The sequence below is a fragment of the Rhizobium sp. YTUHZ044 genome, assembly GCF_051123975.1.
GTDB lineage: Bacteria > Pseudomonadota > Alphaproteobacteria > Rhizobiales > Rhizobiaceae > Rhizobium.
The window spans coordinates 56278-110891 of the sequence record NZ_CP101426.1; the positions used below are offsets into that span (position 1 = coordinate 56278).

The window sequence follows — 54614 nt, forward strand, 5'->3', positions numbered from 1 at the left end:
GCGCACGGCCGAGGCTGCCAAGGAGATCAAGAACCTGATCTCGCAGAGCTCGACCCAGGTCAACGAGGGTGTCGGCATCGTCTCCAGCACTGGCGAAGCGCTGAACGACATGATCGGCCGCATCGACATCATCAACCGCTTCGTCGCCGATATCGCCGCCGCCGCTCGCGATCAGGCGACCGGCGTCAACGAGGTCAGCGTGGCAATCCGCAGCATGGGCGAGATCACCCAGCAGAATTCCGGCATGGTTGAGCGCACGTCGGCGGAAACCGGTCGCCTCAAGGACGAGGTGGACCAATTGATCGAATTGCTGCGCCGCTTCCGCGCCCGCTCGGAAGGCCCTGCCGTCGTCGCGGCTCGCCGGGTGGCGTGAGGCGAATATGGCGAAATTCCGGGCGGGGATGCAAAAAAGCGCCTTCCCCGCGCGCCGGATAATTCCATAGCGGGAAAAGATGGGTTATGGGAACGCCCATGACCATCAAGCCACTCATCATTCTTCCCGACCCCGTTCTTCGTCAGCTCTCCAAGCCGATCGAGCGTGTGGATGCCGACCTGCAGCGCCTTGCCGACGACATGCTGGAAACCATGTACGACGCGCCGGGCATCGGCCTTGCCGCAATCCAGATCGGCGTGCCGCGCCGCATGCTGGTCATCGACGTCTCCCGCGAGGGCGAGGAAAAGCAGCCGCAGGTCTTCATCAATCCGGAGATCGTCAAATCGTCCGACGAGCGCTCAGTCTATGAGGAAGGCTGCCTGTCGATTCCTGATTATTATGCCGAGGTCGAGCGGCCGGCTGCCGTCTCGGTCAAGTATCTCGACCGCAACGGCAAGGAACAGACAGTGGAAGCCGACGGGCTGCTCGCCACCTGCCTGCAGCACGAGATCGACCACTTGAACGGCGTGCTTTTCATCGACCATATCTCGCGGCTGAAGCGGGAGATGGTGATCAAGAAGTTCACCAAGGCTGCGAAATCCAAGGCGCTCTGATAACGCAATGAGAATTGGTCGGGAACGGCGCACTGCTCGCCACCCGCAGGACCAGAGATTTCGAGGGGCTTGATCTCAAGCTCGTAAACCCGTTTGAAGACGGCTGATCCTCAACTGGCGAGATAAAATGTCTCTTCGCATCATCTTCATGGGAACCCCGGAGTTCTCGGTTCCGACCCTGCGCCTGCTCGTCGATGCCGGCCATAGCATCGTCGCCGTCTATACGCAGCCGCCGCGGCCGGGGGGCCGGCGCGGGCTCGATCTGCAGAAATCGCCGGTGCATCAGGCGGCCGAACTGCTCGGTCTGCCGGTCTTCACGCCGGTCAATTTCAAGGATCCAGAGGAGCACGAGAAGTTTGCCGCGTTCAAGGCCGATGTCGCCGTTGTCGTCGCCTACGGGCTGCTGCTGCCGGAGGCGGTTTTGAACGGCACCCGCGAGGGCTGCTATAACGGCCATGCCTCGCTGCTGCCGCGCTGGCGGGGTGCCGCACCGATCCAGCGGGCGATCATGGCCGGCGATGCAAAGACCGGAATGATGGTGATGAAGATGGACAAGGGGCTCGACACCGGCGCTGTCGCGCTGACCCGCGAGGTCGAGATTGGCCCGAACATGACGGCAGGCGAACTGCACGACCGACTGATGCAGGTCGGCGCCAAGGCGATGGCGGAAGCCATGGTGAAGCTTGAAATGAACGACCTGCCACTGACGCCTCAGCCGGAAGACGGCGTGCTTTATGCCGCCAAGATCGACAAGGCCGAGACGCGCATCGACTTCGCCAGGCAGGCGCGGGATGTGCACAACCATATCCGCGGTTTGGCGCCGTTTCCGGGCGCCTGGTTCGAGCTTGAGATCGGCGGCAGGCCTGAACGGGTGAAGGTCCTGGGCTCAGAGCTGGCTGAGGGGCAGGGGACGGCCGGACAGTTGCTGACCGACGATCTGGTCGTCGCCTGCGCCTCTGGCGCAGTGCGGCTGACACGGCTGCAAAAAGCAGGCGGCAAGCCGCTCGCCGCGGCCGATTTCCTCAGGGGCACGCCGCTTGCGGCGGGCACGAGGCTTTCCTGATGCCGCGTTTCCGCATGACCGTCGAATATGACGGCGGCTCCTATGTCGGCTGGCAGCGGCAGGAGAATGGGCCCTCGGTGCAGGGGGCGATTGAGGCGGCAGTACTGTCGCTGACCGGCGAGACCGTGTCGATCCGCGGCGCCGGCCGCACCGATTCCGGCGTCCATGCCATGGGACAGGTGATCCATGCCGATCTTTCCAAGGCCTGGTCGCCTTACAAGCTGCAGAACGCGTTGAATGCGCATCTGAGGCTTGCCGGCGAGCGTGTCTCCATTCTCGACGTCGAGGCGGTTCCCGATTTTTTCGATGCCCGCTTTTCGGCGCTGCGGCGCCATTACCTCTATCGCATCGTCAGCCGCCGGGCGCCGCTGGCGCTCGAAGCCGGCAAGGCCTGGTGGGTGCCGAAGGCGCTCGATCACGAAGTCATGCACGCCGCCGCCCAGAAGCTGGTCGGCCGGCATGACTTCTCCACCTTCCGCTCCGCCCATTGTCAGGCGAACAGCCCGGTGCGCACGCTCGACCGGCTTGATGTGACGCGCAGCGGCGAACTGATTGAAATCCGCGCCACCGCGCAGAGCTTCCTCCACAACCAGATCCGTTCCTTCGCCGGCACGCTGAAGCTCGCCGGCGAAGGCAAATGGACGCCCGAAGATGTGCAGGCAGCGCTGGAGGCGCGCGACCGCAAGGCCTGCGGCCCGGTGGCGCCGCCCGAAGGGCTCTATTTCATGCAGGTGGATTATCCCGAGGTGATCACCGACCGGCGCAGGCCCGCCGATGAAAACGACGATGATCTGTCGTAAAGCCTCCGCCGAGGCTGGTCAGGCCGGATAAATGCCGAGGAAGTGCTGCAGATATTCCGAAAGGATCATCGACGGCACCAGCAGCACCAGCGTCAGCGCCCCGACCATCAGCGCGTGATCGTGGCAGATCATTCTGAGAATGCGCGCCAAAGCGAAGACTTGCGCCAGCATGAAGGCGAGCAGCAGCAGCGAGACGAGGCCGACGGTGCCGGGCAGGAAGAACACCAGAGCCAGCAGCAGACCGTTGATATAGGAGAGCGGTACGCCGAGCCAGTTGACGCTGACGACGACGGGGGCGAAGCGCTCGCCCATGCGGAAGGCAAGCAGCAGCAGTCCGGCAAAGACCAGCGGCACGAACCAGTTGGCGACCTCGACGAGGCCGAGCCTGATGTAGAAGGCAAAGTCGACATCGGCCTCCGGCGGCATCGACCGCAGGAAGGCCTGTCGCCACCAGAGCCAGGAAATGCCCATCGGCGGCAGGCACCAGGCCATTGCCCAAAACGATCGGTTGACGCCGCGCTCCGACAGATCGAGGAAGCGGAAGCCGCGCGGATCCATCCGGATCAGCAGCCAGAGGCCGGCCAGGTAATACTGGACTTCCCTAAGACCCGGCATGGGCGAACCAGCGGTCGATGAAAGTCTCGTAGATCGCCGTCAGCGTCTCCAGATCGGCAACTGTGACGCGTTCGTCGACCATGTGCATCGTCTGGCCGACCAGGCCGAACTCGACGACCGGGCAATAGTCCTTGATGAAGCGCGCATCCGACGTGCCGCCGGTGGTCGAAAGCGCCGGGGACCGGCCGGCCACACTTTCGACGGCAGACGACAGCGAAGCGATCAGGGCGTTGTTGCGGGTCAGGAAGACATGGCTTGGCCGGTCGGCCCAGACGATATCGTATCTGACCGGCTCGCGGCCCGGACGCAACTGGCCATGGCCGGCGGCGGCTTCGAGTCGGCGCAGGATTTCGGCGCGCAGCGTTTCGACGGTCCAGCTGTCGTTGAAGCGGATGTTGAAGCTTGCCGATGCCTTGGCCGGAATGACGTTCGTCGCAGGATTGCCGACATCGACCGTCGTCACTTCGAGGTTCGACGGCTGGAAATCGTCGGTGCCGCCGTCGAAAGGCGGATCCATCAGCGCCTGCGTCAGCTGCAGCATGCCGCGCACCGGATTGTCGGCAAGGTGCGGGTAGGCGGCATGGCCCTGAACGCCGTGTACGATGATCCTGCCCGACAGCGAGCCGCGCCGGCCGATCTTGATCATGTCGCCGAGCCGGTCCGGATTGGTCGGTTCTCCCACAAGGCAGGCGTCCCAGCGTTCGCCGCGCTCCGCCGCCCATTGCAGCAGTTTGATCGTGCCGTTGATCGCCGGGCCTTCTTCGTCGCCGGTGATCAGGAAAGAGACCGAGCCGGCCGGCGGCCCGTGTTTTTCGATATGGCGGGCGACGGCGGCGACGAAACAGGCGATGCCGCCCTTCATGTCGACGGCGCCGCGTCCGAAGAGCTCGCCCTTTGATATCTCCGCGGCAAAAGGCGGGTGCGTCCAGGCAGCTTCATCGCCAACCGGCACGACATCGGTATGGCCGGCAAACATCAGATGCGGTCCGTCGCCGCCGAGGCGGGCATAGAGGTTCTCGATGTCGGGTGTTCCCTCTTCGCTCGCCTTCACTTTGTCGACGTTGAAGCCGAGCGGTGCGAGCATCGCTTCCAACGCCGTCAGCGCGCCGCCTTCGGCTGGTGTGACGGAGGGGCAGCGAATCAGCGTCTGCAGATTGGCGACGGGATCGGTAGCGGTCATGGCGGTCGAACTATCCGGCGGGAATGGCAAAGACATGGCAAGGCGAGGCCGCCTCGCCCAAAAAGACGTCGCCTGTTTACCGGATCAATGCCCCGGTGTCATCAATCTCTGAGCAGCTCGTTGATACCGGTCTTTGAGCGGGTCTGTTCGTCGACGCGCTTGACGATGACGGCGCAGTAGAGGTGTGGCGCCGGCTGGCCGTTTGCCATCGTCGCATTGGCCGAGGCCATCGAGCCGGCGACGACGACCGAATAGGGCGGCACCTCGCCGTACATCACCTCGCCGGTGGCGCGATCGACGATCTTGGTCGACTTGCCGATATAGACGCCCATGCCGAGCACCGAGCCTTCGCGGATGATGCAGCCTTCGACCACTTCGGAACGGGCGCCGATGAAGCAATTGTCCTCGATGATGGTCGGGCCGGCCTGCATCGGCTCCAGCACGCCGCCGATGCCGACGCCGCCGGAGAGATGCACGTGTTTGCCGATCTGCGCGCAGGAGCCGACCGTCGCCCAGGTGTCGACCATCGTGCCTTCGCCGACATAGGCGCCGAGATTGACGAAGGAGGGCATCAGGATCGCATTCGGGGCGATATAGGCCGAGCGGCGCACGACGCAATTCGGCACGGCGCGGAAGCCCGCGGCGCGGAACTGGTTTTCGCCCCAATTCTCGAACTTCGAGGGAACCTTGTCCCACCAGGTGGAGTTGCCGGAGCCGCCCTTGACCACCTCCATGTCGTTGAGGCGGAAGGACAAGAGCACCGCCTTTTTCAGCCACTGATTGACCGTCCAGGCACCGTCGGCGCCGCGGGTCGCGACGCGAGCCTTGCCGGAATCGAGCAGATCGAGGGCCGCTTCGACCGCATCACGAACCTCGCCCTTCGTCGACACGTTCACATTGTCGCGATTGTCGAAGGCCGCTTCGATGGTCTTTTCCAGGGATGCGAGGTCGGTGGCGCTCATGAGAATTCCTTAAACTTCGATCTTTATCGTGGAGACGGCGGAGTCTCCGGAGATGCGATCGGCGTGGGTTTGTCCTGCTCTACAGCATGCACCCGTAGAACGGAATGATTTTTCGAACAAGATCATACCTGGATTCAAGGCGTTATAGCGACATATCCGGTTTCACGGCCGGCAATACTGAAAGGCATTTCGACATGGCAAAGGGACGAAACGGCGGTTCGCGGCGCAAGGACGGCGTATGGGACCCGTTGAAGAGCAGCTCGACCGACAGGCAGCGCGCCGAAGCCGTGCCGAAGACGCCGCAGACGTTGTCGCCGGCCTATCGCCTCGCCTATGTCGACGAGGATTTCCTCTGCCGCGAGGAGTTGCGGCCGATCCGGCTGCAGCTGGAACTCTTGAAGACCGAGATGATGCTGACCGAACGCGGCATCCGCTCGACCGTCGTCATGTTCGGCGGTGCCCGCATTCCCGCTCCCGGCCAGAGCGCCTGGGCGGCGCGCAACGAGATCCAGCGCGCCAATCTGGAGGCGGCCTCCGTCTATTATGACGAAGCGCGCAAATTCGCCCGGCTCTGCTCGAAATATTCGGCGGGCTTCGATTTCCAGGAATATGTCATCGTCACCGGCGGCGGCCCCGGCGTCATGGAGGCGGGCAATCGCGGTGCGGCCGACGAGGGCGCACCCTCCATCGGTCTCAACATCGTGCTGCCGCACGAACAGGCTCCGAACGTCTATGTCACGCCGGAACTCAGCTTCAACTTCCACTATTTCGCCATTCGCAAGATGCATTTCATGGTGCGCGCCAAGGCAATCGCGGTCTTTCCCGGCGGCTTCGGAACGCTCGACGAATTCTTCGAATGCCTGACGCTGATCCAGACCGGCCGCATGGAACGTCTGCCGCTGATCCTTTTCGGCGAGGCCTTCTGGCGCCGCATCATCAATTTCGAGGCCTTGGCCGAATTCGGCACGATCGCACCCGACGATGTCAAGCTGATCAGCTTCGTCGACACCGCCGACGCCGCATGGAAGATCGTCCAGGATTTCTACGAACACTCGTAAGACACGTCTCTTTCCCCGTCGCAACGGGGAAAGAGCAAGGGCAATGGTTCGTCCGCCCTTACAGCAGCGGCCGATCCGGCATGTCGTCGATCGAGATGACGCCGTCCTTGTCGCGGTCCATCCGCGTAAACAGCTTGTCGAAGGCGGCGACCGCCTCCCGTTTGGAAATCTGGCCGTTTTCGTCGGTGTCGATCCGATGCATCATCATCGAGGCGTGCATGATGTTGCCGCCGTGGCGCATCCAGCGATGACCATCATGGCCGTCGCGCGGCGGCCGCCCGGATTCGCTGTCCGGCATGTCGGGCGCGGCGTTCGCGTCCTTCTCGTCGCCGGCGTCCTGCTTGTGCTGATCTCTCATCGCCTGCAGCTGCGTCTGGCGGTACTGGCGGATTTCGCCGGGCGTCAGCGACCCGTCATTGTTGGTGTCGATCGCAGCGAAGATCTTGTCGAGGCCGCTGCTCGCCTCCTCCTTGGAGACCTTTCCGTCCTTGTTCGCGTCGAACTCCTTGAGCATGCGGACATAGGTGATTTCAAGGAAGGCGTCGCGGCCCGGTCGGTCCATGCCGGCATGATGCGGGCGCGGTCCGTCGCCCGGTGCGGCAAAGCTTGCCCCGGCTGCGACGCCGAAGATAAGGACGGAGGAGAGCGCTGCCAGTATCGGCTTGTTGCGGTACATCGTATTTCCCTTTCGTAAGGTGTCCCCTCACGAAAGACGCTACGGCAGCGGGCCTCAAAGACCCAGTTAAACATCGGTAAGTTGGGTGAAACTTTCGTAACCTGGCGGTCAGCCGCCGGATCTGGTCACCTTGCCGAGAAATGCAACGAGGTCGTCGGTGACGAAATCGATGTGATCCTCGTCGCCGCTGGTCTTTTCCCACCATTCGACGACGGTCTCTTCCAGATTGCGCGGCACCAGCAGCACGGTCTGCATGCCAAGCGCCTTCGGCACGGTCAGATTGCGCGGCAGATCCTCGAACATCGCCGCCTTGTTCGTTTCGACGCGCTTTAGCGCCGCAAACTTGTCGTAGGTCGCCTGCGCCGGCTTCGGCACGTAATCGGCGGCGACGATGTCGAAGATATCGTCGAAATGCTCGAGAATGCCGAGCGCTCCGGCGGTCATTTCGGCATGTTTGACGCTGCCATTGGTGAAGATGAATTTGCGCCCCGGCAGCGCCTTGATCGCTTCGCCGAGTTCGGGCTGTGGCATCAGCGCCGAATAGTCGATCTCATGGGCCTTTTCGAGGAAGTCGTTCGGGTCGATGCCGTGATGGATCATCAGGCCCTGCAACGTCGTGCCGTGGTCGAGATAATACTGCTTCTGCAGCTTGCGCGCTTCTTCCCGTTCCATCTGTAACAGCGCCGCGACATAGGCGGTCATGTTCTTGTCGATCTGCGCGAAAAGATTGATGTGATGGGGATAGAGGGTGTTGTCGAGGTCGAACACCCAGTCTGTCACGTGTTCGAAATCGGCTTTTTCAGGCGTACGGTCGATCTTGGTCATGGCCGCCCTTATCGCACGGCTGCTCGCCCAAGGAAATCGACAAGAAAAAATAGACGCCCGATTTTCGGCGGACGCGGCCGGCGTTGGATGTTAGAAAGCGCACATGCTTTTCCAACGCCCCGACGACGATACGCTCTATGATGCCCTGATTGCGCGCAGCGCCGATTATGAGGGCCAAGCCTATGTCTGCGTGAAGACGACGGGCATCTTCTGCCGCCTGACCTGCCCGGCGCGCAAGCCGAAGCGGGAAAACACGCTCTTCCTCGAGACGATTGCCGCCTGCATGCATTCCGGCTTCCGCCCCTGCCGGCGCTGCAGGCCGCTGGAGCAGCCCGACAGGGAACCGGTCGTCGATCTGCTGCTTGCCGCGCTCGACGACGAGCCGGAGGTTCGCTGGAGTGAGGATGAGCTCGTGCGCCGGGGCCATGATCCCTCGACCGTGCGGCGCGCCTTCAAGCGGGCGCTCGGCATGACCTTCCATGACATCGTCCGCTATATCAGGCTCGGAGAAGCGGCCCGGCAGCTGGCGGATGGGGCGCGTGTCATCGATGCCCAGATCGACGCCGGGTACGAATCTTCGAGCGGTTTCCGGTCGGCGTTCCAGCGGCTCGTCGGCAAGGCGCCGGCGCTCTCGCAGAATCGCGAACTGCTCTTTGCCGATTGGTTCGATACGCCGCTCGGACCGATAATCGCGGTCGCCGACAAAACACACTTGCATCTTCTCGAATTTCACGATCGCAAGGCGCTGCCGAGCGAACTGGTAGTGCTGCAGAAGCGCGTCCGCTCCTCCGTCGCGATCGGCCGCACCCCGGTGATCGATCAGATCGAGGCGGATATCCGCGATTATTTCGAAGGTCGGCTGACCGTCTTCAGGACGCCTCTGGCGCTTGGCGGCACGCCCTTCGAAAAGCATGTCTGGGCAAGGCTGATGGAGATCCCCCTCGGGCAGACGCGCGCCTATGGCGATCTCGCCAGGGAGATGGAGAGGCCGGAGGTCGTGCGTGCAGTCGGCCGCGCCAATGGCGCCAACCAGCTTGCCATCATCGTGCCCTGTCACCGTATCCTCGGCGCCGATGGTTTCTTGACCGGTTACGGCGGCGGGCTCTGGCGCAAGCAATGGCTGCTGCGGCATGAAGAGAAGATCAGTACGCAAGCAAGGATGGAGGAGACAGCATGAACCAGACTGAAAAGGCCAAGGCATTCGCCGCGCTTCACCGGAAGGGCGATCCGATCGTGCTCTACAATATCTGGGACGCCGGCACGGCAAAGGCCATTGCCGATGCCGGCGCCAAGGCGCTTGCGACGGGAAGCTGGTCGGTCGCCGCCGCCCACGGCTTTGCCGACGGCGAGAAACTGCCGATGTCGGTGCTTGTGGAGACGGCCAAATCCATCACCGATGCCGTCGACCTGCCGCTTTCGGTCGATTTCGAAGGCGCTTATTCCGCAGATCCTGACAGGGCGGCCGCCAATGTCGCCGAGCTGATGGAGGTCGGCGCCATCGGCATCAATTTCGAGGACCGTGTGGTCTCGGGCGACGGACTTTATCCTGTCGAGAGCCAGGCGGCCCGCATCCGCGCCATTCGCGCCATGGCCGACGGCAGAGACATCGCCTTCTTCATCAACGCCCGCACCGACCTTTTTCTGGCCGAGAGCGATCTCTCCAAACATGCCGGCCTGGTGGACGAGGCGATCGAGCGGGGCAGGGCCTATGCGGCAGCGGGCGGCAACGGCTTCTTCGTGCCCGGCCTGATCGAGCCCGCCTTGATCGAAAAGATCTGCGCGGCATCGTCGCTGCCGGTCAACATCATGATGCGGGCAGGCGCCCCCGAAGTGAAAACCCTGGCAAAGCTCGGCGTCGGCCGCATCAGCTATGGGCCGGGACCCTACCGGTCGATGATGGAAAAGCTGAAGCAGGCGGCGGCGGCGATTTATAGCCAGCTCTGAAGCCAATACGCTCGAGGGCCGCATCCGCACGAAAGGTTGCGGCCCGCAGCGACATCGCGTTTGCGCTCAGGAGCGGAAGCGCAGATTGCGCCGCGTCAGCTGGTCGACCGAGGTGCAGCCCATCAGCTTCATGTCGCGCTCGATCTCGGTGCGCATCGTCTCCAGCGCGCGTTCGACGCCGGGCTGTCCGGCAGCGGCGAGGGGGAATAGATAGTAGCGGCCGAGGCCGACGGCCTTCGCGCCGAGCGACAGGGCCTTCAGAACATGCGTTCCCCGCTGCACGCCGCCATCCATCATCACGTCGATGCGGTCGCCGACGGCATCGACGATCTCGGCGAGCTGGTCGAAGGCGCTGCGCGAGCCGTCGAGCTGGCGTCCGCCATGATTGGAAAGCACGATGCCGGTGCAGCCGATCTCGACCGCGCGCTTGGCGTCCTCAACCGACATGATGCCCTTCAGGCAGAATTGCCCGCCCCAGGCCTGCACCATGTCAGCCACGTCGTTCCATGACATGGAGGGGTCGAGCATTTCGGTGAAGTAGCGGCTGATCGACAGCGCGCCGCCGTCCATCTTGACGTGGTTTTCGAGCTGCGGCAGCCGGAACGCCTCATGCGTCATCCAGTCGATCGCCCAGGACGGCTTGATGGCAAACTGCATCATGCCGGCGAGATTGAGCTTGAAGGGAATGGCAAAACCGGTGCGCTTGTCGCGCTCGCGGTTCCCGCCGGTGATGCTGTCGACCGTCAGCATCATCGCCTGCACACCGGCATTTTTCGCCCGCGCCATCATTTCGTGGTTCAGCCCGCGGTCCTTGTGGAAATAGAACTGATAGACCTGTGGCCCGTCGCTGATCTGCCTGGCCTCCTCCAGGCTGATCGTGCCGAGTGAGGAGACGCCGAACATCGTGCCGTGTTTTGCCGCTGCCGCCGCGACCGCCCGTTCCCCCTGGTGATGGAAAAGCCGCTGCAGCGCCGTCGGCGAGCAATAGACCGGCATGGCGAGCTTCTGCCCCATGACCGTCACCGACATGTCGACCTCGGCCACGCCGCGCAAGACGTCGGGCACCAGATCGCAAGCCTCGAAGGCCGCGCTATTGCGCCGATAGGTCACCTCGTCATCGGCGGCACCATCGATATAGTCGAAGATCGGCCCGGGAAGACGCTGTTTGGCCATGCGCCGGAAATCGTGGAAATTATAGCAGTCTGTAAGGCGCATCTTTTGCTCGACCCGTTTATATTTCGGGCCGCAACCTAAAGCACGATTCGAAATCTTGCCAAGGCTTCATTATACGATTTGCGACCTCTCGAACGGGATATCGTCATTTAGGGGCGATGGATCCGCGCGAAGATCGACAACCACGGCATCTTCCAACACCTCTATTCCGGCGCCGCATACATCTCATAGCCGCGGCATCGGGCAATCTCTTCATGGACGCGGCACCCACCAACCTCCCTCTGCTGAGGTGCGCAGGCCGAAGGCCGGAGCCTCGAAGGACACGCGCCAACGCCGCTCCTTGCATTCATCAATCGTCCGAGCACCCGCCTCGCCCTTCGAGGCCCCTTCGGGGGCCGGGGTGAGGCTCTCTTGGGCTTTGGCGCTTCATCTCCGACGCAGCCGATGCAGAAGCTACGCTACCTTGCTCCGGCAAATCCTATGCCGTCGGGTCACCGGATAAACGAGCGCGGGGAGGAGGGACGAGCTGGGCAGCCGCTGCGCCCGTGCGCGACGTGAGGAAGATGCGCCCTTCGTTCCGGTGAAGGGCGCAGCCTTGATCAGGGAACGATCAGCGTTCCGATGCCGTGCTCGGTGAAAATCTCGAGCAGAACGGAATGGGCGGTCTTGCCGTTCAGGATGACGACGCCCTGGACGCCGGCCCTGATCGCATCGATGCAGGTCTCGACCTTCGGGATCATGCCGCCTGAGATCGTGCCGTCGGCGATCAGCGCATGCGCTTCGGCGACGGAAAGCTCCTTGATCAGCTGACCTTTCTTGTCGAGCACGCCGGGCACGTCGGTCAGGAACAGCAGACGGGTGGCGTTGAGCGCGCCGGCTATGGCGCCGGCGAAAGTGTCGGCGTTGATATTGTAGGTGGCTCCGTCGCGCCCCGGCGCCACGGGCGCGATGACCGGGATCATCTCGGAGCGGGCGAGCAGATCGAGCAGCGTGCGGTCAACCTCGACCACTTCGCCGACGAAGCCGAGATCAAGCACCCGCTCGATGTTGGAATCCGGATCTTTAATGGTCTTGCGCGCCTTTTCGGCGAAGACCATGTTGCCGTCCTTGCCGCAAAGGCCGATCGCCCATTCGCCGGTCTGGTTGATCAGCGCGACGATCTCCTTGTTGATCGAGCCAGCGAGCACCATCTCGACGATCTCGACCGTCTTCTGGTCGGTAACGCGAAGCCCGCCTTCGAATTTCGATTCGATGCCCATCTTGGTCAGCATGGCGCCGATCTGCGGGCCGCCGCCGTGAACGACGATCGGGTTGACGCCCGACTGCTTCAAAAGCGCGATATCGCTGGCAAAGGCCTTGCCGAGCTCGGGATTGCCCATCGCATGGCCGCCGTACTTCACCACGATCGTCTTGTTTTCATAACGCTGCATGAAAGGCAGCGCCTGGGCGAGAAGACGTGCCTGGATTTCGCTTTCGGACTCGTTCATGGGGACCCCGCAGGAGTTGATCGCGGGCCTTTTATCGCAAGTTTCTGACAGAGGGAATAATCCAGAGGGCAATAGTTTTTCGTATCTGGCGCGGAGCCGGTGGCCCTGACCGTCCGGCATACGTGAGCATGATATGAGGAACTGCATGCAAGGCGATGAGATTGCAGACCTGATCGGCCGCGTCGCGCTTGGCGACCGCACGGCCTTTACGGCTCTCTACAACCAGACCGGACCGAAACTTTTTGCGATCTGCCTGCGCATCTTGAAGGATCGCATGGAAGCCGAGGAGGCCCTGCAGGAAGTCTATATCAGCATCTGGCAGCGGGCCCGAGGCTTCCAGGCAGCCGCGGGTTCGTCCTCGGCATGGCTCTCGGCGATTGCCCGCAACCGGTCGATCGATGCGCTGCGGGCGCGCAAGCCCGTCGCCGACGAAATCGACAGCGCCTACGATCTTGCCGATGCCGCACCCGACCCGGAAAGGCAGACGGTGACGAGGGATGAAGGAAGGCGGATTGACACCTGCATGGAAGAGTTGGAAGCTGATCGTGCGGTCGCGGTGAAACGGGCTTATGTCGAAGGGCTGAGCTATCAGGAACTGGCGGATCAGTTCGGCGTTCCGCTGAACACGATGCGGACCTGGCTCAGGCGCAGCCTCTTGAAACTGAGAGAGTGCATGGAACGATGACATCGCCCGACAAAAGCAAGGGAGACCGCTCCCGCGACGAGGTTCTCGCCGGCGAATATGTGCTTGGCGTCCTATCGCTGCAGGATCGCCGGGTGGTGGAAGAACGCATGCGCCACGATCGGCCCTTTGCCGCCATCGTCAGCCGCTGGGAAACCAACCTTTCCGCCTTCAACGACGAATATGACGGCGTCGCGCCGAGCCGGGAAACCTTCAAGCAGATCGAGTCTCGGTTGTTCGGCGATGCCGGAAAGCCCGGATCCTTTTCGCAGGGACTGTGGAATTCGGCGGTCTTCTGGCGCTCACTGGCCTTCGCCTGCATCGTCGTTGCCGTCAGCGCCGTCATCTTCGCCTCCGGCCTCGTACCCCAGCCGCAGGGGCCGGCACCGCTGGTCGCCGAACTTTCGGGCCAAAACAACGCCATCAATCTCCGCGCCTCCTACGAGATCCAGAGCGGTCGGCTGAAGATCGTGCCGGTCGCAGCCGGCAAGCCGGAGGAGAAGTCGCTGGAACTCTGGCTGGTGCCGGGCAGTGGCGTGCCGAAATCGCTCGGCGTCTTCCAGCCGGGCGAAAGCGGCGAGCTCGTCATTCCCGCCGAACTGCGCAAGAATCTTGCCGACGGCGCAAACCTTGCCGTCAGCCTCGAACCTTTCGGCGGTTCGCCGACGGGGCAGGCGACCGGTCCGGTCATCGCGAGCGGCACGGTGCACCGGCCATAACGCTGGCTAGAACGAAAATCATCTCTCCTGCCTGAAACTCTTCGGCGCTGCCTTTCGTAGTTCGAAATGTCGGGACGACGCTCAGGCATAAAGCCGGCGGACAGTGCCCGGCCAGAGGAGAAAATCATGACCAAGAATTTGTTGCGCGGCCTCACCTTCGCGGCTGCCATTTCAGCCGTGGCCTTCGCCGCTTATGCGAAGAACCCCAAGGTCGGCGGCGCTGCGATGTTCGAAACCAAAAACATCGTCGAAAATGCCGTAAACTCCAAGGATCACACGACGCTGGTCGCCGCCGTCAAGGCTGCCGGTCTCGTCGGCACACTCGAGAGCAAAGGGCCCTTCACCGTTTTTGCGCCGACCAACGAGGCTTTCGCCGCCTTGCCCAAGGGCACCGTCGATACTTTGCTTAAGCCGGAGAACAAGGCGACGCTCACAAAGGTTCTGACCTGCCACGTGGTGGCGGCCGACGCGATGGCGAGGACCGTCGCCAAGATGATCAAGGATGACGGCGGCGAACACGACATCAGGACGGTCGGCGGCTGCGTGATCAAAGCCAGGGAGGATATGGGCAAGATCACGTTGACCGACGAAAACGGCACTGTCGCCCATGTGACCATCGCCGATGTCAAGCAGTCGAACGGCGTCATCCACGTCGTCGACAAGGTTCTGCTGCCGAAGATGTAAGTGTGTGTATCGGCGGAGGGCGCGCTCTTCGGGCGCGCTCCAAACCACCTGCGAATGGTGCCCAGCGTCTAGCGGTTCCGCTAGCTAATGGAGCGGCGGCGCCGCTGATATAGCTATTGGGCCGCTTCGACTCTTGGGAACGCGAGCGAGACACTCATTCCCCTGCCGGGGGAAGAGCTGACTTCGACCTGGGCGCGGGCGTTCTGTTTCAGGGACTGGATGATCATGGCGCTCAGTTTTCCGGGGTTCGGCCAAGGCACATTCTCAGGAAGGCCGACCCCGTTATCGGCGACAGTGATCCTGCATCCGGTGTCGCTGACGACACAACGCAGCATGATCTCTCCGCCATCCCGCCCTACGAAGGCATGCTTGAATGTGTTGGTCAGGAGCTCGTTAACGACGAGTCCGGCAGGCATTGCCACGTTCACGGAAACCGGCCAGGTGTCCACCTTCATGTCGATTCGGATCCCTTCCACAGCGTGGGCGGCCATGACCGACGCGGCGATCTGGCTCACATAGCTGCCGAGATCGATCATCGCGCCTTTGTCTTCGTCCGACAGTGCGCGGTAAAGCAGAGCCAAGGCTTCGATCCGACCCGCAAGACGTGCAAACCGCTCGCTCTCCTCGTTCTTTTGAGCATTACGCGCTTCCATTCGGATCAGCGCCGTTATCATCTGCAGATTGTTCTTCACACGATGCTGAAGTTCTCGCAGAAGGACATCCTTCTCGGCCAGCAGCTCGCTGAAGCTCTGGCCACCCGTCACCTCGTTGCGGGCAGCGAAGGCGACCAGACGGAAAAGCGGGACGTCATCATCGTTGACGATCGTGTTCGACCACACGTCGATAGTCACATCGCTTTCCGGTTCTGCCACGAGCGAGAAGGCGCCAATATATTCCTCCGCCGTGGTCACAGCGGCTGCAAGCGTTGTCTCCCCGGAGACTGCACTGCAATTCACCTCGATGTCCGTCCAGCGTTTCCCCTCCACCTGTCTGGCGGTCAGCGCTGTCAGCCGTTCGAATTCGAGGTTTACGTAAATTAGCTTTTCACAGGTGCCGAGCTCGGAGACCGCCACTGCAAATGGGACATGATCGAGAAAGTGTCGAAACCGATCGTCATCGAGGGCTTCGGCAAGATGGGGAAGGTTGCCGACGCCTTCTGGCGGAAGGGCTTCGTCTTTGCTGTCAGTCATGGATGGTTTCTCGCGGACGCCGCTGCGCTTCAACAGCATGAGATCAAGCGTTGCTTCAAAAACTGCGATGGCGCAAGCACAATCGATGTCGCACGTCTAAACAGCCGGTGTTCAAATGCTGCAACTGTCAGGGATCTCGATGCTCTGCAGCTGCCGTGAACGCGACGGTCGACGTTACTGGTCGGCAGGCCTCTGTTGGCCCCAAGATCATGCGTCAGCGTCGGTCGCGAGGTTACGCCCGGTCAAAAGTGAACGAGGTCAGTAGCGTGGTGACAAAATTGCTGGCCCTTTCTTTGACCAGAACTTCCGTCCACTCGTCCGTCCCGCGCAGCCGCAAATCCGTATAAATACTGTCCACGGCTGCCTCCTCTATGCGCTTGATATGCGACTTGAACGACGCCTCGCCGCCGCCATGATACATGTCTCGGATCACCATGCGCAAAATCTCCTGGATGGCGATCTGCCATGCTGTATTGATCGACTGGAGTTCCTTCGTATCCTCTGCCATTGCGGTGTCCTTTGATATGAGTGAACTGTCAGCACGGTCTGCCCGTCCTGTTGCCGCTTTTTGAACCCGCTGAGGCGATGCGGTGCGGTTCGTGCGCGAGAACCGGCGCAGATCGGCATGTCTGCGGGTAGCCGCATAGGGCTCGCAGCGACCTTTTTCCGGTGATCAGAAGGCTTTGGCGCGTTTCGCAAGGAGAGCAGACATGGCCGAGGCGCGATCGTCGCGTTGCTTCGCCAGCCGTGCTTCCCGCAATCGCATCGTCTTTGCCTGTTGCGACTGGGCGTGGGATTCCAGCTCTTCCATCGCCTTGTTCTTCGCGAAAAACTGGGACTGGATGTTGCCGAAGGCGATCTCCGCCCGTTGACGCGATTTGCTGTATGTTTCTGTCATTTCTTCTCCGATATTGAAGGGCTCGACTGCGAGCGAAAACAAAAAGGCCAGGCAGATTGCCCGGCCTTAAATGAATCGGTGCTTCCGGCAGTGCCAGTACATCCGTGGTCAAAGGGAAGCAGATACCGATTTAAGCCTTCTGGAGATTGCAAGCGGACATTTTGCCCGACTTGTGGTCTCGCTCGAGATCGAAGCCGATCTTCTGGCCTTCGACGAGTTCGCGCATTCCGGCACGCTCGACGGCGGAGATATGAACGAAGGCGTCAGCACCGCCATTGTCGGGCTGAATGAAGCCGAAGCCCTTGGTGGAGTTGAACCATTTAACTGTGCCAGTGGTCATGATGAACCCTTTCATAGCAATATTGAGAAACCGCAAGGCGTCAACGCGATGCGGATGGCGGTAACGATTTTTGAAAGGAAGTTCGTTCAGGCCGCGGTGCTAATCGCGCGATAACCAAGCCAGCAAGCAAAATTCGATAAGCACTATATAGGTCGCCTATTCCGGCGCGTCAACCTTTGGTATTTTTGTTTGACGGGAAAATAAACTTTTAGCTGCCTCAGTGAGTATAATGGAGGTCGGATCGTTATTTCCAATTCGCGATCCCGACAGTTTCGGCGATCGCCTGGCGCAGATCATCGAGTCCGTCGCCCTTTTCGGACGAGGTGGACAGCACGTAGGGATAGGCGGCCGGGCGTTTGCGGATCTTGTCCGCCGTCTCGGCAAGCAGCTTGGGAACGGCCGGCGCCTTGATCTTGTCGGTCTTGGTCAACACCACCTGGTAGGAGACGGCCGCTTTGTCGAGCAGATCAAGCACGTCATCATCGTTCTTCTTGATGCCGTGGCGGCTGTCGATCAGCACGTAGACGCGCTTCAGCGTCGCGCGCCCGCGCAGATATTCGAAGACGAGTTTGGTCCACTTGTCGACCTGCTCCTTCGGCGCCTGCGCGTAACCATAGCCCGGCATGTCGACGATCGCCGTCGGCGGCAGGTCGCCGGCCTCGCCGGAATAACCGTCCGGAACGAAATAGTTGAGCTCCTGCGTGCGCCCCGGCGTGTTCGATGTGCGCGCCAGGCCCTTCTGGCCGACCAGCGCATTGATCAACGACGACTTGCCGACATTCGAGCGTCCGGCGAAGGCGACTTCAGGCGGTCCTTCCGGCGGCAGGAAGTTGAGCGACGGGACGCCGCGGATAAAGATCCATGGGTGGCCGAAGAGCGGCTTTTCGGTTTCGGGCATGCGGGCTCGGCAATCTCGGGGTTCGGTCTTCTGTCGGCTTCGTGGTTTTACGGGCGGATGTCAAGCTTTCAGGCGGGCAGCGTCTTGCGTACGAGGCGGCCGGAAATGAAAAGCCCCGCCGGAGCGGGGCTTGTGGGCATCATTTCGACGGCGCCGTCTTTCGTCGGAACAGACCCTTCAGATTGTCGAAGAGTTCGATCTTCACGCCGTGGCGCTTCATGATCACCGACTGCTGGATCACCGAGAGCGTGTTGTTCCAGGCCCAGTAGATGACGAGACCGGCCGGGAAGCTTGCCAACATGAACATGAACACCAGCGGCATCCAGTTGAAGATCATTGCCTGCGTCGGATCGGGTGGCGTCGGGTTCATGCGCATCTGCAGGAACATGGTGACGCCCATGATCAGCGGCCAGACACCGAGATGCAGGAAGGTCGGCGCCTCGAAGGGCAGCAGGCCGAACAGATTGACGATCGTCGTCGGATCGGGCGCCGAAAGGTCCTTGATCCAGCCGAAGAAAGGCGCGTGCCGCATCTCGATGGTGATGTAGATCACCTTGTAGAGCGAGAAGAAGATCGGGATCTGCAGCGCCACCGGCCAGCAGCCGGCGATGGGGTTGATCTTCTCGTCCTTGTAGAGCTGCATCGTCGCCTGCTGCAGCGCCATGCGGTCGTCGCCGAATTTCGCCTTCAGCTCCTCCATCTTCGGCTGCATGCGCTTCATGTTCGCCATCGAAGCGTACTGCTTGCTGGCGAGCGGGAAAAACAGCGCCTTGACGACGATCGTGGTGCACAGGATCGCCACGCCGAAATTGCCGAAGAAGCGATAGAAGAAGTCCATCAGCTTGAACATCGGCTTGGTGATGAAATAGAACCAGCCCCAGTCGATCAGCCGGTCAAACTTGGGGATCGAATAGGAGGCCTCGTAGCCGTCGATAACAGGCACTTCCTTGGCGCCGGCGAAAACGAGGTTCTTGAGCTCGATCGACTGACCTGGCGCAACTGTGAAGGCGTCATCTTTGTAGTCGGCCTGATAACGCGGCTGACCGTCAGAAAAATAAGAGAATTTCGCCTCATATGCAGCGCTCTGCGGCGGAACGATCGTCGCCGCCCAGTATTTGTCGGTAATGCCAAGCCAGCCGCCGGTGGATTTCGCCGGCGACACGGCTTCTTTCTCGACGGCGCTATACTTGCTTTCGATCAGGCCGTCATCGCCGATGACGCCGATAAAGCCCTCATGCAGGACGTAGACGGACGGCGTCGTCGGCTTGTTGTAGCGCATCACGCGGCCGTAGGAGGAGAGCGAGGCGGGCGCCTGGCCGGTATTTTCGATCTTGTCGACGACGGTGAACATGTAGCGCTCGTCGACGGAAATCGTGCGGGTGAAGGTCAGGCCCTTGTCATTGGTATAGGAGAGCGTCACCGGTGTCTTCTCGGTGAGTTTGGCGCCCTCCGGAGCCGTCCACAGCGTCGACGGACCAGGGACGGTGCCCGTGGCGTCGCTGCCGATATAGCCGAGCTCCGTGAAGTAACCATCCTTGGTTTCGGCCGGGCTGAACAGCGTGATGGTCGGGCTCGAGTCGTCGACGGTCTCGTGATAGCCCTTGAGCTTCAGATCGTCGAGCCGGGCGCCGGCAAGGTTGATCGAGCCGGAAAGCGCAGCAGTATCGATGGCGATGCGCGGCGTCTTTTCGAGCGCCTGCTCGCGCGTCGCCGTCGCGGCCGCCTGGCCGGACGGGGCCGCGCCGGTCGTCTGGGCAGGTGCCTGGCCGCCGCCTGCCGCAGGCTGCTGCGTCTGCTCGGTCTGCTGTTGCGCCTTCTGGGCTTCCTGCGTCTTGCGCTGGGCTTCGATGCGCGGATTCATATAGAGAAACTGCCAGCCGAGGACGATCAGCACCGAGAGAGCGATCGCAATGAAATAATTGCGGTTGTTTTCCATCATACGTTCCTGGGGCGTCCGTCTCCGGAGCGCCGGTGTTTCGGCCTGGTTTCCACGCGAAGCTTCAGCTCCGCGGCCAATTCCTGGAAGGACGCATCAAGTACGTCCCTGCGCGCGACAACCACATAGTCGTGTCCGGGCTGCATTGCAAATCCCGCATGAAGCCGCACCGCCTCTTTCAGGCGGCGGCGCATACGGTTCCGTTCGACCGCGTTGCCATGTTTTTTGGTGACTGTAAAACCGACGCGCGCCTGGCTGTCGGGTTCCTTCCGGTCGAGCACTTCGAGCAGGAAGAGGCCGCCGCGGCGTTTTTCGCCTTCGCGCGCGGCAAGAAACTGCGGGCGGCTTTTCAGCCGCCCGACAGTGTGTTTCTTCTCACTGGTCGTCAATTCGCCCGCCATCTCTTCTCGGGCAACCCGGCCTTAAGCCGAGAGACGCTTGCGGCCCTGCGCGCGGCGGGCAGCGATGACCTTGCGGCCACCCTTCGTGGACATGCGCGCACGGAAGCCGTGGCGACGCTTGCGAACAAGCTTGGATGGTTGGTAGGTACGCTTCATTTATTTAAACACCGCGGAGTGCGGCCCTTCTTGAATTTGCATGATGCAAGGAGCGTTGTTTTTCGAACGGGCGGGCCATGAAGGCCTTGGGTGACCGGACGTGCGGCGGCTTATACGGATGAAGGCCGCCAAAGTCAATTATATCAGATCATTTCACTGGTAATGCTGATCGGCGCTTGGTTTTCGCACGCAAGTGTTAACAAGTTTGCTTTGCTCTGACAGGTTGTACTTTGTCGCAGCCGCGATAGAAAATCATGATTTTCAGCGACTTGCGTTCGGGGCGGGCGCCGGCATCGCTCATTCTCAGTGACATAATCGTAAATATTAGAAATCCAACTTTAAGGAATTTCGCCGATAGTCGGCTCATCGGCTGGGAATTTGCTTTCCAGGCAGTTTGGGGTAGCTAGGAGGCACTGCATTGAAGATCCGCGGGAAAATTAATTTGCTGGTTTGCGTGATGGGCGCGGTGGCGCTTCTGATCGGCGCAACGGCATTGTCGGCCATGCACGAATACAGCCGCAACCTCACGGCCTACGAGCAGGCCGCCGCCCGCGCCTATGCCGGCGAGCGCCTCAACCGTTTCGTTACCGCGGTCGTCATGGAATCGCGCGGCATCTATGCGGCCAAGACGATCAAGGATACGCCGAATTTCGCCAAGGGCATCACGGCCGCTCTCGACGAGATCGATAAGGTCATCGCCGGCTGGGCGCCGCTCGTTCCGGAAAGCGAGAAGGCCGATTTCGCCAAGCTCGTCTCCCGCGCCGCCGAATTCCGCACCTTCCGCACGGAAACGGCCCGCCTCGGCACGGAAGTCGGGCCCGAGGCCGCCAGCCAGCAGGGCAACAATGAGGCCAATCGCGCCAACCGCAAGGCCTTCCAGGCTGAAATCGACGCGGTCGTCGCGACCGACAAGGCAGCGCTCGAAGCCGTCAACGCCGAGATCGAAAGTTTCCGCTCCTGGGTCCTGATGCTCGTGCTCAGCATTACCGGCATCGGCATCGCGGTCGGCATCGGCATGGGCTTTTATATCGGCACCAGCCATCTGAGCCGCCCGATCAAGCGTGTCACCCACGCGATCAAGGAGGTCGCCAACGGCAATTTCGACGCCGAGGTTCCCTTTGCCGGCCGCAAGGACGAAATCGGCGAGATGGCCGCCGCGGTGGCGGTCTTCAAGGAGAACGGCCTTGCCGTCAAGCGCCTGAACGCCCAGGAGGCGGCGATGCGCGCCAAGAGCGATGACCTGCAGTCGAGCATGTCCGTCGTCGTGGCCGCGGCTGCGGCCGGCGATTTCAGCCATCGCATCGACAAGGATTATCAGGACGAGAACCTCAATCAGTTCGCCGGCAATATCAACACGCTGCTGTCGAGCGTCGATGCCGGCATCGGCGAGACCCGCCGCGTCATCGCAAGCCTTGCCGAAGGCGACCTCACCCAGACGATGAACGGCAATTTCCAGGGCGCCTTCGCCGAGCTGCAGCAGAACGTCAACAACAGCTTCGTAACGCTGCAGGCGACGATGCGCGAAGTGCGCGAGACGACCGAAGCGATGAACGGCAACACCGCCGAGTTGCGCAATGCCAGCGACGACCTCTCGAAGCGCACCGAGCAGCAGGCGGCAGCGCTCGAACAGACCTCTGCGGCACTCGACGAGATTACCGCCGTCGTCCAGAACTCGACCGAGCGGGCGCATGAAGCAACCGTCATGGTGTCCGAAGCCAAGGAAAATGCCGGCCGCTCCGGCGTCGTCGTCCGCAACGCCGTCGAGGCCATGGGCCGCATCGAGCAGGCCTCGCGCGAAATCAGCCAGATCATCAACGTCATTGATGAGATCGCCTTCCAGACCAACCTCCTGGCACTGAACGCCGGCGTCGAAGCCGCCCGCGCCGGCGAGGCCGGCAAGGGCTTCGCGGTGGTCGCGCAGGAAGTGCGCGAACTCGCCCAGCGTTCGGCGACGGCCGCCAAGGACATCAAGGCGCTGATCACCAAGTCCGGCGACGAGGTGCAGGTCGGCGTCAAGCTCGTCCAGGCGACCGGTGAGGCTCTGTCCGAAATCGGCACCCGCGTCATCGCCATCAACGACCATATCCATTCGATCGCCACGGCCGCGGTCGAACAGTCGACCGGCCTCAAGGAGGTCAACACCGCCGTCAACCAGATGGATCAGGTGACCCAGCAGAATGCCGCGATGGTGGAGGAAACCTCTGCCGCCACGCACCGGCTTTCGGCCGAAGCCAATGGGCTGGTACATCTCATCGCCCGCTTCAAGCTGTCGGATGCGGCGGCGCCCGTGGCGCTTGTGCGCAACGAGCCGCACAGGCAGCCGGTTGCCTCGCCCGCCCGCCGGGCGATCGCCAAGGTCGCCCGCGCCTTCGGCGGCAGTTCCGCCCCGGCCGAACAGAGCTGGGAAGAGTTCTGATTTTCCATAATAGAAGACTTTTCCAATGCCTGGCTTTTGCCCCTCACCCTCACCCTCGCCCTCTCCCCGTAAAATGGGGCGAGGGGACGTGCCCCACGAGAGGTTGGCGACGGACGGAGAGATCACGGCATATTCCCTTCGCCCCGCGAGTGGGGAGAAGGTGCCGGCAGGCGGATGAGGGGCTGCCCCTTGCGCCAACCAAAGAGCTACTGCACCAACATAACGAAAGCACGACGCCGCCCCCGGGCGGCGTTTTGTTGTGACGAGGTGACGCTGCTCGCAAAGATTTGAAAGCGGAGCGTCTTGGTCTAATATAAGAACCCTACGGTGAGGGCGGCGAGCGCTGCCGATCGGGCGAGATGACCATGCCGGTTCGAGACCAGGGCGAAGATCCTTCGGCTGACATCCCGGCGGCCGGCGAGGCTGCCAAGGGGCGGTGTCCGTCCGGCTTGTTCGGCGGGCTGTCTGGCAAGCTGCTCTGGCTCACCGTCGTCTTCATCATGCTCGCCGAGATCCTGATTTTCTTTCCCTCGGTCGCCAGCATGCGGATGCGCTGGCTGCAGGACAGGCTGAACACGGCCGCCGCCGCCGCCATCGTCATCGACGGGCTGCAGCCGATCGAGCTGCCGCGCGCCCTGCAGAAGGAAACGCTGGAGGCGACCGGCACCAAGGCGATCGTGCTGCGCAAGGAGGGCACTTCGCGGCTGCTGGCGACGACCGACATGCCGACCTCCGTCGACGAATCCTACGATCTCACCGACGTGCCGCCGCTGACGGCGATCCGCGACGCGCTCGATACCCTGATCTTCGGCGGCAGCAGGATGATCCGCGTTTACGGCCCCGTCGGCGAAAACAAGGTCGGCGTCGAGGTTGTCATGAAGGACCGGCCACTGCGCACGGCGATGTTTGCTTATTCCCGCAACGTGCTGCTGCTTTCGGTGCTGATTTCGCTCTTCACGGCGACGCTGATCTTCTTTGCGATCAACCGCATTCTCATCGGCCCGATTCGCCGGCTAACCGGCAGCATGCAGCAATTCTCCTCCGATCCCGAGAACCCGGCCCACATCTATATCGGAGACGGCGGCCGTGACGAGCTGGCGGTGGCCGGCCGCAATCTCACCTCGATGCAGATGGAGCTGCAGAAGACGCTGAAGCAGCAGAAGAACCTTGCCGCTCTTGGCCTCGCCGTTTCCAAGATCAATCACGATATGCGCAATATCCTTGCTTCCGCGCAGCTGATGTCGGACCGGCTCGTCGATGTCGATGATCCGATGGTCAAGAGCTTCGCGCCGAAGCTGCTGCGCACCATCGACCGCGCCGTCGGCTATACGACGGAGGTGCTGTCCTACGGCAAGGCGAGCGAATCGGCGCCCCGGCGCCGCCACGTCCGGCTGCTGGGACTGACTCAGGACGTCAAGGACATGCTGGCGATCGATCCGCAAAGCGGCATCGAGTTTGTCGAACAGTTCGCTGCCGATCTCGAGATCGATGCCGACGGCGAGCAGCTTTTCCGGGTCATTCACAATCTCTGCCGCAACGCCCTGCAGGCGCTGACATCACCGGGCGAGGGCGGCCCCGGCGCCATCAGGCGCATCACCGTCTCCGCCCAGCGTGTCGGCAGCGTCGTCAGCATCACCGTGGACGATACCGGCCCCGGCATGCCGCTGAAGGCGCGCCAGAACCTCTTTGCCGCCTTCCGCGGCTCGGCCCGTTCCGGCGGCACCGGCCTCGGCCTGACCATCGCCCGCGAACTGGTGCTCGCCCATGGCGGCACGATCGCATTGGTGGAAAAGCCGACGGTCGGCACCCAATTCCGCATCGAGATCCCCGATCGCCCGGTTTCGCTGGACGATTACCGCAACCGGACGCATGGCGAGAAGTGACGGGATTCAGCCAGCGCGGCCGCAAGCAGGCAAAGACGCGATTTTTTTCGAAATGCTCTTGCATTGTCCGAAAGGACCCTTTAGAGGATCGCCCACGCAAGCGGTACCGCCGCTTCTGCCACGCACCCGTAGCTCAGCTGGATAGAGCACCAGACTACGAATCTGGGGGTCAGGAGTTCGAATCTCTTCGGGTGCGCCATTCTTCCCAAATGCATCAGCAAAGTTCCAGGCGCCCGAAATCGGTGCCGCTCCAATCAGCGCTTCGCTCCTCGCTTCGCCTCCTTGGAGGCTTGAACAATAGCTGGGGCGGCCGCCTCATTCCTTGATGGGAATCCCGGCTTCGATTGCAGCTTCGATGAACGCCTGCCGCGCCTCTTCCCGGCTTCGTTTCCCAGATATGACATCGGCGCAAACCGCACACGCTCTGTCGAGCGCAGGCCCCTCTTCGGTCGGCCAGTCTTCGATCAGCGCCCATGTTGCGGCCTGGGTCGTCTGGATGACCACCCATTGATCCGGGCCTTCAAGGGCAAGCGTCACCGGCTTCTTCCATAGGGTTTGCATAATGCAGGATCTCCGCTGCGTCTTCTCGGCCACCTGCTCGCCTAAGGCAATTGTTCCGGCGTGTCGAGATGCCGTCTGAACGAGACGTTTTCCGGAGCAGTGAGCTGCTTACTGAAACACCGGCATATTATTTCCGGCCGCCGCTTCTCGTCGGCCGCTGCCGTTGCCGCAAGGCAGCAAGGCAAAAGCTATTGAGCGTTCGGATGCTCTCTCTCATAGGCTTCCCTTTCTTCCTTCCCGAACACGGCGGAGTAAAAGCCGCTGCAAACCAGATATGAGCACGCATCCGGGTTGCCCGTTTGCCATCCGGGCTGGCAGAGGACGACGCGATGGAATTTGGCATTGCAAAGCCCGTGGTTTGCCAGAAGCCGCGGATCGTTTCCGAAATACGCGCTTATGGCTTGCTCGCGAGTCCATGCAGGAACGACCTTCCAATCAGCGGCGCCGCCCTCAGCGCTCACATTGCCGGTCGCGCAGAACGACCAATTCGATATCGTGATCGGTTGATCGCAGGGAAACGCCTGGACGGCGCTTCCCAGCAAGAGCGAAATCAATGCCAGCAATCGGCTGCTGTAACCCACCATGAACTTTTCCCCCATGCAGATCATTCGCATCCTGCCCTCCAAACGGTGATCGGGTCTAATCCGAATCCTAAGATTATTTTCCTAGTTCTTGAAACGTTCTTACGCTAGATTGCACGCTGTTGCAACCATGGAATGTTGAATGTCAAAGAATTTTGTAGCGATTGGCGCAGTGGGCGCTTGGGCGGGTCTTTCCCTCTGCATGCGGGAAAAAACCAGTTCTTCTGCTGCTTGCCGGAAGGACGTGCTCGCAGCCGGGGCGAGGGGCTGATGGCGGAATTCAACTCTCGTGACAAGAGCCGCACCAGTTCCGGCAAGACGCGATCGCTGGTGCGCAAACACACCGCGCCGCCGAGCGCCAGCGATGACGGCAGCCTGCGATGGCAATGGTTGACGATCCAGCTACTGGAATCGGCGGCCTTTACCACCTTGAGTGCGAATGCCTGCCGCGCCTTCTTCCGCATCGTCATCGAGCACCTCTCGCATGCCGCGTTGCAGAATGGCAGGCTTGTCGTGACGCATCACCAGTTCGTCTCCTACGGCGTCTCCGGAGAATATGTGGCCGATGCGCTCGACGAGCTTGAATAAAAGGGGCTCGTAAAGGTTCGCCGCGGCCGGGCCGGAAGCGGGGTCGCCCATCCCAACCTGTTCACGCTCACCTTCGTCGGCGACCTTGAAGGCGCGCCGCCGACCGACGAGTGGAAGCGGTGCACGGCGGAAAGGTGCCGGAAATGGTCCGAGGCCGACCGCAAAATCGCCGCCGACAAACGCGGCCGCCTCGGCCGGAAGAAAAAAACCTCGCTTCGGGATCCCGAAATCCGTCCGCTTCGGGATTCCGAAATTCGCCGCGCTTCGTAAGCTTTTCGGCTGAGCGGAAACGCAATGATTTCAACGCCGCGGCCTATTTCGGGATTCCGAGGTGCTATATAGATTTTGGTGGGGGTTCCCGCGGTGGAGCGTGACGACCGTCCTCGGTCGGCAGCGGCATTGGTTTTCCCGCATGCTTAGCTTCGCGCAACCTTCCTGATGTATTCGCAGGCCTGATGATCTCGGAGGAATGCATGACGGTGGGAATTTTTCGGGTCCTGGCGATCCTCGCGACGATAGCCGCCCTTGCCGGCTGCATCGACCATGCCAACGAGCCGGTGCTGCTGGCAGTCGGCTTACCGGTCAATCCGCCGTCCGTTGCGCACAGCCTTTGCATGACCGACGGCAATGCCATGTATGGCGAGGCGAAGCGCCAGTATGAGCTGCGCGCCCAGTTGACCGGATATGCGCAGGCCGATGCGTTCGAAGCGGAAACCGTGGCGCGCGCCGCCGCCCATCGCCAGTATGTCGCCTGTCTCTCGGCCCAAGGTTACCGGGCATTATACGCGAATTGAAAACAGAGAATTCGCATTCTTGACCAGCGCCGGATCGCGCCATTCTGCTGTTACAGCTTTCACGTTTTCTCGCGAAAAACTCACGCCGGATCGCCTGCAATCACGAGTTTTGGAAGTTTCGCACGCGCTGGGAAGCGCGCCCTTCGTGTCGGCATTTTCTCAGGTTAAATCCACGAAGGAGGGTTTAACATGAAGATCTTCAATTTGTCCGTTCCGCCATTGCGTTCAGTGTACTTCTCGCCCTTGCGCCGATCGGCCAAGCTGAAGCCGCTCCCGTTCAAACGGTTCGACCGCCCGATATTTCCGAAGCAAAAACCGTGCAATATAAGCCGCATGCCGGTCTCTGGCAGGGCTATCGAGGTTTCCGAACGGAGCGCCCCGGCACCCGCCGTCACTCCGATGGCTACTGGTACCCGCTTGCCGCCTTCGGCGATGAGGCCGGCGCCACCGACTCCATCGTCCGCCAACCCGTCGACAGGCCGGTGGCTCCGACGATGTGCAACCCTACGTTTTCGGGGTCGATCGATCCAGCATGCCCTGTGATAACGGCTATTGAGCCGGCAAATGAAAAAGGCGGCGCGTGCCGCCTTTTTCCTGTTCGGGCGCCGCTCACATGTTCGTGACCTCTATTGCGTCGCGGTAGATTGTGACAAATCCGCTTCCTACCTCCTCGGCGTAAATCACCCGATCCTCCCAAGGAGATGACAATATGACGACGTTCAAGAGCGGCCTGGCCGCCGCGGTCCTCGGTGCGATGCTTGGCCTTGCCACCTTCGCGGCGCAAGCGGCTCCCCTCCAGTCGAGCGCGACGCAGCAGGGTTCGGTCAAGCAGCAGGTTGTCGAGCATGAGACCCGCCTGCAGCACGACAGGAGCACGACCGGTTCGATCGGTGAAGGCAACCCGAAGGGCATGGCCTCGCCCTACATGATGAACCCGAAGAAGCCCCTGAACATGGATTGCAAGCTCGGCTTCAATCCGACCAGCAGTTCCGGCTGCAACTATTAACGCGGCGCTTTGCGGCGGCGACCAGGCCATCGCGGTGAGGGGCGGCTTCCCGGCCGCCCTTTTTGCCGCAGACGCGGGCGCTCGCTATGTCATAGCTGCCATAGATGCAAAAATGCCGGACGCCAGTGGGAAAAGAGGTGGGAAATGCCGGCTCACAAGGGCGATTGACGTCTCTGCCTTGGAATTGCCATGCTAGCCGCGATGGTCGCATTCATAATCAATTGAATTTCAGACAGGTGGGACAGTCATGACCGCAAAGGCTGCATGCTCGGATTTCCTGCATTTTTTCCGCTCCTGGATTAGCAATCCGCTTCGGGTGGCCGCCATCGCGCCGTCGGGTGATTCACTTGCCAGGATCATGACCAGCGAAATTGCGGCGCTCGACGGGCCGATCATCGAGCTCGGCCCCGGCACGGGCGTCTTCACCCGGGCGCTGCTTGCCCGCGGCATCAGCGAGACGGATCTGACGCTGATCGAATACGGCCCGGAATTCATCGATGCGCTGCAGGCGCGGTTCCCGGCGGCGCGCATATTACAGATGGACGCGGCCCACCTTGCCCAGGCCGATATTTTCGAAGGCGAACCGGTCGGCGCCGTCATCAGCGGGCTGCCGCTTCTGTCGATGTCGCCGCGCAAGATCGCCTCGATCCTTGCCGGCGTCTTCACCTATATGCGCCCGGGCGGAGCCGTCTACCAATTCACCTATGGTCCGCGCTGCCCGGTGCCGCGGCCGATCCTCGATCGCCTCGGCCTGAAGGCGGTGCGCATCGGCGGTACGGTTCGCAACCTCCCGCCAGCCTCCGTCTACCGGATCTCGCGCCGCAAGCCGCTGGAACTCTCGCGCGAGCGCCTGAGATACCGCGAGGCGGACATCGAAGTCGCCGCCTTTTCCGGCGAATCGGCCGGCTGAACGCGGCAACGGCTGAGCGGAAGCGACAGGCTTCGTCGCAGCCCGGCCGATATTCCGGCGCACCGCAGCGGCGCCGGTCGAAGGACGATGTTTTCGGCCCCTCCCTGTTATCCCGTCGGGGTCGTCCTATATGTGCAAGCGTCGCCACGGCCGCATGTCCGATATCGCCGCGGCGGCCGGGTCATCACCATGCCGGGCATCACCAGACCCGGCAGACATTCAGAACTGGATCCATCCTCGCCAGCCCGGCATCCCGGCCCTGGCGAAGCGGGCGGCTTCGGCCATTTCATCGACATTGAATGATTTTAGTGACGAAGGGAGGAAAGATCATGTCCAGTCACAACGCAGCCAAGTCAGGAACCTTCAGGATCGGCGGCGAGATCGAGGTCAATCGTCTCGGCTTCGGCGCCATGCGCGTTACCGGCAAGGGGATCTGGGGCGAGCCCGATGACCATGCCGAGTCCATGCGGACGCTGAAGCGCCTGCCGGAGCTTGGCGTCAATTTCATCGATACGGCCGATTCCTACGGCCCCGATGTCTCCGAATGGCTGATCAAGGAGGCGCTGCATCCCTATGACGCGGGATCCGTCATCGCCACCAAGGGCGGCCTCACCCGCCACGGTCCCGACATCTGGCTGCCCGTCGGCCGTCCGGAATATCTGATCCAGCAGGCGCATAAGAGCCTGCGCAATCTCGGCGTCGAGCAGATCGATCTGTGGCAGCTTCACCGCATCGATCCGAAGGTGCCTGCCAAGGAGCAGTTCGACGCGATCAGATCGCTGCTCGATGCCGGCCTCATCCGCCATGCGGGCTTGAGCGAAGTCTCCGTCGCCGAGATCGAGGCGGCCTCGAAGCACTTCAAGGTCGCCACCGTCCAGAACCGCTACAACCTCGTCGATCGCACCAGCGAAGACGTGCTCGATTATTGCGCCAAGCACAATATCGGCTTCATCCCCTGGTATCCGCTCGCCGCCGGCGATCTTGCCAAATCAGGCTCGCTGCTCGATACGATCGCCAGGAAGCACAATGCCGCTCCCAGCCAGGTCGCGCTCGCCTGGGTGCTGAAGCGCAGCCCGGTGATGCTGCCGATCCCCGGCACCTCGAAGGTCAGGCACCTGGAAGAAAACGTCGCGGCGGTGGACATCACGCTGTCCGATGAGGAGTTTACCGCGCTGGACGCCGAGGGCAGGAAGGTCTTCAAGGCCGCTTGAGGAGTGATGCAAGCGGCGGCCCCCTCACCCTAACCCTCTCTCCGCTCGCGGGGCGAGGGGACGTGCCCTGGGAAAGGTTGGCGAGGGACGGAGAGGTTGCCGCATATCCCCTTCGCCCCGTTTACGGGGCCGAGGACGGGACGAGACCCGCGGCTCGACCCAGGCAGAGGTGCCGGCAGGCGGATGAGGGGCTGCCGCCACTGCCACATCTTTCAGCAAATTTTGACCACCCGGTCAAAGATGCCGCAAATTGAGGCGCGGACTGCCGTTTGAAGTGGCGAGCATTGCGCTCACTGCATTGCTGCATTGCGGTAATTTCGCTATTCCCGATCAAATGAATGGGGTATCACTATCTTCGTAAGCAGCGCACTCCTCCTCCCAAGCGCTCTTACATCGGACCGGCAACACTCCTCCTCCCAGTTGTCGGTCAGGATCAAGAGCCTGGCGCACCTCCTCCCGCGCCAGGCTCTTTTCTTTTCCCCTCATGCCATTTCGCCGGCGCTGCTTTGCCGTGCACAATTTGACTCGACAGCCTTCGCCGGACTATTTGAACCTGTGCCGTCTGTCCGGCGCGTGAACCGGTTGGAGTTAGTCATGATCGGCAGATGGCGCGGCTCGCATGCGGCTCTGACAGGGCTTCTGGTTGCAACGATGGTGCTCGCCGGCTGCGGCGGCCGACCGGTCGGGGTGATGCAGGCGGCCGGCACCGTGCCTCCGGGCACGTCGAAGGTCGATCTCCTGGTGGCGACGACGCGCGCTGCCGATGACAACCCGGCCGTGCTTTTCTCCGGCGAACGCGGCACGGGGCTTGCCGTTAACGCCGTCGATGTCTCGATTCCGCCGGAAGCCAACCGCACGGTCGGCCAGGTGCAATGGCCGAAGCGCCTGCCGGCCGATCCGCTCCGTGACTTCGTCACCGTTTCCGTCGATCCGCTCGAGGGCGAGCGGGCAGGCGAGAGCTGGCTGAAAACCCATATGCCCAAGAGCCGCCGCGTGCTCGTCTTCGTGCACGGCTTCAACAACCGTTATGAAGACGCGGTCTATCGTTTCGCGCAGATCGTCCACGATTCGCATGCCGACGTTGCCCCCGTCGTCTTCACCTGGCCGTCGCGCGCCAGCATCTTCGATTACAATTACGACAAGGAAAGCACCAACTATTCCCGCGATGCGCTGGAAGAGCTGCTGACCCGCACCGCCGCCAATCCCGCCGTCAGCGACGTCACCGTCATGGCCCATTCGATGGGCACCTGGCTGACTGTCGAAGCACTCCGGCAGATGGCGATCCGCAACGGTCACGTCGCTTCGAAGATTAACAATGTCATCCTTGCCTCGCCGGATCTCGATGTCGATGTCTTCGGCCGGCAGTTCATGAGCCTCGGCAAGGACCGGCCGCATTTCACCATCTTCGTCTCCAGGGATGATCGGGCGCTGGCGCTGTCGCGGCGCATCTCCGGCAATATCGACCGGCTCGGCCAGATCGATCCTTCCGCCGAGCCTTACCGCAGCAAGCTGGAAGCGGCCGGCATCACCGTGCTCGATCTCACCAAGCTCAAGGGCGGCGACCGGCTGAACCACGGCAAATTCGCCGAAAGCCCCGAAGTGGTGAAGCTGATCGGCGACCGGCTGATTGCCGGCCAGACGATCACCGATTCCAATGTCGGCCTCGGCGAGGCCGTCGGCGCGGTGGCGATGGGGGCGGCTCAGACGGCCGGAAGTGCGGTCAGCGTCGCCGTCAGCACGCCGATCGCAATCTTCGATCCGCGCACCCGGCGCAACTACGATGCGCAGCTGAAGCGGCTCGGCCAATCGATGGACAACACCGTCGGTTCGGTCGGTGACAGTGTCGGCGCCGGCCTGCCCGAAAGCCAGTAAGAATTCCGCGGAGCAATTCCAGCAAAAGTGCACGGCGGTTTTGCGTTTCGGAATTGCGTAAATCCAAAAGGTTAGAGCGGTTCCGCGTTTCCGTGAAAAGCTGAACCGCTCTAGGCAGCATCGCTGATCTGATATATCAGGTTTGCGAACGGCGATACTGTATGCCGTGCGGGTGGGTTGATCGCATGACGGATGAGACGAAGAAGAAGGTGGCTGTCGTCGGCGCGGGCGTGATCGGGGCCTCGATCGCTTTCGATTTGCAGCGGCGCGGATTTCAGGTCACGCTGATCGACAAGGGTGAGCCCGGACGCGGCACCTCTTTCGGCAATATGGCGAGCATCGCGCTCGATTTCGCCGCCGGCTCCGGCCCTTCGACCTGGAAGAAGATCCCCGGCTGGCTGCTCGACCCCGAAGGCCCGGTCTGGCTGCGGCCGTCCTATGCCGCCAAGATGCTGCCCTGGTTCCTGCGCTTCCTCGCCGCCGGCCGGCCTTCGCGCTTGAGGGAGATCGAGGATGCCGGCATGAGCCTGTCGCTGCGGGCGCTCGCCGATTTCCGCGAAATGCTGAAGGCGATCGGCGCATCCGATCTGCTGACCGAGGAAGGTTGCCTGGCGATCTACGAGACGGAGGCTGAGTTTACCGCCGATCGCGGCCACCTCGCCATGATGCAGCGCTACGGCCTCGAATTCGAGGTGTTGAGCAACGGCGCCATCCAATATTATGAGCCCGCCCTGTCGTCTGTCATCGCCAAAGCGGTGCTGCTCCCCGACAATAAGTCGGTCCGCGATCCCTACAAGCTGGTGGTCAAACTGACCGACGCCGCCCTGGCGGCCGGCGCAACCTTCGTCTCCGGCACCGTGAGGAATATCGAGCGCAAGGGCGATGGCAGCGTCGTCGTCCTCCTCGACAATGGCAGCCGTGTCGAGGCGGCTTCCGTTGTGCTTGCCGCCGGCGTCCACACCCGTTTCCTGGCGGCCAAGCTCGGCGAACCGATCCCGCTGGAGACCGAGCGCGGTTATCACACGCAGATCATGAAGCCCGGCATTTCCATGCGTTACTCGCTGATCTGGCCGCATCGCGCCTTCATGGTGACGCCGACTGCCGGCGGCATCCGCGTCGGCGGCAATGTCGAGCTGGCCGGGCTTGACGCCGCTCCCGATTTCCGCCGTCCGCGGGTGCTGGTGCGCCACGCCCAGCGCGCGCTTCCCGGGCTGAAGGCCGAGGAGACGACGGAATGGATGGGTCACCGCCCGGCCTTGCCCGATACGATCCCGATCATTTCGCCGTCCTCGAAGATGCCGGGGGTTTTTTATGCCACCGGCCATGGCCATCTCGGCCTGACATATGCCGCGACGACAGCGCGGTTGATCGGCGATATGGTGAGCGGAGCAAAACCGTCGGTCGACATGACCCCGTTCCGGATAGACCGATACTGAGCAATTCCAGGAAAAGTGTGAAGCGGTTTTCCGTTCGGAATTGCGTTAAAACAAAAGTTAGAACCACGTCGGCGGCATCAGCCGTCACGTCCGAACTGGAGTTTCGAGATGAGATGGAAGCGCACGATCCAGCTGCTGGACGTTCATGCCGAGGGCGAGATCGGTCGCGTCGCGATCGGCGGCGTTCCGAAGATCCCCGGCGATACCATCGCCGCCCAGCTGCATTGGCTGAACACCGATCCGAAAGGTGACGAGCTTCGCCGCTTTCTCTGCCTGGAGCCGCGCGGTGCTCCGATCGGCTCGGTCAACCTGCTGCTGCCGGCGAGGCACCCCGACGCCGACGCTGCTTTCATCATCCTGCAGCCCGACCAGGCACATGCGAGCTCCGGCTCGAACTCGATCTGCGTGACGACGGCCTTGCTCGAATCCGGCATCGTCGAAATGAAGGAGCCGGAGACGATCGTGACGCTGGAGACCGCGGCCGGTCTCGTCAAGGCGGTGGCGACCTGCCGCGACGGGCGCTGCGAGAAGGTGAAGCTCACCATGGTGCCCTCCTTCGTCCATGAGCTCGACATCGGGATCGACACGCCCCATTGGGGAAAGATCAAAGCCGATCTCTGCTATGGCGGTATCTTCTATGCCCTCGTCGATGTCGGCCAGATCAATCTCACGATCGAGAAGGCCAATGCGGCCGGCCTCGTCCAGGCCGGCATGATCCTGAAAGAGCTGATCAACCGCGACATTAAGGTCGTCCATCCCGAAATCCCGGCGATTTCAGGCGTCGCCTATGTGATGTTCCGCGATATCGAGCCGGACGGCACGGTGCGCACCTGCACCACCATGTGGCCAGGCCGGGCCGACCGCTCCCCCTGCGGCACCGGCAATTCCGCCAATCTCGCCACCCTTTATGCCCGCGGCAAGGCCAAGGTCGGTGACGTCTTCACCTCGAAGTCGATCATTGGCTCGGAATTCGAGGTCGGCCTGCAGTCAGTGACCGAAGTCGCCGGCCGCCCGGCGGTCATCCCCACCATCACCGGCCGCGGCTTCACCTTCGGCCTCACCCAGGTCGCGCTCGATCCCTTCGACCCGCACCCCGGCGGCTTTGCTTTGACGGATGTCTGGGGGCCGCAAGCTGGGGAGATTTGAGCGGCGTCGAACCGAGGAGATTGGGCAAGCCGGCCCCTCATCCGGCTGCCGCCACCTTCTCCCTGTAAACGGGGCGAAGGGACCATGCCGCGACCTCTCCGTTCCCCACCAACCTCTCGCAGGGCATGTCCCCTCGCCCCGTTTACGGGGGTCCGCAGGACGGGTCGAGACCAGTGGCTCGACCCAGGTAAGGGTTAGGGTGAGTGGCAGCCATTATGCGCAACCGGACCGCAATGACCTTGGACCGAGGCTCCCAGCTTGATTTAAGTCCGGCCGCTTGGACGGCCCTGGAAATGCTCGACCGTTTCCGCAAGCTGCACCCATCCATGTTTCGATTGCTCGAATACCGATAGTTCAGGCGGCGCAAAGGCCGGGTCGGCAAGTGACCCGATCGCCACCCCGATCCAAAGTGGCGCGGCATCGACCTTCCAATAGACGGTCGACCCACACGTTGGACAGAAATGCATGCGGACCTGACGACCGCTGTCGGCGGTCCGAATGAATTCCGTAGACGTTCCAGATATTTCGACACAGTCAATCGAGTAGAACGCATTGGCGCTGAATGGTGCACCGGTTCGCCGCTGGCAGGCATAACAGTGACACAGCGCGGTCAATCGTGGTGGTTCGCTAAACTTCAATTGGAGAGCGCCACAGGCGCATTGGGCATCGGCCATGGAAACTCCTTCCGCTTGCGCGGTGAGATACGTTGACATTGTGGGCTGAGGAGCAGGCCGGAACCGAGACTCACTGCGGTCGGCGTTGCGCAAGGGCCGAGACCTGATGCAGTTTCAGGCTCGCGAATACCAGCGTAAATCGGCAAACTGCCGAAGTCTAGAGCATGTCGCGCAAATGCGTGCAGCGGTCTTGCGCTGAAGACAGGCGAAAACAGAAGATGTGCAGCATGACACGCGAGCCCACCTGACCATTTGTTTAATACTGGCCGCTCGTCTTTCGAAACAGTGCGACAAGACTTCCAAGCCAGCCTCGACCCGTCGGCGCATCAGCGACGTTGCGCTATCCTGGCGCTGACCTGATCTGCGGCAAGGCTCTCGGCCGGCGCCGGCCTGCCAAGCAGGTAACCTTGGCCGATATCGCAGCCGAGATCCTGAAGCCGTTGAAGTTGGCTTTCCTCTTCGATGCCTTCGGCCGTTATCGTCACGCCGAGGCCCGCGCCGAGAGCGATAATGGCCTTGATCACCTTGTCCTGCTTGTCGTTGGTTTGGAACGAAGCGACGAAACTCCGGTCGATCTTGATCTTGTCGAACCGGTAGTTCGAGAGCTGCGAGAGGCTGGAATAGCCCGTGCCGAAGTCGTCGAGAGCAATCCGGACGCCGGCGTTCACCAGATCGTCGAGGACGATTCGTGCGGTGACGGCATCCTGGATGATGGCGCTCTCCGTCACCTCCAGCTCGATCCTGTGCGCGGGCAGGCCGACATCGCCCAATATTTTCAGAATCCTGAGGCCCAGCAACCGGTCGCTCAGCTGGATCGGAGACAGGTTGAACGACAGAACCAGATGATTTGGCCAGGAAAGCGCATCGCCACAGGCGCGGCGCAGCAGTTGGTCCGTCAGGTCGACGATCAGACCGGCCTCTTCCGCCACGGGAATGAACTCGTTCGGCGGGATGAATTCGCCGGATGCCGTCTTCCAGCGCGCCAGCGCTTCGAAGCCGATAATTTCCTTCGTCTTCAGGTCGACGAGAGGTTGGTAATAAGGAACGATCTCAGCGTTCTTGATGGCGGCTCGCAGATTCGCTTCCACCCGGATCCGCTTCGCCAACTCCTCCTGCATCGAAGGGACGAAGGGCTTCACCAGATTGCGCCCCTGCTTTTTCGCCACATACATCGCACAGTCCGAATGGCGAATGACCTGGCTTAGATCGTCGCCGTTTTCAGGATGGAGCGCGAGTCCGACACTGGCGCCGAGATCGACGGCGACGCCATTGAATGTGAAGGGCTTGCTGATCGCGTTCACGATGCGGTTCCCCAAAGCGACGAGATCGGCATTTCCGGTGCGCCGCGCCAGAACGACGAACTCGTCGCCACCGAGGCGGAAAACGCGCTCACGCGGAAAGAGGGAAGAAAGCCGCTGAGCGACGGCCTTCAGCACCGCATCGCCGTGATCGTGCCCGAGGAGGTCGTTGATCTTCTTGAAGCCGTCGAGATCGATGCTGAACACGGCATAGCTTTCGGGCGCCCGTTGATCGATCATCGATTGCGCGCAGACGGACTCCAGAAATCTGCGGTTAGGCAATTCGGTCAGCGTGTCGTGACAGGCAATCCAGTCCACGTTCTTTTCGGCCTGCAGCCTGCGGTTAACCTCTATCGAGAGATCCCGGATCCTCAGCGCCGAGTAGATCAGCCCGAGAAAGCCGGACATGTTGAGGGCAAGCAGCGCGTGGTCCAGCGGAAAGTCATCATGCTTCTCGATGAACTCATCCAGCCCCTCATGCCATTGGAAGCGCCAGGACAGGCAGAAGAGAAGCAGGAAGATCAGGAGCCAGGCCAATATCTCCATCTGCGGTCTGGTGGGTCGGATGCGAGGCATATGAACAGGCTCCTGGTGTGTGAAGAGCCATCATGGCCAGCCAGCAGACCGCATCGTCCGCGACAGTTTTCCATCGGCAACCCCGTCGCCGTAGGACGGCATCGACGGGATAGAAGGCCGCCACAACTCATTTGGGCGGAGTGAAAGCGTCGGCAATTCGATATCGGTTAGCTGCGCGGCATCGAAAAGTCCGGAATATCAGTGTGGTCTTCGAAGGTTAACCGCGCGTTTCCGGGTCCGAGACGTGGACGGTTCGCTGCGCGCAACGGATATCTTCGTCGCAAATTGGACGCGGCTCATTGCGCTCGACGCCGAAACCGACGTGCTACATCTTGGCCATCAAAGGCCCGTCGGGGAGAGGGGGGGTGATCCGGCTCGCCGAATTCAGGCGGCATCCCGAATGTCGAAGCGGGTCACCTTGCCGTCCCGGAACCGGAACATGTGCCCGACCGTCTTCTGTCCTTGAAGCGGTTGGCCTTGCAGGTCACGGACCGACTGCCGGACGTCGGCGATGATTGCGCCGTCCGCTGTCCGGTGAAAACCGAAGGGCTCGACGTGGGGATCAATCATCGACCACTGACGCGTCCAATATTCCCGCACCGCCTCGCGCCCATGGACGTGGCCGCCATCCATGCCGTTGGCCCAGACGACATCTTCGGCCAGCGCTGCCAGCACGGCGTCTATGTCCCGTGAGTTGAAGCGCTCGTAGATGTGTTGAAGAATTTTGACATCGCCGTCCATTGCTCTCTCCTTTCAGAGGTGCGGGGTTGCGTTTCGAGCCCGATTCGCGACGAACCATCTCCTTCATTTTGCTCCAAGCGGTCAACCGGTTCAAAGCTCCGCCTCGCGCAGCAGCCCGTTCAGGCGGACCGCCCATTCCGTGTTGCCAGCTCTGAACGGACCGAGCGCATCGCCGGCTGGTTCGGGAAGATCGCTTGCCGCGGCGGCAAAGCGGTGCGCCTGCTGGCGATCTCCCAAGGCCCGGTGGCAGCACGCCTGAATGCGCAGCAGCGCCGGCCAGTCAGGCCGCGCCTTCAGCGCCGTACGCCCGGTCTCGAGCGCGCCGTCGACGTCGCCGGAAAAGAACCGTGCGAGCATCAGCAGGCTGAACCAGACGCCGTTCTGCGGATCGTGCGGGTTGAGTTCGAGGCCGTGCGCCAAGGGCTTCAGCGCGCCGGCCGCATCGCCGCAAAACAGGCGAGCCATGCCGAGGACGAGATGCCCCAGGGCGAAGCTCGAACCGAGCTCGATCGCCCGTTCCGCCGCCAGGATCGCCTGCTCGGGTCTGCCCGTGTAAACCGACACGATCGCCAGCGCATAGTGTGAGTACGGATTTCGCGCGTCGAGATAGATGGCCCGCAGCGCCGCATCCAATCCTTCCTTGCCGTCTTCCGCAGGGTTATCAGTCCAGCCGTAGGCGATCAGGCCGGCATTCACCCGCGCCCGCCAGATCTGCGCTTCCGGAAGCATGGGGTCGAGCCCAGCCGCGTCGCGGAAGGATCGGCGTGCGAGAAGGTGGGTGGGCTGCGTGACCTTGTGAAAATTGAACGTGCCTTGCCGCACGAGATCCCAGGCCGTGATGTTGCCGGTATGGGGAGCAACCGGAAGCCCGTGGCGCAGCAGCAGCTCGGGTTCGACCGCCGCTGCAATCCGCTCGGCGATGGCGTCCTGCACGGCGAAGAGCTCGGCCAGCTGAAGATCGTAATGTTCGGACCAGATCGTGGCGCCTTTCGCGGTCTCGGCGAGGTGCACCGATATGCGGATTCGATTGCCGCTCTGGCGGATCGCCCCATCCACCAGGAAATCGACGCCGAGGTCGCGCGCGACAGACTGCGGATCCTTCGAGCCATTCCTCCTGCTGAAACTCGCCCCCCGTGAAGCGACGCGGAACCATCTGAACCGGGCAAGCGCCATGATCAGGTCGTCGGCGACACCGTCGGCGAGATATTGTCTTTCAGCATCGCCGCCCAGATTTTCGAACGGCAGGACGGCAATTCCCGGGATCGGACCGGCCTCGGCATGCCGGCCGCTATCGGCGCCGTCAGTGCGGCTCTCCACCTCACCGGAAAATCTGTAGCCGACCCGAGGGACCGTGACGATCCATTCGCCGCCGTCCGATGCGGGTCCGAGCAGCTTGCGAAGGGCGGCAATCTGAACGGAAAGATTGCTTTCCTCGACGGCCAATCCCGGCCAAACGGCGTCCATCAGGGCGGACTTCGAGACCACACCGCCCTGTGCCGAAAGCAGTGCGGCGAGCAGCGAGGCGCCGCGGGCGCCGATGGCGACAGGCCTGTTGTCGCGGAGCAGACATCCGTTCTCGGCAATGAACCTGAGGTGACCGAATGCAAGGGGCTGCGTGTTCATGGCCGCAATGATACGCCGATTTCGCAGCTTTTCGGAATTTTTCGGCTCTGCTTCAGGACTTGCGCCGGCTGAGCGCGCAGAGTGGCGCCATCGCAGCGGTCGAAGTGGTGAGAGCGATGACGAACCAGGCAACGCAATCGAAGAAATCCGAACCATTCCTTGCGAGCGTCGTGCGCGCCGACGGCAGCCATGTCGCCAGGCAGGGATCGGTCTATTGTTCCGGCGTCTCGGCTGAAAGCACCGGCTCAACCATGCTGTGGCTCGGGACGATTTCGCTGCCCGCGGGGCGGCGAACCGGCGCCCACCGCCATGAGGGACACGAGACGGCGCTTTTGATGACCGCCGGTCGGGAGATCGAGATCTGGTCGGGAGCAGCGCTGGAACGGTGTGAAACGGTTCGCCCCGGCGATTACCTGTTCATTCCGGCCGGCGTTCCGCATGTCGCCGTCAACCGCAGCAGCGAAGACGCCGAATTTCTCGGCGCTCGCAACGACCCCGCAGCCAATGAGAGCGTCGTTCTCATGCCGGAGCTCGACACGATCGTCCCCTGATGCATGTCGCCCGGAACCCTGCAACGGCTCCGGGGCGCAAAACCGCCGCAGGCTTTTGCGCGGCATGCTCCAACCACACCGGGAGGTGCATTATGGCCATCATCGAACAACGTCTGGCCGAAATGGGTCTGGAATTGCCCGAGCCTTTGAAGGTTCGCGAGGGGCTGCGTTTGCCCTTCGCCTGGGTTCGCCTGCGCGGCACGCGCGCTTACATTTCCGGTCATGTCGCGTGCAACCGCGATGGAACACTGGCAAATCCCCTTGGCAAGGTGGGCGCCGAGGTTTCGCCGGAGGAGGGCTACGCGTCGGCGCAGCTCGTTGCGCTCGCCCATCTCGCCAGCCTCAAGCGGGCCCTCGGAGACCTCGATCGGGTCACGGCATGGCTTCGCGTCTTCGCCATGGTGAACGTTGCTTCTGACTTCAACGAAACGCCGCTGGTCACCAACGGCTATTCGGATCTGATCCTGGCGCTGTACGGGCCTGATGTCGGCGCCCATGCCCGCTCGTCCATCGGCATGGCCATCCCCTTGAATGCGCCGGTGAACTGCGAAGCGGAAGTCGAAATCGACGGGTGACGGAAGCGCCCCGACGCTTTAGTAGACGAACGGATCGACCTCGCCCGGCTGGGCGCCTGCCTCCTTCGGATAGATCACCCCCTTGCGCAGGATGATGTTGGCATAGAGCCTGGGCTCGCTGGTCTGGATCAGCGCATGGGCGGCCCGCACCCGACCGTAGAAATCCTGGCCGACCAGCGGCACCACCTGGCGATGCGGCTCGTGGCGGGCGCAGCAGTCGATCATCTCCTCATGCACCGGATCGAGCTTGTCGCGCTCGGCCTTGACAGTCGAGCGGAAGATCGCTTCCGGCACGAAATCGTCGATCGGCAGCACGCTGAGCACGGCGTTGAGCACCGGGATGAGGTGGTGGCCGTCGAGCCGGATCAGCCGGCGGGCATCTTCGACGCCGGGATAATTGCCGTCGACGATGGCGATTTCGTCGCCGTGGCCCATGGCCCGAAGTGTGAAAAGCAATTCCGGGCTCAAGAGCGGATCAAGTCCCTTCAGCATGGTCTACCTCCTTGAAGAGTACGTTCTGGTCGGTGAGATAGCGCGCAAAGATCGGCAGGCTGGCGCCGCCGATGGCGCGTGCCTGCGCGCCGACCGCGCCCTCGATGATTTCGGGCATGACGACGCCCTGCAGGTCGAGCTTGGCGGCTTCGTCGATCGTCGCCTGCACGATGCGGCTGCGCACCCAATGGGGAAAGCCGCCGTCGATGACGGCGGCGCTGAAATCGACGATCGAGGCGGCGGCGACGATCGCCTGCGCGAGCGCCTTGGCGGTGTCCTGGATCCATGCCTCCATCGGCTCGCCGAAATCCACCCAGTCGTCGGCCGAATACCAGAGCGGCTCGGGATCGATGCCGCGCTCACGCAGCATGTTTTCCAGCACGAAGATCGAGGCGATTTCGAGCAATTGCTTGGTTTCGCCGTTCCTGTCGCGCACCGGCAGCGGCCCGATTGCGCCCGCCGTGCCGGTACGGCCGGAAAAGATCGCCGAATTCAGGACGATGCCGCCGCCGATGAAGGAGCCGATGAAGAAATAGACGAAGTCGGGATAGGACGGGCCGACGCCGAAGACGAGTTCGGCGCCACAGGCGCTGGTCGCATCATTCTGCAGGAAGACGGGATGGGAGACGCGCGCGGCGATATCGGCCTGCAGGTCGACATCCCGCCAGACCTCCATGGCGCCCGGCGGCGCTCCGACCTCATCGGCCCAGTTCCAGAGTTCGAAAGGCGCGGCGATGCCGAGGCCGGCAATGCGGCCGCGCTGCTTTTCGTCGAGCTGGTCTTCGATCTCGCGGATGCCCGAGGTGACGAAGGCGAGGATTTCATGCGGCAGCGGATAGGCATAGGTCCGGTGCAGCTGCATCCGGATGCGGCCGACGAAATCCATCAGCACCAGATCGGCGCTGCGCCGACCGATCTTCAGGCCGAAGGAATAGACGGCGTCGGGATTGAGATGCATCGGGATCGACGGCTGGCCGACCCGGCCGCGCACCGGCGCCCCGCGCGACAGCAGCCCTTCCTTTTCCAGGACCCGCATGATGACCGAGACGGTCTGGGCCGAAAGCCCGCTGCGGCGCGCGATATCGGCCTTCGACAGCGCGCCGTAAAGGCGCACCAGCGACAGCACGAGCCGTTCGTTATAGGCGCGCACCCTGACCTGGTTAGCACCACCGGCCGGATTTAAAATTGGCGGCGGGACCGGTGTGTGTTCCGGTCCATCCAAAGACGACATGGCCGCTCCTCCCGAGCGTTCGCCTCCTTCTCCTCATCGAAGGCGATTTAAAAACATGCAGCAACTCAAGGCGGTACAGCGTCCTTCGCGTCTGAAACGCGCTGCGCTCGCTGTGCACCCTAATTCGGTCGAGCATGCCACATCGAATTAATAATTCAATTGGATTTATTTATTGACAAGCGGATTTCTTTCGCTCTTAATTGCCATCGTCAAGGGCACGGGCGGCTTTGGAGCGACAGCGACTGAGCGAAGTGTCATATTTTGAAAATTCCGGCCCGCAGAGGCGGCGCCGGCAAACTCTGGGAGGAGTTCATGAAGAAATCAGTTCTCGCTTTTGGCGCGCTCGCGCTCGGTGTCGCTTTTTCTGCTCCGGCGATGGCGGCTGACGTTTCCGCCTGCCTCATCACCAAGACCGACACCAATCCCTTTTTCGTCAAGATGAAGGAAGGTGCGACGGCCAAGGCCAAGGAACTCGGCGTTTCGCTGAAGTCCTACGCCGGCAAGATCGACGGTGACAGCGAAAGCCAGGTCGCAGCGATCGAAAGCTGCATCGCCGACGGCGCCAAGGGTATTCTGCTGACGGCCTCCGACACCAAGGGCATCGTGCCTGCGGTCAAGAAGGCCCGCGACGCCGGCCTGCTGGTGATCGCGCTCGACACGCCGCTCGAGCCGGCCGATGCCGCCGACGCCACCTTCGCCACCGACAACCTGCTCGCCGGCAAGCTGATCGGCCAGTGGGCCAAGGAAACGCTCGGCGACAAAGCCAAGGACGCCAAGGTCGGCTTCCTCGACCTGACGCCGTCGCAGCCGACGGTCGACGTCCTGCGTGACCAGGGCTTCATGATGGGCTTCGGCATCGATCCGAAGAACCCGGACAAGATCGGCGACGAAGACGACAAGCGCATCGTCGGCCATGACGTGACGAACGGCAACGAGGAAGGCGGCCGCAAGGCCATGGAAAACCTTCTGCAGAAGGATCCGAGCATCAACGTCATCCACACGATCAACGAGCCGGCCGCTGTCGGCGCCTACCAGGCGCTGAAGGCCGTCGGCATGGAAAAGAACGTGCTGATCGTCTCGGTCGACGGCGGCTGCCCGGGCGTCAAGTCGGTCAAGGAAGGCGTCATCGGCGCCACCTCGCAGCAATATCCGCTGCTGATGGCATCGCTCGGCATCGAGGCGATCAAGAAGTTCGCCGACTCGGGTGAAAAGCCGAAGCCGACCGAAGGCAAGTCCTTCTTCGACACCGGCGTCTCGCTCGTGACCGACAAGCCGGTTTCCGGCCTCAAGTCGATCGACACCAAGGAAGGCACCGACAAGTGCTGGGGCTGAGCCCGATCTATTGAAAGAGCAGACGGCCGGGGCTTGATCCCCGGCCGTTTTGGACGGACGATGTGCCGTCGCCCACCGGCTAAGCAACGAACGGATGAACAGGGGTGACGGCCTCCGCGCGGGTTCGGCGCGCGGATGCGGAGGAGGAACCATGACCGGAGCACAGGAATTCGAACGCGTCCTCGACGGCAGCGACAAGAACGTCGCCTCCTTCGAGCACCAGGGCGTCCCGCTGATCAAGCGCGCCCAGCATTTTCTGCACTCGACACCGGCCGCCGTGCCGCTGATCGTATTGGTGCTGGCGATCATCATCTTCGGGGTAGCGCTCGGCGGACGTTTCTTCTCGTCCTATACGCTGACGCTGATCCTGCAGCAGATCGCCATCGTCGGCATTCTTGGCGCCGCCCAGACGCTGGTCATCCTGACGGCCGGCATCGACCTTTCGATCGGCGTCATCATGGTGATCTCGGCCGTCATCATGGGCAATGTCGCCATCACCTACGGCATACCGACGCCGATCGCGGTGATTGGAGGCCTGCTGGTCGGCGGCCTGTGCGGCCTGCTGAACGGCTTCCTCGTCGCCTTCATGAAGCTGCCGCCCTTCATCGTCACGCTCGGCACCTGGAATATCGTCATGGCGACGAATTTTATCTATTCCGCCAATGAGACGATCCGCGACACCGATGTCGACGAACAGGCGCCGCTGCTGCATCTTTTCGCCGCGAGCTTCAAGGTAGGCAGCGCCGTGCTCACCCTCGGCGTTATTGCCATGGTGCTGCTCGTGCTGCTGCTCTGGTATGTGCTCAACCACACCGCCTGGGGCCGGCATGTCTATGCGGTCGGCGACGATCCGGAAGCCGCCAAGCTCTCCGGTATCCAGACGAAGAGGGTGCTGCTCACCGTCTATACACTGTCGGGCGTCATCGCCGCCTTCGCTGCCTGGGTCTCGATTGGCCGCAACGGCTCGATTTCGCCGTCCTCGGCGGTGACCGATTATAACCTCCAGGCGATCACCGCCACCGTGATCGGCGGCATCTCGCTCTTCGGCGGCCGCGGTTCCATTCTCGGCACGCTGTTCGGGGCCATGATCGTCGGCGTCGTGTCGATGGGCCTCAACATGCTCGGCGCCGATCCGCAATGGAAAGTCCTTTTGACCGGCGTGCTGATCATCGCCGCCGTCGCCATCGATCAGTGGATCAGAAAGGTTTCGGTATGACCATGGCTGTCGAACCCATTCTCACCGCCCGCGGCCTCGTCAAGCGTTATGGACGCGTGACCGCGCTCGACAATGCCGATTTCGACCTCTACCCGGGTGAAATCCTTGCCGTCATCGGCGATAACGGCGCCGGCAAGTCGTCGCTCATCAAGGCCATTTCAGGTGCGGTCACCCCCGACGAGGGCGTGATTACGCTCGAAGGCCGGCAGGTGCAGTTCCGCTCGCCGATGGAGGCGCGCGAAGCCGGCATCGAAACCGTCTACCAGAACCTTGCTCTGTCGCCAGCGCTGTCGATCGCCGACAACATGTTCCTCGGCCGCGAGATCCGCAAAAAGGGTCCGCTCGGCTCGCTGTTCCGCATGCTCGACCGGCCGGCCATGGAAAAGCTGGCGCGCAACAAGCTCTCCGAACTCGGCCTGATGACCATCCAGAACATCAACCAGGCGGTGGAGACGCTGTCCGGCGGTCAGCGCCAGGGTGTCGCCGTCGCCCGCGCCGCAGCCTTCGGCTCGAAGGTCATCATCATGGACGAACCGACGGCCGCGCTCGGCGTCAAGGAAAGCCGGCGCGTGCTGGAGCTGATCCTCGACGTGCGCGCCCGCGGCCTGCCGATCGTGCTGATCTCGCACAATATGCCGCATGTCTTCGAGGTCGCCGACCGGATCCATATCCACCGTCTCGGCCGGCGCCTGACGGTGATCAATCCGAAGGAGTACACCATGTCCGACGCCGTCGCCTTCATGACCGGCGCCAAGGCGGTGCCGACGGAGCCCGTTGCGGCATGAGCGTACGCATCGACGACATCGCCGGCGAGGTGCTTTCCCGCGCCGGCGATGCCAAGCGTTTCCTGATCGCCGTCGCCGGGCCGCCGGGGGCGGGTAAATCGACCATGGCCGACAATCTGGCGGCGGCGCTGAAAGCCAAGGGCGAAAGCGCCGCAGTCCTGCCGATGGACGGCTTCCACATGGGCAATGCCATCCTGATCGAGCGCGGCCTCTTGGCGCGCAAGGGCATTCCCGAGACCTTCGATGTCAGAGGCTTCCTCGATATCATCCGCGCCGTCCGCCGGGCCGACCAGGAGGTTCTGGCGCCGGTCTTCGACCGTTCCCGGGAACTCGCCATCGCCTCGGCCCGGCCGATCGATCCCAAGGACCGTTTCATCATCGTCGAGGGCAATTATCTGCTCTTCACGCAGGGCAAATGGGCCGAGCTCGACGGCATCTTCGATTTTTCGATCATGCTGGCGCCGCCGATCGCGGTGCTCGAGGAGCGGCTCTGGGCACGCTGGCGCGGTTACAACCTCGATGAGGAGGCCGCTAGCGCCAAGGTTTACGGCAACGACCTGCCGAACGGCCGGCTGATCCTCGAAAATCGCCGCCCGGCCGATGTGACGCTGGAGATCGCGCTGGCATAATGTCGCGGCGATCGGCTTGACGACCATGCCGGCCGAACTTGTGCAGCGGTGGGATGGCGACATGCAGGAAATTGCGTTGGAGCGCCTCGCATGAATCAATTTCAATGCGACGCGCTTTAGTGCTATCAGGCCGCAGACGCATCGCTTCGGAGGCCTGCCATGCAATCGATCACCATCCGACGTCCCGACGACTGGCACCTGCATCTGCGCGACGGCGCCATGCTGGAAGGCGTGATCGCCGATACGAGCCGCACCTTCGCCCGCGCCATCATCATGCCCAATCTGGTGCCGCCGGTCGTCACCACCGCGGATGCGAAGGCCTATCGCGAGCGCATCCTCAAGGCGTTGCCGGACGGCCACCGCTTTCAGCCGCTGATGACGCTTTATCTGACCGAACACACCAGCCCCGACGATGTGGCGGAGGGTGCGAAGAGCGGCCTCATCACCGCCGTCAAGCTTTATCCCGCCGGCGCCACCACCAATTCGCATGGCGGCGTGCGTGACATGGAGAAGGCGATGCCGGTGCTGGAGCGCATGGCTGCGATCGGTCTGCCGCTCTGCGTCCATGGCGAGGTGACGACGCCCGATGTCGATATTTTCGACCGTGAGGCCGTCTTCATCGACACCGTGCTCGATCCGCTGCGCCGGCGCCTGCCCGAATTGAGGGTGACGATGGAGCATGTGACGACCGCAGACGGCATCGATTACATCAAGGCGGCCAAATCAAACCTCGCCGGCTCGATCACCACCCACCATCTGATCATCAACCGCAACACGATCCTCGTCGGCGGCATCCGCCCGCATTATTACTGTCTGCCGGTCGCCAAGCGCGAGAACCACCGGCTGGCGCTGCGCGCCGCCGCCGTCAGCGGCGACAAACGCTTCTTCCTCGGCACCGATTCCGCCCCGCATGTCGATCCGCTGAAGGAATGCGCCTGCGGCTGCGCCGGCATCTACACCTCGATCAATACGATGAGCTGCCTTGCCCATGTCTTCGAGGAGGAGGGTGCGCTCGACAGGCTCGAAGCCTTCGCCTCGCTGAACGGGCCGGCCTGGTACGGGCTTCAGCCGAACGAGGAACGGATCACGCTGTCGAAGCAGGCCGAGCCGGTCGTCTTTCCCGCCAAGATAGAAACCGGCGCCGGCCCGGTAACGGTCTTCGATCCGATGTTTCCCCTGCATTGGCAGGTAGTGACGTAGGAGGTGCTTCCGCCTTTTTCTATTTTAAATAGAATATTCATGTTAAGTGGCGCGCAGACGTTAGACGCCTAACATTTTCATTGTGCAATGCATCATTTGTTAACGGGTGCATAAGACATTTCTCTCCGCGGAACCCCACGTTGCCAATTATCTGGCGCGCCACCGCTGCGGAGACTGAAGAAGCATGATGCTTGACTACAACTCCCTTTTGCTGGCGCTCGGCGTCTCCGCGGCCTGCCTTGCCGTCACATTGATGGGAAGCTGGCTGGTGCGCCGGGCCGAAACCGTGCTGCTCACCGCCACCATCGGTCTGGTCCTCGTCGTCAGCGGCATTTTCGTCTACAGCGCCTATGTGAGCAGGCCTGATACAGGCTTCGCCATTGGCAGTTTCATGCTGTTCCATGCCGGCTTCGCCACCATCTGGGGCGCGGGCAAACAGTTCCTTACCGGCCGCCTGTCGATCGTTGCCACTGCCATCCGGGCCCTGGCGGCGATGACCTTCTCGATCGTGCCGATGGTTGCCGGATATGACGGTCTTGCCTTCATCGCCGACAATCTCGCCATCGCCCTGCTGCTCTTTGCCACCGCCCGGCAATATTGGCTCGCCCGCGCCGAAGCCCCGGCGCCGCTGCTCGGCATCGCGGCGCTCTATACGCTGACGGCAATTTCCTTCGTTCTCTGCGCCGCCGTGCTGATTGCCGATGGCAAGCTGGTGCTCGGCAAGGCGCCCAGCAACTGGGCGGAGGATCTGAGCCTTGCCGTCTGCATCGCCGGCATGACCGGCATCGGCGCGCTGTCGCTGGCGCTGCATCAATGGCGGCTCGCCGCCCGCCATCGCCTCGAGGCGATCACCGATCCGCTGACCGGCCTGCTCAACCGCCGCGCCGTCTTCGACGAGTACGGCACGCGCCCAATGGGATCGACCACCGCCATCATCGTCTTCGATATCGACCATTTCAAATCCGTCAACGACCGCTATGGCCATGCGAGCGGCGACCGCGTGATCACCGTCTTCGCCGAGGAACTCGCCGCCAATTGCCGCCCTGGCGATACCGCCGCGAGGCTCGGGGGCGAAGAATTTGCGCTGGTGCTGAAAGAGGTCATGCCAGGCCGGGCCGAACTGACGGCTGAGCGGATCCGCAGGGCCTTCGAGGCGCGAGAGATTCCGATCGACGGTGAGGTGTTGAGATGCACAGTGAGCGTCGGCGTTGCGCCCGGCCGCTCGCAGCCACTGGATTTCGACACCATGCTGAGTGCCGCCGATAAGGCGCTTTACGCCGCCAAGCGCGCCGGCCGCAACCGCGTCGAGCTTGCCGCCCACCTGCAGGCGGTGCCCCTCGAGGCATCGCGCACGGCGTCTTGATCCGGGACGACGCGTCTCATACGATCGCCCTTGGCCGGATGCGGCCAGCCGCCCGCGACGCATCAGCGTTATGGTGAATGCATCCAGAGATATCCTTCACATCCCTTGCCGTTTGGCGATCGATGGCGAACGGGTCAGCAGACGCGGGCACTGATCGTCCTGTTTGCCGCCGACGGAAGGATTCACTATGCGCGATTTTCGCGATGCCAAGCTCATGGCAAAGACATTGCGGCAAGCCCTTGCCAACCGCAATATTTCTCTCACCCACAGCGAGACGCTCGAAATCGTCGCCCGGCAATTCGGGCTCGAGCAATGGAATATCCTCTCGGCCAAGATCGATGCGGCGGGTTCAGGCCGCGCCGCCATCGGCATCGAGCCGCCGATGCCGATCTTCCGTATCTTCTCGGTCGAAAAGGCGATGGAATTCTATTGCGGTTTCCTCGGCTTCACGCTCGACTGGGAACATCGCTTCGGCGAAAACTTCCCGCTCTATTGCCAGGTGTCGCGTGAGGGTATGGCGCTGCACTTGAGCGAACATTCCGGCGACGCCAGCCCCGGCGCCAAGGCCTTCGTCCGCGTCGCCAATGTGCGCGCCTATCACGCCGAACTCATCGGCAAGGATTACCGCTATATGAAGCCCGGCGTCGAGGAAGCGCCCTGGGGGCTGGAGATGACCGTCATCGATCCCTTCAGTAATCGCATCGTCTTTTGCGAGCAGAAATAACCGAGGAGACAGTCGGTCAACTCCTCTTTCGGAATGCTCGAACTGTTTGAAGGCTGACCGTTGCAGAATGTATCTGTGGCGACGGTCACCACACGCGATGCCGTTGCCGCGAAGTCATGCCATATCCGCACCCTCCAACGTCCCTCATCCTCGAGGCTCTCGGATGAGGCCTGCGCCCCTGCTAAATCATCATCAGCGCCCGCACAAAAGCGACCGAGGCAAGCAGCGAGGCGATGGTGCGTACATGGTTCCACCACGTCCAGTCCCGGAGATAGGTCGTCCAAAGCGCCGCCGCTTCCGCGCCGCCGCCGCTGACCTTTTCCAGTGCGTCGTTCATCGGCACGTTGAAGATGATCGTCGAGAGGAAGGAGGCAAAGACATAGAGGGCTGCACCCCCCAGCATCAGCGCGGACGCCCCGCCGCGCCAGTTGATCAGCGCCAGCACAGCAATGACCAGGCAGAGGATCGCCGTCGGTACGAACAGCGCCATGAAGGGCGAGCGGACGATCGTCACGTTGATCGAATTCATCGCGGCAATGCCCTGTTCCGCCGGAATGCGCGAGAAGGCGGTCATGATGAAGGTGGAGAAGGCGAAGAAGATGCCGGCGACCAAGCCGCTGCCGATCGCCGCGGCGACGAGGGAAAGAATGAGGACCATCTGCATGTCGAAACTCCTTCCTGATGAAACAAGAGAAACTCTCTTGTTTGTAAAATCGGATAAACTCTCTTATTTTCTTTGTCAACAGGCAAAGGAGAGAACATGTCGGGGCAGCCGGCGGCAACGCGCAGACGTCACCAGGAGCATAGCGGCCAGCCGCGACGCATCCCGCGCCAGCAGCGCGGCCGCGAGCGTTTCGAAAAAATCCTCGCCGTCGCCGCCGAACTGATCGAAAGTCATGGCAGCGACGGCCTGAAGATGAGCGAGATCGTCGAAAAGGCGGGCCTTTCCTTCGGCGCCCTCTACCAGTATTTCCCCGACAAGAGCGCCATCATCCGGACATTGGCCGAACGCTTCAACGAGGAGGGCCGGCGCTGTGTCGAGGCGGAACTGGCGAAGGTCGTCGACGCCGCGGCCCTGCCAGGCGCGCTCGCCAGGATCGTCGACGAATATTACGCCTTCTTCCGCCGCGAGCCCGTGATGCGCGACATCTGGCACGCGACCCATACCGACAAGCTGCTGCAGCAGGTCGACGCCGAAGATATGGAATTCCATGCTCAGGCGTTTCTCGCCCTGCTCGTGCGCCTCTGGCCGGATCGGAACCGCAGCGAACTTCAGGCGATCGCCCGGCTGACGATGCAGCTGCTTGCCGCCGCCGTGCGTTATGCCGTTTCGCTGGATGCCGAGGAGGGGGCCCGAACGATCGCCCTGTTCAAGACGATGCAAGGGCCCGATATCGGCCGTCTCTTGCTGTAATAGCTCGCCTGCGTCTGGAAACGGTGGGCGCTTGCTGCTATTGCCGGAGACGCAAAACCGATGGAGAGCCCGATGATCCAGACCACATTTCCCGACCGCGCCCTGATGGCCGAACTGGTGGCCAAGATGCTCTGGGAGATCAAGGCGGTGCATTTCAATGCGGCCCAGCCTTACAAGCTCTCTTCCGGGATGGCGAGCCCGGTCTATATCGATTGCCGCAAGCTCTTGTCCTACCCGCGCATCCGTTCGACGGTGATGGATTTTGCCGCCAGCACGCTCTTGCGCGATGCCGGTTTTGAGCAGTTCGATTGCATCGCCGGCGGCGAGACCGCCGGCATTCCCTTCGCCGCCCTGCTCGCCGATCGCCTCGGCCTGCCGATGATCTATGTCCGCAAGCAGCCGAAGGGCCATGGCCGCAATGCCCAGATCGAAGGCAATATGCCGGACGGTTCGCGCGTGCTCGTCATCGAGGACCTGACGACGGCTGGCGGCAGCATGTTCAAGTTCATCGACGCCATTCGCGCCGCCGGCGGCATTGTCGATCACGGCATCGCGCTGTTCTTCTACGGCATTTTCGGCGACCAGCGTTTTGCCGACGGCAAAGTCAGGCTGCATCACATCGCCACCTGGCGCAGCGTCCTTGCGGTTGCCAGGGCAGAGAAGCTTTTCGACGACAAGACGCTTGCAGAGGTCGAGGCCTTCCTCGACGCGCCGCTGGCATGGTCGGCGAGGAATGGTGGAGTCAGTGAGCTTTCGCTCTAATCGGTTGACAAAAGCTCACTTAAGCGCTTGATGAAGATAGAAATGCTGTTGGGAGGAATCCGATGATTTTGTGCTGCGGCGAAGCCCTGATTGACATGCTGCCGAGGGACACGACGCTTGGCGAAAAGGGCTTTGCGCCCTATGCCGGCGGCGCGATCTTCAACACCGCCATCGCGCTCGGCCGCCTCGGCATTCCCACCGCCTTCTTCACCGGCATTGCCGACGACATGATGGGCGAAATCCTGCTGGCGACGCTGAAGGCGAGCAACGTCGATTACAGCCCATGCGCCATCACTCCGCGGCCCTCGACGATCGCCTTCGTCAAGCTCGTCAACGGCCAGGCGACCTATGCCTTCTATGACGAAGGCACGGCCGGCCGGATGATCACCGAGGCGGACCTGCCGACGCTTGACGATGATTGCGAAGCACTGCATTTCGGCGCGATCAGCCTGATCCCGAGCCCCTGCGGCGAAACGTACGAAGCCTTGCTCGACCGCGAAGCCGCCCGCCGCGTGATTTCGCTCGACCCCAACATTCGCCCGGGCTTCATCAAGGACAAGCCGGCGCATCTGGCCCGCATCCGGCGCATGGCGGCAAAGGCCGACATCGTCAAATTTTCCGACGAGGATCTCGACTGGTTCGGGCTCCAAGGTGACCACGACGCGCTCGCCGCCCATTGGCTCGCCCACGGCGCCAAGCTCGTCGTCATCACCAAGGGCGCCGAAGGCGCGTCCGGCTATACCAGGGATCGCAAGGTGACGGTGCCGAGTGAACGCGTTGCCGTCGTCGACACGGTCGGCGCCGGCGATACCTTCGACGCCGGCGTGCTGGCCTCGCTGAAGATGGACAATCTGCTGAGCAAAGAACAGGTCGCCTCGCTCGACGAACAGGCGGTGCGCAACGCCCTGACGCTCGGCGCCAAGGCGGCCGCCGTCACCGTCTCCCGCGCCGGCGCCAATCCGCCATGGGCGCATGAGATCGGGCTTTAAGGCTTAAGCGAGCATCGGCCCCTCATCCGCCGGCACCTTCCTCCCGCTTCCGGGGCGAAGGAAATGTGCCGCGACGTTCCGATTTCCTCTTCTCCCCGTGGGGAGAAGAGATATGCGGCAACGTTTCGATCCCCTCTTCTCCCGTCGGGGATCCGAAGGACCGGTCGGCACCGATCGATCAAGAAACGATCCGGGAGTCACCCCCCCGGTTGAAGCTCTGGAGCGGTCACCAGATCCCGCAGGAAGGTTTCGCACCACAGTGAGACATCGTGCGAGAGCAGGTGTTCCATCATCATGCTCCAGCGGTCGCGGCGCTCCTCGAGCGACATGGCAAGGCCGCGGGCAAGCGCATTGGCGGTGCCCTCGACATCATAGGGATTAACCAGCAGCGCGCCCCTCAACTCCCGTGCCGCACCGGCGAAGCGCGACAGCACCAGAACGCCCGGGCGATCCGGATCCTGGGCGGCGACATATTCCTTGGCGACGAGGTTCATGCCGTCGCGCAACGGCGTCACCAGCCCGATCCTCGCCAGGCGGTAGAGGCCGGCGAGCACGTTGCGGCTGATCGATCGGTTGACATAGCGGATCGGTACCCAGTCGACCGTTCCGATGCCGCCGTTCACGCGGCCGGCCTGTTCGGCGACCATCTTCTGCATATGCTCGTATTCGGGGACCTCCGATCGCGATTTCGGCGTGACCTGCAGATAGGTGACCTTGTTCTGGTAGGCGGGATTGGTGGTCAGGAAGCGTTCGAACGCTTCCAGCCGCTGAATGATGCCCTTCGAATAATCGAGGCGGTCGACGCCGATGATCATATCCCGGCCTTCGATGCTGCGCCGGGTCTTTTGCACCATGACATTGTTTGCGGCTTTCTCGGCGAATTCGGCGAATCCAGCAGTCTCGATCCCGATCGGATAGGCGCCGGCCTTGAAAATCCGCCCGTGGGAATCGAACAGCCCGTTTCCGAGGTCGTCGCCGATGCCCTCCCGTCTCAAGTAACCGGCGAAGTTCTGGAGGTCGTAATCGGTCTGGAAGCCGACGAGATCGTAATGGGAGAGGCCGCGCATGATCTCTTCATGAACGGGCATGGTGACGAGAATATCGGCCGGCGGCCAGGGAATGTGCAGGAAGAAGCCGATCCTGTTCTTCAGCCCCATTTGCCGCAGTTCGGCGGCCAGCGGAATCAGGTGGTAATCATGAACCCAGATGATGTCGTCCTTCTCGATCATCGGCGCCAGCCGGTGCGCGAAGAAACGGTTGACGCGGAAATAGCCGGCCATTTCCTTCCGGCCATATTCGGCGAGGTCGAGGCGGTAGTGACAGATCGGCCAGAGAACGCGGTTTGCAAAGCCGCGATAATA

The 54614-nt window shown here is 62.2% G+C and carries 56 protein-coding genes, 1 tRNA gene and 3 pseudogenes (2 of these 60 only partly in view); 35 read left to right on the plus strand and 25 right to left on the minus strand.

Features of this window, described 5'->3' with window-relative positions:
- The 5 genes and pseudogenes from NL154_RS00270 to truA form a co-directional block, all read left to right on the plus strand.
- A protein-coding gene (locus NL154_RS00270) for a globin-coupled sensor protein (RefSeq protein ID WP_221145824.1) crosses the window boundary here: on the plus strand, positions 1-373 show its final stretch. The gene continues 1124 nt to the left of window position 1, outside the view; 373 of the gene's 1497 nt are visible here — the last part of the coding sequence; the start codon falls outside the window, past its left edge; it ends in the stop codon at positions 371-373.
- 98 nt (positions 374-471) lie between these two features.
- Positions 472-987, plus strand: coding sequence for a peptide deformylase (def, locus tag NL154_RS00275; RefSeq protein ID WP_088390317.1), 516 nt, complete (start codon positions 472-474; stop codon positions 985-987).
- Between the two features lie 17 nt (positions 988-1004).
- A pseudogene (locus NL154_RS00280) lies at positions 1005-1094 on the plus strand (type II toxin-antitoxin system VapC family toxin); the annotation flags it as partial.
- Between the two features lie 20 nt (positions 1095-1114).
- On the plus strand, positions 1115-2050 hold the full coding sequence (gene fmt, locus NL154_RS00285) for a methionyl-tRNA formyltransferase (protein ID WP_210629420.1): 936 nt from the start codon (positions 1115-1117) through the stop codon (positions 2048-2050).
- The gene (gene truA / locus NL154_RS00290) at positions 2050-2850 is read left to right on the plus strand and encodes a tRNA pseudouridine(38-40) synthase TruA (protein WP_210629419.1); all 801 of its coding nucleotides are present in this window, start codon (positions 2050-2052) and stop codon (positions 2848-2850) included. Before fmt ends, truA begins: the two co-directional genes overlap by 1 nt.
- Before the next feature lie 18 nt (positions 2851-2868).
- Here the strand turns inward: truA and NL154_RS00295 are convergent, their stop codons facing one another.
- From NL154_RS00295 to dapD, 3 genes are all read right to left on the minus strand, one after another.
- The gene (locus tag NL154_RS00295) at positions 2869-3465 is read right to left on the minus strand and encodes a hypothetical protein (RefSeq protein WP_210629418.1); all 597 of its coding nucleotides are present in this window, start codon (positions 3463-3465) and stop codon (positions 2869-2871) included.
- Positions 3452-4645, minus strand: a complete 1194-nt coding sequence (gene dapE, locus NL154_RS00300; RefSeq protein ID WP_210631702.1) for a succinyl-diaminopimelate desuccinylase — start codon at positions 4643-4645, stop codon at positions 3452-3454. Before dapE ends, NL154_RS00295 begins: the two co-directional genes overlap by 14 nt.
- 101 nt (positions 4646-4746) lie before the next feature.
- Positions 4747-5607 carry a 2,3,4,5-tetrahydropyridine-2,6-dicarboxylate N-succinyltransferase gene (dapD, locus tag NL154_RS00305; protein WP_085776755.1) on the minus strand — a complete coding sequence of 287 codons (861 nt, stop codon included), beginning with the start codon at positions 5605-5607 and terminating at the stop codon, positions 4747-4749.
- 194 nt (positions 5608-5801) lie between these two features.
- Here dapD and NL154_RS00310 point away from each other — a divergent pair, with 194 nt between their 5' ends.
- Complete coding sequence (locus tag NL154_RS00310; protein ID WP_221153756.1) at positions 5802-6665, plus strand: LOG family protein; 864 nt, start codon at positions 5802-5804, stop codon at positions 6663-6665.
- A gap of 58 nt (positions 6666-6723) precedes the next feature.
- On the opposite strand, the gene NL154_RS00315 is transcribed toward NL154_RS00310, so the two are convergent.
- Both NL154_RS00315 and NL154_RS00320 read right to left on the minus strand, forming a co-directional pair.
- Complete coding sequence (locus NL154_RS00315) at positions 6724-7341, minus strand: EF-hand domain-containing protein (protein ID WP_221163601.1); 618 nt, start codon at positions 7339-7341, stop codon at positions 6724-6726.
- 108 nt (positions 7342-7449) lie between these two features.
- Positions 7450-8166: a pyrimidine 5'-nucleotidase gene (locus NL154_RS00320; RefSeq protein ID WP_210629415.1), complete on the minus strand. Its 717-nt coding sequence runs from the start codon at positions 8164-8166 to the stop codon at positions 7450-7452.
- Between the two features lie 103 nt (positions 8167-8269).
- On the opposite strand from NL154_RS00320, the gene NL154_RS00325 reads away from it, so the two are divergent.
- Both NL154_RS00325 and NL154_RS00330 read left to right on the plus strand, forming a co-directional pair.
- Positions 8270-9343, plus strand: a complete 1074-nt coding sequence (locus NL154_RS00325) for a bifunctional transcriptional activator/DNA repair enzyme AdaA (protein ID WP_434733401.1) — start codon at positions 8270-8272, stop codon at positions 9341-9343.
- A complete protein-coding gene (locus tag NL154_RS00330) occupies positions 9340-10110 on the plus strand; it encodes an isocitrate lyase/PEP mutase family protein (protein ID WP_221145831.1) in 771 nt (256 codons plus the stop codon). Before NL154_RS00325 ends, NL154_RS00330 begins: the two co-directional genes overlap by 4 nt.
- 66 nt (positions 10111-10176) lie before the next feature.
- Here NL154_RS00330 and NL154_RS00335 read toward each other — a convergent pair whose 3' ends face one another.
- Positions 10177-11325, minus strand: a complete 1149-nt coding sequence (locus NL154_RS00335; protein ID WP_210629412.1) for an alpha-hydroxy acid oxidase — start codon at positions 11323-11325, stop codon at positions 10177-10179.
- Positions 11326-11882: 557 nt separating this feature from the next.
- On the minus strand, positions 11883-12770 hold the full coding sequence (gene argB, locus NL154_RS00340) for an acetylglutamate kinase (RefSeq protein WP_210629409.1): 888 nt from the start codon (positions 12768-12770) through the stop codon (positions 11883-11885).
- Positions 12771-12915: 145 nt separating this feature from the next.
- Here argB and NL154_RS00345 point away from each other — a divergent pair, with 145 nt between their 5' ends.
- The 3 genes from NL154_RS00345 (at position 12916) to NL154_RS00355 (ending at position 14855) form a co-directional block, all read left to right on the plus strand.
- A complete protein-coding gene (locus tag NL154_RS00345; protein WP_434733402.1) occupies positions 12916-13455 on the plus strand; it encodes a sigma-70 family RNA polymerase sigma factor in 540 nt (179 codons plus the stop codon).
- Positions 13452-14171 (plus strand): anti-sigma factor, encoded by a 720-nt coding sequence (locus NL154_RS00350; protein WP_210629407.1) that lies wholly within the window; start codon positions 13452-13454, stop codon positions 14169-14171. Before NL154_RS00345 ends, NL154_RS00350 begins: the two co-directional genes overlap by 4 nt.
- 126 nt (positions 14172-14297) lie before the next feature.
- Positions 14298-14855, plus strand: coding sequence for a fasciclin domain-containing protein (locus NL154_RS00355; RefSeq protein ID WP_210629406.1), 558 nt, complete (start codon positions 14298-14300; stop codon positions 14853-14855).
- A 113-nt stretch (positions 14856-14968) separates the two neighbouring features.
- On the opposite strand, the gene NL154_RS00360 is transcribed toward NL154_RS00355, so the two are convergent.
- The 8 genes from NL154_RS00360 to rpmH form a co-directional block, all read right to left on the minus strand.
- Positions 14969-16045 carry a sensor histidine kinase gene (locus NL154_RS00360; RefSeq protein WP_434734129.1) on the minus strand — a complete coding sequence of 359 codons (1077 nt, stop codon included), beginning with the start codon at positions 16043-16045 and terminating at the stop codon, positions 14969-14971.
- Positions 16046-16277: 232 nt separating this feature from the next.
- Positions 16278-16553: a hypothetical protein gene (locus NL154_RS00365; protein WP_210629405.1), complete on the minus strand. Its 276-nt coding sequence runs from the start codon at positions 16551-16553 to the stop codon at positions 16278-16280.
- Between the two features lie 165 nt (positions 16554-16718).
- A complete protein-coding gene (locus tag NL154_RS00370) occupies positions 16719-16943 on the minus strand; it encodes a hypothetical protein (protein ID WP_434733403.1) in 225 nt (74 codons plus the stop codon).
- 130 nt (positions 16944-17073) lie between these two features.
- Positions 17074-17283 (minus strand): cold-shock protein, encoded by a 210-nt coding sequence (locus NL154_RS00375; RefSeq protein WP_016737600.1) that lies wholly within the window; start codon positions 17281-17283, stop codon positions 17074-17076.
- A 244-nt stretch (positions 17284-17527) separates the two neighbouring features.
- Positions 17528-18181: a ribosome biogenesis GTP-binding protein YihA/YsxC gene (gene yihA / locus NL154_RS00380; RefSeq protein WP_434733404.1), complete on the minus strand. Its 654-nt coding sequence runs from the start codon at positions 18179-18181 to the stop codon at positions 17528-17530.
- 139 nt (positions 18182-18320) lie between these two features.
- Positions 18321-20117 (minus strand): membrane protein insertase YidC, encoded by a 1797-nt coding sequence (yidC, locus tag NL154_RS00385; RefSeq protein ID WP_210629401.1) that lies wholly within the window; start codon positions 20115-20117, stop codon positions 18321-18323.
- A complete protein-coding gene (gene rnpA / locus NL154_RS00390; protein ID WP_210629400.1) occupies positions 20117-20518 on the minus strand; it encodes a ribonuclease P protein component in 402 nt (133 codons plus the stop codon). Before rnpA ends, yidC begins: the two co-directional genes overlap by 1 nt.
- Positions 20519-20539: 21 nt before the next feature.
- Complete coding sequence (gene rpmH / locus NL154_RS00395) at positions 20540-20674, minus strand: 50S ribosomal protein L34 (RefSeq protein ID WP_008524438.1); 135 nt, start codon at positions 20672-20674, stop codon at positions 20540-20542.
- 418 nt (positions 20675-21092) lie between these two features.
- On the opposite strand from rpmH, the gene NL154_RS00400 reads away from it, so the two are divergent.
- From NL154_RS00400 to NL154_RS00410, 3 genes are all read left to right on the plus strand, one after another.
- Positions 21093-23090: a methyl-accepting chemotaxis protein gene (locus NL154_RS00400; RefSeq protein ID WP_210629399.1), complete on the plus strand. Its 1998-nt coding sequence runs from the start codon at positions 21093-21095 to the stop codon at positions 23088-23090.
- 365 nt (positions 23091-23455) lie between these two features.
- Positions 23456-24973: an ATP-binding protein gene (locus NL154_RS00405; RefSeq protein WP_434733405.1), complete on the plus strand. Its 1518-nt coding sequence runs from the start codon at positions 23456-23458 to the stop codon at positions 24971-24973.
- Between the two features lie 122 nt (positions 24974-25095).
- A tRNA-Arg gene (locus tag NL154_RS00410) sits at positions 25096-25172 on the plus strand.
- A 116-nt stretch (positions 25173-25288) separates the two neighbouring features.
- Here NL154_RS00410 and NL154_RS00415 read toward each other — a convergent pair.
- Together NL154_RS00415 and NL154_RS00420 are read right to left on the minus strand one after the other, a co-directional pair.
- A complete protein-coding gene (locus tag NL154_RS00415) occupies positions 25289-25534 on the minus strand; it encodes a DUF982 domain-containing protein (protein ID WP_064707810.1) in 246 nt (81 codons plus the stop codon).
- Positions 25535-25722: 188 nt separating this feature from the next.
- Entirely contained in the window at positions 25723-26148 is a 426-nt protein-coding gene (locus NL154_RS00420) for a hypothetical protein (RefSeq protein WP_210629396.1), read from the minus strand.
- Positions 26149-26385: 237 nt separating this feature from the next.
- Here NL154_RS00420 and NL154_RS00425 point away from each other — a divergent pair.
- The 9 genes and pseudogenes from NL154_RS00425 to NL154_RS00465 all read left to right on the plus strand — a co-directional run bounded on the left by NL154_RS00425 (position 26386) and on the right by NL154_RS00465 (position 35078).
- Positions 26386-26973: pseudogene (locus NL154_RS00425) on the plus strand (hypothetical protein).
- A gap of 203 nt (positions 26974-27176) precedes the next feature.
- Positions 27177-27497 carry a hypothetical protein gene (locus tag NL154_RS00430; RefSeq protein WP_210629394.1) on the plus strand — a complete coding sequence of 107 codons (321 nt, stop codon included), beginning with the start codon at positions 27177-27179 and terminating at the stop codon, positions 27495-27497.
- Between the two features lie 189 nt (positions 27498-27686).
- Positions 27687-28053 (plus strand): annotated as a pseudogene (locus NL154_RS00435) (cell surface protein).
- A gap of 153 nt (positions 28054-28206) precedes the next feature.
- Entirely contained in the window at positions 28207-28503 is a 297-nt protein-coding gene (locus tag NL154_RS00440) for a hypothetical protein (protein ID WP_434733406.1), read from the plus strand.
- 247 nt (positions 28504-28750) lie between these two features.
- Complete coding sequence (locus tag NL154_RS00445) at positions 28751-29413, plus strand: class I SAM-dependent methyltransferase (RefSeq protein WP_210629392.1); 663 nt, start codon at positions 28751-28753, stop codon at positions 29411-29413.
- Positions 29414-29742: 329 nt separating this feature from the next.
- Entirely contained in the window at positions 29743-30624 is an 882-nt protein-coding gene (locus NL154_RS00450) for an aldo/keto reductase (protein ID WP_434733407.1), read from the plus strand.
- 594 nt (positions 30625-31218) lie between these two features.
- The gene (locus tag NL154_RS00455; protein WP_210629390.1) at positions 31219-32496 is read left to right on the plus strand and encodes an alpha/beta hydrolase; all 1278 of its coding nucleotides are present in this window, start codon (positions 31219-31221) and stop codon (positions 32494-32496) included.
- A 185-nt stretch (positions 32497-32681) separates the two neighbouring features.
- A complete protein-coding gene (locus tag NL154_RS00460) occupies positions 32682-33932 on the plus strand; it encodes an NAD(P)/FAD-dependent oxidoreductase (protein ID WP_210629389.1) in 1251 nt (416 codons plus the stop codon).
- Positions 33933-34040: 108 nt separating this feature from the next.
- Entirely contained in the window at positions 34041-35078 is a 1038-nt protein-coding gene (locus NL154_RS00465; protein ID WP_434733408.1) for a 4-hydroxyproline epimerase, read from the plus strand.
- 263 nt (positions 35079-35341) lie between these two features.
- Here NL154_RS00465 and NL154_RS00470 read toward each other — a convergent pair whose 3' ends face one another.
- The 4 genes from NL154_RS00470 to NL154_RS00485 all read right to left on the minus strand — a co-directional run bounded on the left by NL154_RS00470 (position 35342) and on the right by NL154_RS00485 (position 39990).
- Positions 35342-35752, minus strand: a complete 411-nt coding sequence (locus NL154_RS00470) for a GFA family protein (protein WP_434733409.1) — start codon at positions 35750-35752, stop codon at positions 35342-35344.
- A 326-nt stretch (positions 35753-36078) separates the two neighbouring features.
- On the minus strand, positions 36079-37626 hold the full coding sequence (locus NL154_RS00475; protein ID WP_221124282.1) for a putative bifunctional diguanylate cyclase/phosphodiesterase: 1548 nt from the start codon (positions 37624-37626) through the stop codon (positions 36079-36081).
- 384 nt (positions 37627-38010) lie between these two features.
- Positions 38011-38367: a nuclear transport factor 2 family protein gene (locus NL154_RS00480; protein ID WP_210629385.1), complete on the minus strand. Its 357-nt coding sequence runs from the start codon at positions 38365-38367 to the stop codon at positions 38011-38013.
- A gap of 90 nt (positions 38368-38457) precedes the next feature.
- Complete coding sequence (locus tag NL154_RS00485) at positions 38458-39990, minus strand: winged helix-turn-helix domain-containing tetratricopeptide repeat protein (RefSeq protein WP_434733410.1); 1533 nt, start codon at positions 39988-39990, stop codon at positions 38458-38460.
- Between the two features lie 116 nt (positions 39991-40106).
- Between NL154_RS00485 and NL154_RS00490 the strand changes: the two genes are divergently transcribed.
- Positions 40107-40541: a cupin domain-containing protein gene (locus NL154_RS00490; RefSeq protein ID WP_434733411.1), complete on the plus strand. Its 435-nt coding sequence runs from the start codon at positions 40107-40109 to the stop codon at positions 40539-40541.
- Between the two features lie 92 nt (positions 40542-40633).
- Positions 40634-41116, plus strand: a complete 483-nt coding sequence (locus NL154_RS00495) for a RidA family protein (RefSeq protein ID WP_221163597.1) — start codon at positions 40634-40636, stop codon at positions 41114-41116.
- An 18-nt stretch (positions 41117-41134) separates the two neighbouring features.
- On the opposite strand, the gene NL154_RS00500 is transcribed toward NL154_RS00495, so the two are convergent.
- Both NL154_RS00500 and NL154_RS00505 read right to left on the minus strand, forming a co-directional pair.
- On the minus strand, positions 41135-41608 hold the full coding sequence (locus NL154_RS00500; RefSeq protein WP_434733412.1) for an RbsD/FucU family protein: 474 nt from the start codon (positions 41606-41608) through the stop codon (positions 41135-41137).
- Positions 41592-42839: an ROK family transcriptional regulator gene (locus NL154_RS00505; RefSeq protein ID WP_210629380.1), complete on the minus strand. Its 1248-nt coding sequence runs from the start codon at positions 42837-42839 to the stop codon at positions 41592-41594. The genes NL154_RS00500 and NL154_RS00505 overlap by 17 nt, the downstream gene beginning before the upstream one ends.
- Before the next feature lie 312 nt (positions 42840-43151).
- Between NL154_RS00505 and NL154_RS00510 the strand changes: the two genes are divergently transcribed.
- From NL154_RS00510 to NL154_RS00540, 7 genes are all read left to right on the plus strand, one after another.
- Complete coding sequence (locus NL154_RS00510) at positions 43152-44171, plus strand: sugar ABC transporter substrate-binding protein (RefSeq protein ID WP_184460047.1); 1020 nt, start codon at positions 43152-43154, stop codon at positions 44169-44171.
- A 151-nt stretch (positions 44172-44322) separates the two neighbouring features.
- Positions 44323-45387, plus strand: coding sequence for an ABC transporter permease (locus NL154_RS00515; protein WP_221153833.1), 1065 nt, complete (start codon positions 44323-44325; stop codon positions 45385-45387).
- Positions 45388-45389: 2 nt separating this feature from the next.
- Positions 45390-46172 carry an ATP-binding cassette domain-containing protein gene (locus NL154_RS00520; RefSeq protein WP_210631700.1) on the plus strand — a complete coding sequence of 261 codons (783 nt, stop codon included), beginning with the start codon at positions 45390-45392 and terminating at the stop codon, positions 46170-46172.
- Positions 46169-46801, plus strand: a complete 633-nt coding sequence (locus NL154_RS00525) for a nucleoside triphosphate hydrolase (RefSeq protein ID WP_434733413.1) — start codon at positions 46169-46171, stop codon at positions 46799-46801. Before NL154_RS00520 ends, NL154_RS00525 begins: the two co-directional genes overlap by 4 nt.
- A gap of 159 nt (positions 46802-46960) precedes the next feature.
- Positions 46961-48001, plus strand: coding sequence for a dihydroorotase (gene pyrC / locus NL154_RS00530; RefSeq protein WP_210629377.1), 1041 nt, complete (start codon positions 46961-46963; stop codon positions 47999-48001).
- Positions 48002-48185: 184 nt separating this feature from the next.
- A complete protein-coding gene (locus tag NL154_RS00535; protein WP_434733414.1) occupies positions 48186-49364 on the plus strand; it encodes a GGDEF domain-containing protein in 1179 nt (392 codons plus the stop codon).
- 187 nt (positions 49365-49551) lie between these two features.
- Positions 49552-50088, plus strand: a complete 537-nt coding sequence (locus NL154_RS00540) for a glyoxalase superfamily protein (protein WP_434733415.1) — start codon at positions 49552-49554, stop codon at positions 50086-50088.
- Positions 50089-50269: 181 nt separating this feature from the next.
- On the opposite strand, the gene NL154_RS00545 is transcribed toward NL154_RS00540, so the two are convergent.
- Entirely contained in the window at positions 50270-50752 is a 483-nt protein-coding gene (locus NL154_RS00545; RefSeq protein WP_434733416.1) for a DUF1772 domain-containing protein, read from the minus strand.
- Between the two features lie 96 nt (positions 50753-50848).
- Here NL154_RS00545 and NL154_RS00550 point away from each other — a divergent pair, with 96 nt between their 5' ends.
- The 3 genes from NL154_RS00550 to NL154_RS00560 all read left to right on the plus strand — a co-directional run bounded on the left by NL154_RS00550 (position 50849) and on the right by NL154_RS00560 (position 53253).
- Positions 50849-51502: a TetR family transcriptional regulator gene (locus tag NL154_RS00550; protein ID WP_434733417.1), complete on the plus strand. Its 654-nt coding sequence runs from the start codon at positions 50849-50851 to the stop codon at positions 51500-51502.
- Between the two features lie 72 nt (positions 51503-51574).
- Complete coding sequence (locus NL154_RS00555) at positions 51575-52264, plus strand: orotate phosphoribosyltransferase (protein WP_434733418.1); 690 nt, start codon at positions 51575-51577, stop codon at positions 52262-52264.
- 62 nt (positions 52265-52326) lie between these two features.
- Complete coding sequence (locus tag NL154_RS00560; protein ID WP_434733419.1) at positions 52327-53253, plus strand: carbohydrate kinase family protein; 927 nt, start codon at positions 52327-52329, stop codon at positions 53251-53253.
- A gap of 197 nt (positions 53254-53450) precedes the next feature.
- Here the strand turns inward: NL154_RS00560 and otsA are convergent, their stop codons facing one another.
- Positions 53451-54614 carry the 3' portion of an alpha,alpha-trehalose-phosphate synthase (UDP-forming) gene (gene otsA / locus NL154_RS00565; RefSeq protein WP_434733420.1) on the minus strand. 234 nt of this gene lie beyond the right edge of the window, so only the last 1164 of its 1398 coding nucleotides appear in the window; the start codon falls outside the window, past its right edge; its stop codon occupies positions 53451-53453.

Excerpts from the sequence above, each read along its gene's own strand:
- def (WP_088390317.1), top strand. The coding sequence starts at position 472 with ATGACCATCAAGCCACTCATCATTCTTCCCGACCCCGTTCTTCGTCAG.
- fmt (WP_210629420.1), top strand. The coding sequence starts at position 1,115 with ATGTCTCTTCGCATCATCTTCATGGGAACCCCGGAGTTCTCGGTTCCG.
- truA (WP_210629419.1), top strand. The coding sequence starts at position 2,050 with ATGCCGCGTTTCCGCATGACCGTCGAATATGACGGCGGCTCCTATGTC.
- NL154_RS00295 (WP_210629418.1), bottom strand. The coding sequence starts at position 3,465 with ATGCCGGGTCTTAGGGAAGTCCAGTATTACCTGGCCGGCCTCTGGCTG.
- dapE (WP_210631702.1), bottom strand. The coding sequence starts at position 4,645 with ATGACCGCTACCGATCCCGTCGCCAATCTGCAGACGCTGATTCGCTGC.
- dapD (WP_085776755.1), bottom strand. The coding sequence starts at position 5,607 with ATGAGCGCCACCGACCTCGCATCCCTGGAAAAGACCATCGAAGCGGCC.
- NL154_RS00310 (WP_221153756.1), top strand. The coding sequence starts at position 5,802 with ATGGCAAAGGGACGAAACGGCGGTTCGCGGCGCAAGGACGGCGTATGG.
- NL154_RS00315 (WP_221163601.1), bottom strand. The coding sequence starts at position 7,341 with ATGTACCGCAACAAGCCGATACTGGCAGCGCTCTCCTCCGTCCTTATC.
- NL154_RS00320 (WP_210629415.1), bottom strand. The coding sequence starts at position 8,166 with ATGACCAAGATCGACCGTACGCCTGAAAAAGCCGATTTCGAACACGTG.
- NL154_RS00325 (WP_434733401.1), top strand. The coding sequence starts at position 8,270 with ATGCTTTTCCAACGCCCCGACGACGATACGCTCTATGATGCCCTGATT.
- NL154_RS00330 (WP_221145831.1), top strand. The coding sequence starts at position 9,340 with ATGAACCAGACTGAAAAGGCCAAGGCATTCGCCGCGCTTCACCGGAAG.
- NL154_RS00335 (WP_210629412.1), bottom strand. The coding sequence starts at position 11,325 with ATGCGCCTTACAGACTGCTATAATTTCCACGATTTCCGGCGCATGGCC.
- argB (WP_210629409.1), bottom strand. The coding sequence starts at position 12,770 with ATGAACGAGTCCGAAAGCGAAATCCAGGCACGTCTTCTCGCCCAGGCG.
- NL154_RS00345 (WP_434733402.1), top strand. The coding sequence starts at position 12,916 with ATGCAAGGCGATGAGATTGCAGACCTGATCGGCCGCGTCGCGCTTGGC.
- NL154_RS00350 (WP_210629407.1), top strand. The coding sequence starts at position 13,452 with ATGACATCGCCCGACAAAAGCAAGGGAGACCGCTCCCGCGACGAGGTT.
- NL154_RS00355 (WP_210629406.1), top strand. The coding sequence starts at position 14,298 with ATGACCAAGAATTTGTTGCGCGGCCTCACCTTCGCGGCTGCCATTTCA.
- NL154_RS00360 (WP_434734129.1), bottom strand. The coding sequence starts at position 16,045 with ATGACTGACAGCAAAGACGAAGCCCTTCCGCCAGAAGGCGTCGGCAAC.
- NL154_RS00365 (WP_210629405.1), bottom strand. The coding sequence starts at position 16,553 with ATGGCAGAGGATACGAAGGAACTCCAGTCGATCAATACAGCATGGCAG.
- NL154_RS00370 (WP_434733403.1), bottom strand. The coding sequence starts at position 16,943 with ATGACAGAAACATACAGCAAATCGCGTCAACGGGCGGAGATCGCCTTC.
- NL154_RS00375 (WP_016737600.1), bottom strand. The coding sequence starts at position 17,283 with ATGACCACTGGCACAGTTAAATGGTTCAACTCCACCAAGGGCTTCGGC.
- yihA (WP_434733404.1), bottom strand. The coding sequence starts at position 18,181 with ATGCCCGAAACCGAAAAGCCGCTCTTCGGCCACCCATGGATCTTTATC.
- yidC (WP_210629401.1), bottom strand. The coding sequence starts at position 20,117 with ATGGAAAACAACCGCAATTATTTCATTGCGATCGCTCTCTCGGTGCTG.
- rnpA (WP_210629400.1), bottom strand. The coding sequence starts at position 20,518 with ATGGCGGGCGAATTGACGACCAGTGAGAAGAAACACACTGTCGGGCGG.
- rpmH (WP_008524438.1), bottom strand. The coding sequence starts at position 20,674 with ATGAAGCGTACCTACCAACCATCCAAGCTTGTTCGCAAGCGTCGCCAC.
- NL154_RS00405 (WP_434733405.1), top strand. The coding sequence starts at position 23,456 with ATGCCGGTTCGAGACCAGGGCGAAGATCCTTCGGCTGACATCCCGGCG.
- NL154_RS00415 (WP_064707810.1), bottom strand. The coding sequence starts at position 25,534 with ATGCAAACCCTATGGAAGAAGCCGGTGACGCTTGCCCTTGAAGGCCCG.
- NL154_RS00420 (WP_210629396.1), bottom strand. The coding sequence starts at position 26,148 with ATGCGAATGATCTGCATGGGGGAAAAGTTCATGGTGGGTTACAGCAGC.
- NL154_RS00430 (WP_210629394.1), top strand. The coding sequence starts at position 27,177 with ATGACGGTGGGAATTTTTCGGGTCCTGGCGATCCTCGCGACGATAGCC.
- NL154_RS00440 (WP_434733406.1), top strand. The coding sequence starts at position 28,207 with ATGACGACGTTCAAGAGCGGCCTGGCCGCCGCGGTCCTCGGTGCGATG.
- NL154_RS00445 (WP_210629392.1), top strand. The coding sequence starts at position 28,751 with ATGACCGCAAAGGCTGCATGCTCGGATTTCCTGCATTTTTTCCGCTCC.
- NL154_RS00450 (WP_434733407.1), top strand. The coding sequence starts at position 29,743 with ATGTCCAGTCACAACGCAGCCAAGTCAGGAACCTTCAGGATCGGCGGC.
- NL154_RS00455 (WP_210629390.1), top strand. The coding sequence starts at position 31,219 with ATGATCGGCAGATGGCGCGGCTCGCATGCGGCTCTGACAGGGCTTCTG.
- NL154_RS00460 (WP_210629389.1), top strand. The coding sequence starts at position 32,682 with ATGACGGATGAGACGAAGAAGAAGGTGGCTGTCGTCGGCGCGGGCGTG.
- NL154_RS00465 (WP_434733408.1), top strand. The coding sequence starts at position 34,041 with ATGAGATGGAAGCGCACGATCCAGCTGCTGGACGTTCATGCCGAGGGC.
- NL154_RS00470 (WP_434733409.1), bottom strand. The coding sequence starts at position 35,752 with ATGGCCGATGCCCAATGCGCCTGTGGCGCTCTCCAATTGAAGTTTAGC.
- NL154_RS00475 (WP_221124282.1), bottom strand. The coding sequence starts at position 37,626 with ATGCCTCGCATCCGACCCACCAGACCGCAGATGGAGATATTGGCCTGG.
- NL154_RS00480 (WP_210629385.1), bottom strand. The coding sequence starts at position 38,367 with ATGGACGGCGATGTCAAAATTCTTCAACACATCTACGAGCGCTTCAAC.
- NL154_RS00485 (WP_434733410.1), bottom strand. The coding sequence starts at position 39,990 with ATGAACACGCAGCCCCTTGCATTCGGTCACCTCAGGTTCATTGCCGAG.
- NL154_RS00490 (WP_434733411.1), top strand. The coding sequence starts at position 40,107 with ATGACGAACCAGGCAACGCAATCGAAGAAATCCGAACCATTCCTTGCG.
- NL154_RS00495 (WP_221163597.1), top strand. The coding sequence starts at position 40,634 with ATGGCCATCATCGAACAACGTCTGGCCGAAATGGGTCTGGAATTGCCC.
- NL154_RS00500 (WP_434733412.1), bottom strand. The coding sequence starts at position 41,608 with ATGCTGAAGGGACTTGATCCGCTCTTGAGCCCGGAATTGCTTTTCACA.
- NL154_RS00505 (WP_210629380.1), bottom strand. The coding sequence starts at position 42,839 with ATGTCGTCTTTGGATGGACCGGAACACACACCGGTCCCGCCGCCAATT.
- NL154_RS00510 (WP_184460047.1), top strand. The coding sequence starts at position 43,152 with ATGAAGAAATCAGTTCTCGCTTTTGGCGCGCTCGCGCTCGGTGTCGCT.
- NL154_RS00515 (WP_221153833.1), top strand. The coding sequence starts at position 44,323 with ATGACCGGAGCACAGGAATTCGAACGCGTCCTCGACGGCAGCGACAAG.
- NL154_RS00520 (WP_210631700.1), top strand. The coding sequence starts at position 45,390 with ATGGCTGTCGAACCCATTCTCACCGCCCGCGGCCTCGTCAAGCGTTAT.
- NL154_RS00525 (WP_434733413.1), top strand. The coding sequence starts at position 46,169 with ATGAGCGTACGCATCGACGACATCGCCGGCGAGGTGCTTTCCCGCGCC.
- pyrC (WP_210629377.1), top strand. The coding sequence starts at position 46,961 with ATGCAATCGATCACCATCCGACGTCCCGACGACTGGCACCTGCATCTG.
- NL154_RS00535 (WP_434733414.1), top strand. The coding sequence starts at position 48,186 with ATGATGCTTGACTACAACTCCCTTTTGCTGGCGCTCGGCGTCTCCGCG.
- NL154_RS00540 (WP_434733415.1), top strand. The coding sequence starts at position 49,552 with ATGCGCGATTTTCGCGATGCCAAGCTCATGGCAAAGACATTGCGGCAA.
- NL154_RS00545 (WP_434733416.1), bottom strand. The coding sequence starts at position 50,752 with ATGCAGATGGTCCTCATTCTTTCCCTCGTCGCCGCGGCGATCGGCAGC.
- NL154_RS00550 (WP_434733417.1), top strand. The coding sequence starts at position 50,849 with ATGTCGGGGCAGCCGGCGGCAACGCGCAGACGTCACCAGGAGCATAGC.
- NL154_RS00555 (WP_434733418.1), top strand. The coding sequence starts at position 51,575 with ATGATCCAGACCACATTTCCCGACCGCGCCCTGATGGCCGAACTGGTG.
- NL154_RS00560 (WP_434733419.1), top strand. The coding sequence starts at position 52,327 with ATGATTTTGTGCTGCGGCGAAGCCCTGATTGACATGCTGCCGAGGGAC.